The 54733-nt window shown below is 33.6% G+C and carries 70 protein-coding genes and 1 tRNA gene; 56 read left to right on the top strand and 15 right to left on the bottom strand.

From position 1 onward, the window contains the following. Positions 1-143 precede the first annotated feature (143 nt). Together mgtE and QVO42_RS01515 are read left to right on the top strand one after the other, a co-directional pair. Positions 144-1487 (top strand): magnesium transporter, encoded by a 1344-nt coding sequence (gene mgtE / locus QVO42_RS01510; RefSeq protein WP_022424426.1) that lies wholly within the window; start codon positions 144-146, stop codon positions 1485-1487. Between the two features lie 18 nt (positions 1488-1505). Next, positions 1506-1754, top strand: coding sequence for a TIGR03905 family TSCPD domain-containing protein (locus tag QVO42_RS01515; RefSeq protein WP_022424427.1), 249 nt, complete (start codon positions 1506-1508; stop codon positions 1752-1754). A gap of 25 nt (positions 1755-1779) precedes the next feature. Here QVO42_RS01515 and crcB read toward each other — a convergent pair whose 3' ends face one another. Beyond that, positions 1780-2142: a fluoride efflux transporter CrcB gene (gene crcB, locus QVO42_RS01520; RefSeq protein ID WP_022424428.1), complete on the bottom strand. Its 363-nt coding sequence runs from the start codon at positions 2140-2142 to the stop codon at positions 1780-1782. Between the two features lie 82 nt (positions 2143-2224). Between crcB and QVO42_RS01525 the strand changes: the two genes are divergently transcribed. The 7 genes from QVO42_RS01525 (at position 2225) to QVO42_RS01555 (ending at position 7626) form a co-directional block, all read left to right on the top strand. Then, positions 2225-2905 carry an MBL fold metallo-hydrolase gene (locus tag QVO42_RS01525; protein WP_022424429.1) on the top strand — a complete coding sequence of 227 codons (681 nt, stop codon included), beginning with the start codon at positions 2225-2227 and terminating at the stop codon, positions 2903-2905. Then, complete coding sequence (locus tag QVO42_RS01530; protein ID WP_022424430.1) at positions 2892-3275, top strand: hypothetical protein; 384 nt, start codon at positions 2892-2894, stop codon at positions 3273-3275. Before QVO42_RS01525 ends, QVO42_RS01530 begins: the two co-directional genes overlap by 14 nt. A 24-nt stretch (positions 3276-3299) precedes the next feature. Beyond that, on the top strand, positions 3300-4196 hold the full coding sequence (locus tag QVO42_RS01535; protein WP_022424431.1) for a LysR family transcriptional regulator: 897 nt from the start codon (positions 3300-3302) through the stop codon (positions 4194-4196). A 115-nt stretch (positions 4197-4311) separates the two neighbouring features. After that, positions 4312-4710, top strand: a complete 399-nt coding sequence (locus QVO42_RS01540) for a hypothetical protein (protein ID WP_022424432.1) — start codon at positions 4312-4314, stop codon at positions 4708-4710. Between the two features lie 210 nt (positions 4711-4920). Beyond that, on the top strand, positions 4921-6216 hold the full coding sequence (eno, locus tag QVO42_RS01545; protein WP_022424433.1) for a phosphopyruvate hydratase: 1296 nt from the start codon (positions 4921-4923) through the stop codon (positions 6214-6216). A gap of 80 nt (positions 6217-6296) precedes the next feature. Continuing rightward, positions 6297-7196: a DMT family transporter gene (locus QVO42_RS01550; protein ID WP_022424434.1), complete on the top strand. Its 900-nt coding sequence runs from the start codon at positions 6297-6299 to the stop codon at positions 7194-7196. Between the two features lie 46 nt (positions 7197-7242). Further along, positions 7243-7626: a hypothetical protein gene (locus tag QVO42_RS01555; RefSeq protein ID WP_022424435.1), complete on the top strand. Its 384-nt coding sequence runs from the start codon at positions 7243-7245 to the stop codon at positions 7624-7626. A 10-nt stretch (positions 7627-7636) separates the two neighbouring features. Here the strand turns inward: QVO42_RS01555 and QVO42_RS01560 are convergent, their stop codons facing one another. Genes QVO42_RS01560 through QVO42_RS01570 form a run of 3 tightly spaced genes read right to left on the bottom strand, consistent with a single transcriptional unit; the run spans position 7637 to position 9430 of the window. Next, positions 7637-8242, bottom strand: a complete 606-nt coding sequence (locus tag QVO42_RS01560) for an ABC-2 transporter permease (RefSeq protein ID WP_022424436.1) — start codon at positions 8240-8242, stop codon at positions 7637-7639. Beyond that, the gene (locus QVO42_RS01565) at positions 8239-9057 is read right to left on the bottom strand and encodes an ABC transporter ATP-binding protein (protein ID WP_022424437.1); all 819 of its coding nucleotides are present in this window, start codon (positions 9055-9057) and stop codon (positions 8239-8241) included. Before QVO42_RS01565 ends, QVO42_RS01560 begins: the two co-directional genes overlap by 4 nt. Further along, complete coding sequence (locus tag QVO42_RS01570; RefSeq protein WP_022424438.1) at positions 9044-9430, bottom strand: GntR family transcriptional regulator; 387 nt, start codon at positions 9428-9430, stop codon at positions 9044-9046. The genes QVO42_RS01565 and QVO42_RS01570 overlap by 14 nt, the downstream gene beginning before the upstream one ends. Positions 9431-9560: 130 nt before the next feature. On the opposite strand from QVO42_RS01570, the gene QVO42_RS01575 reads away from it, so the two are divergent. Continuing rightward, on the top strand, positions 9561-11000 hold the full coding sequence (locus QVO42_RS01575; RefSeq protein WP_022424439.1) for a glycoside hydrolase family 1 protein: 1440 nt from the start codon (positions 9561-9563) through the stop codon (positions 10998-11000). Positions 11001-11037: 37 nt separating this feature from the next. On the opposite strand, the gene QVO42_RS01580 is transcribed toward QVO42_RS01575, so the two are convergent. After that, positions 11038-11391, bottom strand: a complete 354-nt coding sequence (locus QVO42_RS01580) for a rhodanese-like domain-containing protein (protein ID WP_022424440.1) — start codon at positions 11389-11391, stop codon at positions 11038-11040. 96 nt (positions 11392-11487) lie between these two features. On the opposite strand from QVO42_RS01580, the gene QVO42_RS01585 reads away from it, so the two are divergent. The 11 genes from QVO42_RS01585 to QVO42_RS01635 all read left to right on the top strand — a co-directional run bounded on the left by QVO42_RS01585 (position 11488) and on the right by QVO42_RS01635 (position 18244). Continuing rightward, positions 11488-11561, top strand: a tRNA-Trp gene (locus QVO42_RS01585). 111 nt (positions 11562-11672) lie between these two features. Continuing rightward, entirely contained in the window at positions 11673-11942 is a 270-nt protein-coding gene (locus QVO42_RS01590; RefSeq protein ID WP_022424441.1) for an HPr family phosphocarrier protein, read from the top strand. A gap of 59 nt (positions 11943-12001) precedes the next feature. Further along, positions 12002-12781: an HAD family hydrolase gene (locus QVO42_RS01595; RefSeq protein ID WP_022424442.1), complete on the top strand. Its 780-nt coding sequence runs from the start codon at positions 12002-12004 to the stop codon at positions 12779-12781. Positions 12782-12787: 6 nt separating this feature from the next. After that, complete coding sequence (locus tag QVO42_RS01600) at positions 12788-13036, top strand: hypothetical protein (RefSeq protein WP_022424443.1); 249 nt, start codon at positions 12788-12790, stop codon at positions 13034-13036. Beyond that, positions 13036-14001, top strand: coding sequence for a dipeptidase (locus QVO42_RS01605; RefSeq protein WP_022424444.1), 966 nt, complete (start codon positions 13036-13038; stop codon positions 13999-14001). Before QVO42_RS01600 ends, QVO42_RS01605 begins: the two co-directional genes overlap by 1 nt. A 241-nt stretch (positions 14002-14242) precedes the next feature. Beyond that, positions 14243-15067, top strand: coding sequence for a MurR/RpiR family transcriptional regulator (locus QVO42_RS01610; RefSeq protein WP_022424445.1), 825 nt, complete (start codon positions 14243-14245; stop codon positions 15065-15067). Positions 15068-15075: 8 nt separating this feature from the next. Further along, positions 15076-15918: a fumarate hydratase gene (locus QVO42_RS01615; RefSeq protein ID WP_022424446.1), complete on the top strand. Its 843-nt coding sequence runs from the start codon at positions 15076-15078 to the stop codon at positions 15916-15918. Then, positions 15915-16469: a Fe-S-containing hydro-lyase gene (locus QVO42_RS01620; protein ID WP_022424447.1), complete on the top strand. Its 555-nt coding sequence runs from the start codon at positions 15915-15917 to the stop codon at positions 16467-16469. The genes QVO42_RS01615 and QVO42_RS01620 overlap by 4 nt, the downstream gene beginning before the upstream one ends. A 2-nt stretch (positions 16470-16471) precedes the next feature. After that, positions 16472-17311 (top strand): MurR/RpiR family transcriptional regulator, encoded by an 840-nt coding sequence (locus QVO42_RS01625; RefSeq protein WP_022424448.1) that lies wholly within the window; start codon positions 16472-16474, stop codon positions 17309-17311. A gap of 65 nt (positions 17312-17376) precedes the next feature. Continuing rightward, the gene (locus QVO42_RS01630) at positions 17377-17652 is read left to right on the top strand and encodes an HU family DNA-binding protein (protein WP_022424449.1); all 276 of its coding nucleotides are present in this window, start codon (positions 17377-17379) and stop codon (positions 17650-17652) included. A gap of 70 nt (positions 17653-17722) precedes the next feature. Beyond that, positions 17723-18244, top strand: a complete 522-nt coding sequence (locus QVO42_RS01635; RefSeq protein ID WP_288163549.1) for a flavodoxin domain-containing protein — start codon at positions 17723-17725, stop codon at positions 18242-18244. A 33-nt stretch (positions 18245-18277) separates the two neighbouring features. Here the strand turns inward: QVO42_RS01635 and pduL are convergent, their stop codons facing one another. Then, positions 18278-18847, bottom strand: a complete 570-nt coding sequence (pduL, locus tag QVO42_RS01640; protein ID WP_022424451.1) for a phosphate propanoyltransferase — start codon at positions 18845-18847, stop codon at positions 18278-18280. A gap of 144 nt (positions 18848-18991) precedes the next feature. Between pduL and cdaA the strand changes: the two genes are divergently transcribed. From cdaA to QVO42_RS01700, 12 genes are all read left to right on the top strand, one after another. After that, positions 18992-19792 (top strand): diadenylate cyclase CdaA, encoded by an 801-nt coding sequence (gene cdaA, locus QVO42_RS01645; protein WP_022424452.1) that lies wholly within the window; start codon positions 18992-18994, stop codon positions 19790-19792. Beyond that, positions 19785-20894 (top strand): CdaR family protein, encoded by a 1110-nt coding sequence (locus tag QVO42_RS01650; protein ID WP_022424453.1) that lies wholly within the window; start codon positions 19785-19787, stop codon positions 20892-20894. The genes cdaA and QVO42_RS01650 overlap by 8 nt, the downstream gene beginning before the upstream one ends. A 13-nt stretch (positions 20895-20907) precedes the next feature. Beyond that, positions 20908-22254, top strand: coding sequence for a phosphoglucosamine mutase (gene glmM, locus QVO42_RS01655; protein ID WP_022424454.1), 1347 nt, complete (start codon positions 20908-20910; stop codon positions 22252-22254). 76 nt (positions 22255-22330) lie between these two features. Then, entirely contained in the window at positions 22331-22984 is a 654-nt protein-coding gene (locus QVO42_RS01660; protein WP_022424455.1) for a response regulator transcription factor, read from the top strand. Then, positions 22984-24297, top strand: a complete 1314-nt coding sequence (locus QVO42_RS01665) for a sensor histidine kinase (RefSeq protein ID WP_022424456.1) — start codon at positions 22984-22986, stop codon at positions 24295-24297. The genes QVO42_RS01660 and QVO42_RS01665 overlap by 1 nt, the downstream gene beginning before the upstream one ends. A gap of 44 nt (positions 24298-24341) precedes the next feature. Beyond that, on the top strand, positions 24342-25457 hold the full coding sequence (locus QVO42_RS01670) for an aldo/keto reductase (RefSeq protein WP_022424457.1): 1116 nt from the start codon (positions 24342-24344) through the stop codon (positions 25455-25457). A gap of 5 nt (positions 25458-25462) precedes the next feature. Continuing rightward, positions 25463-25885: a hypothetical protein gene (locus QVO42_RS01675; RefSeq protein ID WP_022424458.1), complete on the top strand. Its 423-nt coding sequence runs from the start codon at positions 25463-25465 to the stop codon at positions 25883-25885. Between the two features lie 112 nt (positions 25886-25997). Beyond that, positions 25998-26222 carry a hypothetical protein gene (locus QVO42_RS01680; protein ID WP_022424459.1) on the top strand — a complete coding sequence of 75 codons (225 nt, stop codon included), beginning with the start codon at positions 25998-26000 and terminating at the stop codon, positions 26220-26222. Continuing rightward, positions 26203-26907: a purine-nucleoside phosphorylase gene (gene deoD, locus QVO42_RS01685; protein ID WP_022424460.1), complete on the top strand. Its 705-nt coding sequence runs from the start codon at positions 26203-26205 to the stop codon at positions 26905-26907. Before QVO42_RS01680 ends, deoD begins: the two co-directional genes overlap by 20 nt. After that, positions 26907-27518, top strand: coding sequence for an HAD-IB family hydrolase (locus tag QVO42_RS01690; RefSeq protein WP_022424461.1), 612 nt, complete (start codon positions 26907-26909; stop codon positions 27516-27518). Before deoD ends, QVO42_RS01690 begins: the two co-directional genes overlap by 1 nt. A gap of 90 nt (positions 27519-27608) precedes the next feature. Continuing rightward, positions 27609-28685, top strand: coding sequence for an alanine racemase (gene alr / locus QVO42_RS01695; RefSeq protein ID WP_022424462.1), 1077 nt, complete (start codon positions 27609-27611; stop codon positions 28683-28685). Further along, complete coding sequence (locus tag QVO42_RS01700) at positions 28675-28992, top strand: hypothetical protein (RefSeq protein WP_022424463.1); 318 nt, start codon at positions 28675-28677, stop codon at positions 28990-28992. The genes alr and QVO42_RS01700 overlap by 11 nt, the downstream gene beginning before the upstream one ends. A gap of 12 nt (positions 28993-29004) precedes the next feature. Here QVO42_RS01700 and QVO42_RS01705 read toward each other — a convergent pair whose 3' ends face one another. Further along, positions 29005-29613, bottom strand: a complete 609-nt coding sequence (locus QVO42_RS01705; RefSeq protein ID WP_022424464.1) for a recombinase family protein — start codon at positions 29611-29613, stop codon at positions 29005-29007. A 104-nt stretch (positions 29614-29717) separates the two neighbouring features. Then, on the bottom strand, positions 29718-30140 hold the full coding sequence (locus tag QVO42_RS01710; RefSeq protein ID WP_022424465.1) for a hypothetical protein: 423 nt from the start codon (positions 30138-30140) through the stop codon (positions 29718-29720). A gap of 117 nt (positions 30141-30257) precedes the next feature. Between QVO42_RS01710 and QVO42_RS01715 the strand changes: the two genes are divergently transcribed. Both QVO42_RS01715 and QVO42_RS01720 read left to right on the top strand, forming a co-directional pair. Continuing rightward, the gene (locus QVO42_RS01715) at positions 30258-30632 is read left to right on the top strand and encodes a RidA family protein (RefSeq protein ID WP_022424466.1); all 375 of its coding nucleotides are present in this window, start codon (positions 30258-30260) and stop codon (positions 30630-30632) included. 96 nt (positions 30633-30728) lie between these two features. Beyond that, positions 30729-31571, top strand: a complete 843-nt coding sequence (locus tag QVO42_RS01720) for an undecaprenyl-diphosphate phosphatase (RefSeq protein ID WP_022424467.1) — start codon at positions 30729-30731, stop codon at positions 31569-31571. A 25-nt stretch (positions 31572-31596) separates the two neighbouring features. Here QVO42_RS01720 and trpS read toward each other — a convergent pair whose 3' ends face one another. Then, on the bottom strand, positions 31597-32598 hold the full coding sequence (gene trpS, locus QVO42_RS01725; RefSeq protein ID WP_022424468.1) for a tryptophan--tRNA ligase: 1002 nt from the start codon (positions 32596-32598) through the stop codon (positions 31597-31599). A gap of 296 nt (positions 32599-32894) precedes the next feature. On the opposite strand from trpS, the gene spx reads away from it, so the two are divergent. Next, on the top strand, positions 32895-33347 hold the full coding sequence (gene spx, locus QVO42_RS01730; protein WP_022424469.1) for a transcriptional regulator Spx: 453 nt from the start codon (positions 32895-32897) through the stop codon (positions 33345-33347). On the opposite strand, the gene QVO42_RS01735 is transcribed toward spx, so the two are convergent. Further along, on the bottom strand, positions 33342-33908 hold the full coding sequence (locus tag QVO42_RS01735) for a CYTH domain-containing protein (protein WP_022424470.1): 567 nt from the start codon (positions 33906-33908) through the stop codon (positions 33342-33344). The genes spx and QVO42_RS01735 overlap by 6 nt on opposite strands. Positions 33909-34015: 107 nt before the next feature. On the opposite strand from QVO42_RS01735, the gene QVO42_RS01740 reads away from it, so the two are divergent. Genes QVO42_RS01740 through QVO42_RS01755 form a run of 4 tightly spaced genes read left to right on the top strand, consistent with a single transcriptional unit; the run spans position 34016 to position 36195 of the window. Beyond that, on the top strand, positions 34016-34783 hold the full coding sequence (locus QVO42_RS01740) for an NAD kinase (RefSeq protein WP_022424471.1): 768 nt from the start codon (positions 34016-34018) through the stop codon (positions 34781-34783). Beyond that, on the top strand, positions 34780-35628 hold the full coding sequence (locus QVO42_RS01745; protein WP_022424472.1) for an RluA family pseudouridine synthase: 849 nt from the start codon (positions 34780-34782) through the stop codon (positions 35626-35628). Before QVO42_RS01740 ends, QVO42_RS01745 begins: the two co-directional genes overlap by 4 nt. Beyond that, positions 35600-36061 carry a hypothetical protein gene (locus QVO42_RS01750; RefSeq protein WP_022424473.1) on the top strand — a complete coding sequence of 154 codons (462 nt, stop codon included), beginning with the start codon at positions 35600-35602 and terminating at the stop codon, positions 36059-36061. Before QVO42_RS01745 ends, QVO42_RS01750 begins: the two co-directional genes overlap by 29 nt. Positions 36062-36063: 2 nt before the next feature. Further along, positions 36064-36195, top strand: a complete 132-nt coding sequence (locus QVO42_RS01755) for a hypothetical protein (protein ID WP_022424474.1) — start codon at positions 36064-36066, stop codon at positions 36193-36195. Positions 36196-36230: 35 nt separating this feature from the next. Here the strand turns inward: QVO42_RS01755 and QVO42_RS01760 are convergent, their stop codons facing one another. Next, the gene (locus QVO42_RS01760) at positions 36231-37433 is read right to left on the bottom strand and encodes an FtsW/RodA/SpoVE family cell cycle protein (protein WP_022424475.1); all 1203 of its coding nucleotides are present in this window, start codon (positions 37431-37433) and stop codon (positions 36231-36233) included. Positions 37434-37522: 89 nt separating this feature from the next. On the opposite strand from QVO42_RS01760, the gene QVO42_RS01765 reads away from it, so the two are divergent. From QVO42_RS01765 to QVO42_RS01800, 8 genes are all read left to right on the top strand, one after another. Further along, complete coding sequence (locus QVO42_RS01765; RefSeq protein WP_022424476.1) at positions 37523-37858, top strand: PTS sugar transporter subunit IIB; 336 nt, start codon at positions 37523-37525, stop codon at positions 37856-37858. 11 nt (positions 37859-37869) lie between these two features. After that, positions 37870-38238 carry a VOC family protein gene (locus tag QVO42_RS01770; protein ID WP_022424477.1) on the top strand — a complete coding sequence of 123 codons (369 nt, stop codon included), beginning with the start codon at positions 37870-37872 and terminating at the stop codon, positions 38236-38238. A 318-nt stretch (positions 38239-38556) separates the two neighbouring features. Beyond that, positions 38557-40818 (top strand): formate C-acetyltransferase, encoded by a 2262-nt coding sequence (gene pflB, locus QVO42_RS01775; protein ID WP_022424478.1) that lies wholly within the window; start codon positions 38557-38559, stop codon positions 40816-40818. 51 nt (positions 40819-40869) lie between these two features. Next, positions 40870-41604, top strand: a complete 735-nt coding sequence (gene pflA / locus QVO42_RS01780) for a pyruvate formate-lyase-activating protein (protein ID WP_022424479.1) — start codon at positions 40870-40872, stop codon at positions 41602-41604. A gap of 36 nt (positions 41605-41640) precedes the next feature. Then, positions 41641-41898, top strand: a complete 258-nt coding sequence (locus tag QVO42_RS01785; protein ID WP_022424480.1) for a hypothetical protein — start codon at positions 41641-41643, stop codon at positions 41896-41898. Between the two features lie 87 nt (positions 41899-41985). Next, the gene (locus QVO42_RS01790) at positions 41986-42870 is read left to right on the top strand and encodes an ROK family protein (RefSeq protein WP_022424481.1); all 885 of its coding nucleotides are present in this window, start codon (positions 41986-41988) and stop codon (positions 42868-42870) included. 40 nt (positions 42871-42910) lie between these two features. After that, entirely contained in the window at positions 42911-44110 is a 1200-nt protein-coding gene (locus QVO42_RS01795) for an L-serine ammonia-lyase, iron-sulfur-dependent, subunit alpha (RefSeq protein WP_022424482.1), read from the top strand. 40 nt (positions 44111-44150) lie between these two features. Continuing rightward, positions 44151-45443 carry an MATE family efflux transporter gene (locus tag QVO42_RS01800; protein WP_022424483.1) on the top strand — a complete coding sequence of 431 codons (1293 nt, stop codon included), beginning with the start codon at positions 44151-44153 and terminating at the stop codon, positions 45441-45443. Positions 45444-45450: 7 nt separating this feature from the next. Here QVO42_RS01800 and QVO42_RS01805 read toward each other — a convergent pair whose 3' ends face one another. Further along, the gene (locus QVO42_RS01805) at positions 45451-45756 is read right to left on the bottom strand and encodes a hypothetical protein (RefSeq protein ID WP_288163567.1); all 306 of its coding nucleotides are present in this window, start codon (positions 45754-45756) and stop codon (positions 45451-45453) included. Positions 45757-45930: 174 nt separating this feature from the next. On the opposite strand from QVO42_RS01805, the gene QVO42_RS01810 reads away from it, so the two are divergent. The 3 genes from QVO42_RS01810 to QVO42_RS01820 all read left to right on the top strand — a co-directional run bounded on the left by QVO42_RS01810 (position 45931) and on the right by QVO42_RS01820 (position 47338). Beyond that, a complete protein-coding gene (locus tag QVO42_RS01810) occupies positions 45931-46338 on the top strand; it encodes a hypothetical protein (protein ID WP_022424484.1) in 408 nt (135 codons plus the stop codon). Between the two features lie 156 nt (positions 46339-46494). After that, positions 46495-46806 (top strand): transcriptional regulator, encoded by a 312-nt coding sequence (locus tag QVO42_RS01815; protein WP_022424485.1) that lies wholly within the window; start codon positions 46495-46497, stop codon positions 46804-46806. 109 nt (positions 46807-46915) lie between these two features. Next, positions 46916-47338, top strand: a complete 423-nt coding sequence (locus QVO42_RS01820; RefSeq protein WP_022424486.1) for a VanZ family protein — start codon at positions 46916-46918, stop codon at positions 47336-47338. A 57-nt stretch (positions 47339-47395) separates the two neighbouring features. Here QVO42_RS01820 and QVO42_RS01825 read toward each other — a convergent pair whose 3' ends face one another. After that, positions 47396-48301 (bottom strand): diacylglycerol/lipid kinase family protein, encoded by a 906-nt coding sequence (locus tag QVO42_RS01825; protein WP_022424487.1) that lies wholly within the window; start codon positions 48299-48301, stop codon positions 47396-47398. Between the two features lie 3 nt (positions 48302-48304). After that, positions 48305-49519, bottom strand: a complete 1215-nt coding sequence (gene pepT / locus QVO42_RS01830; RefSeq protein ID WP_022424488.1) for a peptidase T — start codon at positions 49517-49519, stop codon at positions 48305-48307. A 117-nt stretch (positions 49520-49636) separates the two neighbouring features. On the opposite strand from pepT, the gene QVO42_RS01835 reads away from it, so the two are divergent. The 3 genes from QVO42_RS01835 (at position 49637) to QVO42_RS01845 (ending at position 51599) form a co-directional block, all read left to right on the top strand. Continuing rightward, complete coding sequence (locus tag QVO42_RS01835) at positions 49637-50227, top strand: ribonuclease H1 domain-containing protein (RefSeq protein ID WP_022424489.1); 591 nt, start codon at positions 49637-49639, stop codon at positions 50225-50227. Beyond that, entirely contained in the window at positions 50224-51120 is an 897-nt protein-coding gene (locus QVO42_RS01840) for an exonuclease domain-containing protein (protein WP_022424490.1), read from the top strand. Before QVO42_RS01835 ends, QVO42_RS01840 begins: the two co-directional genes overlap by 4 nt. A 155-nt stretch (positions 51121-51275) precedes the next feature. After that, positions 51276-51599: a PadR family transcriptional regulator gene (locus QVO42_RS01845; RefSeq protein ID WP_022424491.1), complete on the top strand. Its 324-nt coding sequence runs from the start codon at positions 51276-51278 to the stop codon at positions 51597-51599. Between the two features lie 58 nt (positions 51600-51657). Here the strand turns inward: QVO42_RS01845 and QVO42_RS01850 are convergent, their stop codons facing one another. Continuing rightward, the gene (locus tag QVO42_RS01850; RefSeq protein WP_022424492.1) at positions 51658-52767 is read right to left on the bottom strand and encodes a YdbT family protein; all 1110 of its coding nucleotides are present in this window, start codon (positions 52765-52767) and stop codon (positions 51658-51660) included. A 132-nt stretch (positions 52768-52899) separates the two neighbouring features. On the opposite strand from QVO42_RS01850, the gene QVO42_RS01855 reads away from it, so the two are divergent. Both QVO42_RS01855 and QVO42_RS01860 read left to right on the top strand, forming a co-directional pair. After that, a complete protein-coding gene (locus QVO42_RS01855) occupies positions 52900-53907 on the top strand; it encodes a glycosyltransferase family 2 protein (protein WP_022424493.1) in 1008 nt (335 codons plus the stop codon). A gap of 73 nt (positions 53908-53980) precedes the next feature. After that, entirely contained in the window at positions 53981-54646 is a 666-nt protein-coding gene (locus tag QVO42_RS01860; protein WP_022424494.1) for a phosphatase PAP2 family protein, read from the top strand. The last annotated feature ends 87 nt before the right edge of the window (positions 54647-54733 follow it).

The following is a 54733-nucleotide window of genomic DNA, read 5'->3' on the forward strand; positions in this document are numbered from 1 at the left end:
GTAAACCCCAAGTCTATTTAGTTACTCAGTCATCTAAACGATGACTTTTTTTGTACTAGTTTTTACCTTATAAGACTTTAGATTTAACATAAAAAATGATAAAATGGCAAAGGACTTTTATATATACAAGGAGGGTGAATAACATGGATAAGATGACAAAAGAACATCTTACTAGTCTCTTAATAAATGGGACTTCAGAACAGATTCAGGAAGCGATAGATGATATTCACCCCGCGGATATTCTTGATGTATTACAGGATCATCATAGTCAGTTAAATAATATTCTTTCTAAACTCCCAAATGATATTATTGCGGATGTTATTGAGGAAGAAGAGGATGAGGATGAACAGTATGAAATCCTTAAAACATTCCTTAAAGATCGTCAGAGTGCTATCTTAGATGAGATGAGTGATGATGAATTAGCCGATTTGATTGGTGAACTAGATGATCCAGAAGAACGTGCAGATGTATTATCTAAATTAGACATAGAGGATAAGACACATATTGAGAGCCTGTTGAAATATGATCCAAGCACTGCTGGTGGTATTATGACAACAGAGTTTATCTCTGTTAAAGCCAATAATACAGTACTAAAGACATTAGAATACTTACAAACACAGGTTGAAGAAGATACAACCTATTACTTATATGTTTTAGATAAAGAAAAGGTATTAAAAGGTGTTATTTCATTAAGAGATATTGTATCTTCTCCTTTCGATACACCAATCATGGATATTGTGAATCCCAATGTAAAGACAGTAGATGTTAATATGGACCAGGAAGAAGTGGCTAAGAAGTTTATGAAATATGGCTTCTATATGATGCCAGTTGTTGATTCAGAGTATCGCATGCTTGGTGTGATTGAAATTGATGATGTTATGGATGTTATGGAAGAAGAAACAACAGAAGATATCAACTTAATGGCTGGTATGAGTGGTGAAGAACGTGTAGATTCTACAGTATTAGAATCTGCAAAGAGCCGTATTCCTTGGCTTATTGTCAATTTATTTACAGCTGTTATGGCTGCTGCAGTTGTCGCAAACTTTGAATCTACAATCGCCAAGGTTGTCTCTTTATCTTCAGTTATGTCCATTGTTACTGGAATGGGTGGTAATGCAGGGACACAGTCACTTACTATCTTATGTCGTGGTTTATCTTTAGGTGAAGTAGATAAAGACAATGCCTTCCAGATTTTCTGTAAAGAAATCACAGTTGGTTTATTATCAGGTATTGTGATTGGTATTATTGTCGCATTTGGTGCTTGGTGGTTTGCTAGTAACCCATGGTTTGGTTTAGTCGCAGGTTTGGCTATGATCTTAAATATGCTTGCAGCTAATATTGCAGGTTATTTAGTACCAGTTATCTTAAAACGTTTAAATATTGATCCAGCACTTGCATCAGGTGTATTTGTCACAACTGTGACAGACTGTATGGGCTTTTTCTTCTTTTTAGGTCTTGCCACATTATTCCTTCCTTTGTTAATATAAGAGATGGAGGATATGGTTATGGAACATTTTACTTATAAGACTAAAGGAACTTGTGCAACTGCTATTGATTTTGACTTAGAAGGTCATACAATTCATAACGTTGTATTTACTAGAGGATGTAATGGAAACTTAAAAGCCATTGGTAAACTTGTAGAAGGTAAAGAAGCAGAAGAAATCGTAGCTATTCTAGAAGGCAATACCTGTGGTATGAAAAATACATCTTGTGCAGATCAGCTTGCACATGCATTAAAAGAAGCAATCAAATAATTAAAAAGGCAGAGAAATCTGCCTTTTAGTGTGCACAATAATCACCTAGAATGACTGCACTTAGTCCAAGTACTATACTTAGAACTATATAAATCATTGCAAGAGTTGTATTCCCATTCTTATGTAAAGTAATAGATTCTAACGCAAATGTAGAGAAGGTAGTAAATCCCCCACATAATCCTGTCTTAAGTAATAAAACTAAGTAGGGATTCATAGACTTCTTTAAAGCTATTGTGCTAATAAAACCTATTAAAAATGCACCAAGAATATTAATAGATAAAGTCAGTAATGGAAATCCATGTGTAGTCTTTAAAGGAATCAAACCGAATAAATAACGTAGTACTGATCCAATAAAACCACCCATACCGACATATAAACATGCTGTCATATAATTTTCTCCTTTTTATGTATTATAAAATAGATGGAAGAGAGAATCAAAGGTGCTATAATACCAAAATAGAGGTGGTATTATGTTGAAAATTACTTATATAACTCATAGCAGTTTCTTTATAGAAACAGATCGTACATGCTTGTTATTTGATTATTATACAGGGACTATTCCAAAAGTGCCTGTTGGTAAGAAACTTTATGTTTTTGCAAGTCATAGACATGGTGATCATTATTCTAAGAAGATCTTTGATTTAAAGAATGAATACAAAGATGTTCATTATTTACTATCTAGTGATATAGAGAAAATAGAAGATGATTCTATCTCTTATTTAAAGGATAATATTGTTTATTTTGATTCTAATATAGAAGTGAGTACTTATTTGTCAAATGATGAAGGTATTGCGTTTATGGTACAAGTAGATGGTTATACTCTTTATCATGCTGGAGATCTCAATAACTGGGATTGGGTTGGGGAAGATAAAGAGTGGCTTGATTGGCAGAAGAACCTTTATCATACAGAACTAGAAAAGATGAAGGACTTTGATATAGATGTAGCCTTTATTCCTTTGGATCCTCGTCTAGAAGATAATTATCATGAAGGAATCACAGACTTCTTAAAAGTATGTCATACGCGTTATATTGTCCCAATGCATTGTTGGAATAAATATGATGTCATTGAAAGATTTATAGAAGAACAGGGTCATAAAGATCGGGTTCTCTCATTTACACAAGAAGGAGAAGTTATGGATGTCAAAATATAAAATACTTTGGGTTATTCCCCTCTTTTTTATAATTTCTATATGTGGTGTTCTTTATTTTCAGAAAAATATATCGAATGATATGTCTCGCTCTGAGATTGCCTATATTAATGATCATTTGATTATTCCTGATAGCCAGGAAATCATTGAAAAGGGTTATCCTAAAAATGAATCAGGGCAGACTTATGGTCCTGATTTATCAGACTATGTAGGTAGTGTTCCTGATCTCATTCTTGCAGAAAGTGAAGATGGGATTAAAGGTTATTTAAAGAAGACAGATAAAGATTCTATTACATCAACTTCACGTACATTACCACTCTATTTACAGGATGGTCAGACAAAGATTGCAGAACTGACACTCAAAACAAAATAATTTCCCAGGAAAAGGAGGAAAGTCATGACACTCAATCAATTACGTTATGTCGTCATGGTGGCACAAACAGGAAGCATTACTCAGGCGGCTAAAAGACTATTTATCTCACAGCCTTCTCTTACAAATGCGATTAAAGAATTAGAAAGCGAAATGCATATCACAATCTTTAGACGCACCAATAAAGGTGTTATTGTATCTAGAGAAGGAGAAACATTCTTAAGTTATGCTAGACAGGTATTAGATCAAGCTGATTTACTTGAAGAACGCTATATGAATGATAAACATCAAAGTCCTCATTTTAGTGTATCCTGCCAGCATTATTCATTTGCGGTTAATGCCTTTGTGGATGTTATTAGACAGTTTGGTGTTAACCAATATGATTTTACATTAAGAGAAACAGAAACACATGAAATCATTGAAGATGTTTCTACTATGAAAAGTGAAATAGGTGTTCTTTATACATGCCCTAAGAATGAAGAAGTCATCATGAAGATGATCAGACAGAATAACTTAGAATTTAAAGAACTATTTGTCGCAAAACCTCATGTCTTTATTTCTTACCACCATCCTCTTGCTTATAAGAAGACATTAACTCTTAAAGACTTAGAAGATTACCCTTATCTTTCTTTTGAACAGGGAGAATATAATTCTTTCTATTTCTCAGAAGAAGTATTAAGTACATTGGATAGAAAGAGAAACATTAAGGTAAGAGACCGTGCGACACTCTTTAACTTGTTGATAGGTTTAAATGGTTATACAGTATCTACTGGTATTATCTCTAAAGAATTGAATGGGGAAACAATTATTTCTGTTCCTTTATTAGTGGATGAAATTATGAAAGTAGGCACTATTACACAAAAGAATATGATACTTTCACGTTATGGAGAAGCCTATATGGAGGCACTAAAAAAGCATATATAATGATGATTTCTTGATTTTACCACTTAAATATTACTAGTGATATTCTTGCTTTTTGTGATTTTTTGTGTAAAATACTACCAACATCACAAGTGTGATGTTGAAGGAGGTAAGACTCATGTTGAAACGTTATTTAGAGAAGCTGATCTCTTTTGGCTGTAGTCTTCAGGATGTCCCTCGCGTAGATGTTGTTTATGAAATGCCAGAAGGTCAGAACTATCATTTAGTGAAATATATATCAGGAAAGCAAGGATGCTTATATGTTGATATCGATGCTTTCAAGAAGGAAAATCAAAAATCCTTATTTGCGTTATTTACAGAATTGAGACGTTATTATCAGGATTATACAAATATGAAACAAGCCCATGATCTTGAATATGTTATCGATGCCAATGCCTTTGCGGTTATGGTCATGAAGGTCTACTTTGGTGTAGATTCTCCAGTTAATCATGATCTACCAATGACAAGAGTGATGCTTGCATCACATCGTCTCTCACAACAATTAAATATCAAGTAAAAAGAGTGGCCGTGGCCACTCTTTTCTTAAGGATTGTAAGGATATGTTTTTTTAGTTACTAGTTAGTAGTAACTAACTAGATATTATCATATATATAGGGTAAATGCAATAAATATATTAAATTAATTTTTCTTGGTCATTTTACTTGTTTAACAACTGTAGTTATGCTAGACTAACTGTAGTTAGAGAAGTCTAACTTGGAGGTAAACAATGAATAAATATCTAATTGAGAAAGTATATGGACGTGAAATTATTGATTCTCGTGGAAATCCTACAGTAGAAGCAGAAGTGACTCTTGCGGATGGTACAGTAGGACGTGCTGCAAGTCCTAGTGGTGCTTCTACAGGTGAATTTGAAGCATTAGAATTAAGAGATAACGATCCTAAGAAGTTTGGTGGTAAAGGTGTTTCTGAGGCAGTCGAACATGTGAATAATGAAATTGCGAAAGCAGTCATTGGTGCAGATGCAAGAGATACATATCATGTTGATAAACTAATGATTGAAGCAGATGGTACAGAAGATAAATCTAACTTTGGTGCCAATGCGATTCTAGCTGTTTCTTTAGCGGCTGCTCAGGCTGCTGCTAAGAGTGAAGGTATTTCTTTATACCGTTTCATTGGTGGTGTGAATGCGAATAAGCTTCCTGTCCCAATGATGAATATCTTAAATGGTGGTGCTCATGCCACAAATACTGTGGATGTACAGGAATTCATGATTATGCCAGTAGGTGCTGATAGCTTTAAAGACGCTTTAAGAATGGCGACTGAAGTATTCCATGCATTACAGTCATTATTAAAATCTAAGGGACTCGCTACTTCAGTAGGTGATGAAGGTGGATTTGCGCCAGACTTATCAACTGATGAAGAAACAATCGAAACTATTCTAGAAGCAGTTAAGAAAGCAGGTTATGAACCAGGCAAAGACTTTGTACTTGCGATTGATGCTGCATCAAGTGAATGGAAGACTGATAAGAAAGGCTTCTATAAATTACCTAAGTCAGGTAAGACTTATACATCTACAGAGTTAATTGCACATTGGAAGTCTCTAGTTGAAAAGTATCCAATCTATTCATTAGAAGATGGTTTAGATGAAGAAGACTGGGAAGGCTGGACACTTATGACTCAGGAATTAGGAGACAAAGTACAGCTAGTAGGTGATGATTTATTTGTTACTAATACTAAACGTTTATCTAAAGGTATTGAATTAAAAGCAGGTAATTCTATCCTTATTAAGCTAAACCAGATTGGTACTCTATCTGAAACATTAGAAGCTATTAAGATGGCTCATAATGCAAACATGACAGCCATTGTATCTCATCGTTCTGGTGAAACTGAAGACACAACTATTGCGGATTTAGCTGTTGCACTCAATGCAGGTCAGATCAAGACTGGTGCACCAAGTAGAACTGAAAGAGTGGCTAAATACAATCAGTTACTTCGTATTGAAGAAGCTTTAGGTGATAGTGCAGTTTATCCTGGTATTAAAACATTCAAGTTCAATAAGTAAGGCAGAGAAATCTGCCTTTTTTTCTTCTCTTTTAATTCGTTTGTGTTATGATGTATTAACATATTTTTGGGGGAAACATTATGGAACATTTAAAAAGAGGAGTACTTCTCACTTTAATTGGTGGGACATGCTGGGGATTTTCAGGTGCAAGCGGACAGTTCTTATTTACTCATTATCACGCCAATCCTATGTGGCTCACATCTATGCGTATGTGTTTTGCGGGATTATTGATTACACTATTTGGTGCATTAACACAAAAAGAAGCGATGAAACGTTTAGTAGGTCAAAAGAAAGACTTACTTAAAACATTTGGTTTTGGTTTTGTCTTAATGTTGTGTCAGTTTACTTATTTACAGGCTATTAATACATCTAATGCGGGAACGGCTACAGTATTGCAGTATCTTTCACCAATTTATATCATGATATTTGTTTGTCTTACATCAAAGAGATTACCAAATAATATTGAAGCATTATGTATTGTCTTAGCCTTAGGTGGTGCCTTTGTGATTGCAACACATGGTCGTTTAAATGGCTTAGCACTTACTCCAACAGGATTATTCTGGGGAATATTCTGTGGTTTTACAGCTGCTGCTTATTCTATCTATCCTAAGCGTTTGATGGCAGTCTATGGCAGCGTTCCAGTCACAGGTATAGGAATGTTTTTTGGTGGTATTGTGCTATTATGTGCAGGCAAGACATGGACTTTTGCACCTACATTAGACTTAGCTGGAGTACTTGCGACAATCGGTATTATAGTCATTGGCACAGCAGTTGCCTTTACATTGTATTTACAGGGAGTTGTAGATATTGGACCAGTCAAAGCAAGTATGATTGCAAGTATTGAACCTGTTTCAGCTACATTATTTGCCTTTGTATGGTTATCTACACCGTTTAAGGGTATTGATCTCATTGGTTTTGCGATGATTCTTGTGACAATCTTCTTATTAGCTCTTCCTAGTGATCAAGTATCAAATTCATAACTATTACATATATTTTGTAATATAATAATATTAGGGAGTGGTTAATATGAAGAAGTTAAAGAAGGGGATTCCATTTCTCATTTATATGGTGATTTGGTCTTTGTATATATTATTTGCCTGGTCAAAAACACATCCAGGACAGATTATTGAAGTGTCATTGTTTATTTTATATTTAGTATTGCCTGCATCCGCTTTTATTATATCAGTACTCTATGGTCAGTCAGACCATCGTGCTATTTACTTACTTACATTATTCTTTGGTATGATGGAGCTACTTGGCTGTTATCTTAGCTTCATTCATGTATCATTAACTGATATAGAAAAGATTCTTGCACCAAGTTCAGAAATAGTATTATATGGTGTACTTCCATCATTACTTGGAGTCATGATTGGACAATATATAAACAAACAGAACCGCTACAAGATGTAGCGGTTTTTTATTATAATTCTTTATCGTTAAGAATAGAGATTGTACTTCTATATGAGATGATTAAGACAATGAGTGCAATGAAGGCATATATTCCAATGAGTAGGAATGCTGAAATTTGACTCATCAACATGCCAACTGATGTGGCACCACTTGCGACTGCAAGAAATAAAACAAGCATCAACATTAAGACAATAATAGTTGCCTTTTCACGACCATATTTCATCATTACAGGAATCGTGATAGAAATATATATGAAAGCAGAAAAGAGCATGGCAAGCTGGACAATTGTTGTTTCTAAGTTAATATGAGTTGCGGAACTTATAAGGAATGCAATGATCCATGATATGAATGTGACAGTGAGTGCATAGATATATTTCTCTAAACAGTATTCTTTCTTGCTGAAAGGTAGGGCAAAGAGATAAGTCATCTCATTGTGATACATATCATAAGAAAATGAATTGAAGACAAGTCCTGTTCCCATAAATGTAAGATAACTAGAAATATACGCAAATCCAGAATTTGCATAAGCCATAATTAAACAGATCACAACAATCGTTACAATATACTTTATTTGAGACTTGAGTAATAATAAGTCTTTTTTGAGTAGTCCTTTCATAAGCGTTCACCTTTCAATAGAACAGGAATCATAGTATCAATATGATTCTGTTCAATCACAATAGTAGGATAGTTTTCACTATAGAACTGTCTAACATTAGTCAGACATGAATAACCAAATGGTTCTTTCATTACTTTCAGCAGATAATCTTTATCTAAGTTATCGTAATCTTCTTTAGATACCTTTAACACACCATATTGAGACAGAAGTGTATCCATTTCTTCATGCATGATGATCTGCCCATGATCAATTACATAAAGATCATCACATAATGATTCTAAATCACTCGATATATGAGAAGAAATAAGAATAGTACAATCTTCCTGTTCCATATAATCTCTTAGTATATCAAGTATTTCATCTCTAGTAAGAACATCAAGTCCTGCAGTTGGTTCATCTAAGATCAGCAATTTTGCATGATGTGTTAAGGCAATAATGATATTCAGTTTTGCTTTCATGCCTGTAGAGAATGTACGTGTTTTCTTATCTAAAGAGATATCAAAACGCTGACAATAAGATCGAAACAAATCTTCATCAAAACGTTCATAAGTACATTTAAGAATATTGATTATATCGGATACAGTAAAGAATTCACTGAATCCTGCTTCACTTAATACGACACCAATATCCTGTTTACTAGGTATCTGTATGTTACCTTCATCAATAGGATTAATACCAAGAATACTCTTGAATAATGTGGTCTTACCAGCACCATTCATTCCTATAATTCCAGTAATCACACCTTTAGGAATATCTAAACTACAATCAAGAGTAAATGAGTCATAACTCTTTTTTAAATGATTAATGTGAATCATAAATATCCTCCATAATAAGAGATAACATGTCCTGCATTTCCTGATAAGTAATGCCAGAACATTTCCCTTTTTCTATAGCACGAGATAATAGTTCTTCTGTTTCTTTTAAACAATTTTCTTTTACTTCATTTTGAGAAACCTCTAACACATAGCTTCCTTTTCCATGAACAGTTGTTGTATAGCCTTCTTTTTCCAAGAAATCATAGGCTTTCTTCACAGTTAAAGCACTGATTTTTAATTCTTTAGATAAAGCACGTACTGAAGGGAGTGCTTCATTAGGAGATAACTGATTAGAGAGTATTGCTTCTTTAATGGCTTCTACAATTTGTTCATATATGGGAATCATTGATGAATGATTAATGATAATATGCATATCTCTTCCTCCTATAAACAGTATATAACAGTGTATAACACCGTGCAATACAAAATTCAAATTTTGAAAATAATAAGCATAATCTTTCAATGTTTGATAGTATACTCTTGAAAACAAGGAGGACATAATCATGAGTTTTAGAGAAGACTTTTATTGGGGTGGCGCAACTGCAGCCAACCAGCTAGAAGGAGGATGGCAGGAAGGTGGAAAAGGTATTTCCTGTCCTGATGTATGTACTGGAGGAAGTGCAACAGTAAGTAAACGTATTACACCAGTATTAGAAGAAGGTACTTTCTATCCTTCGCATGATGCGATTGATCATTATCATCGTTTTAAAGAAGATATCGCATTATTCGCAGAAATGGGATTCAAGATGTATCGTTTCTCAATTGCTTGGACTAGAATTTTCCCTAATGGTGATGAAGAAACACCAAATGAAGCAGGTTTAAAGTTCTATGAAGAATTAATTGATGAATGTCGTAAATACAATATTGAACCATTAATTACTATTTCACATTATGAAGTACCATTTAACTTAACTAAGAAATGGAATGCCTGGGTAGATCGTCGTATGATTGACTGTTACTTAAACTTCTGTAAAGCAATTTTTACTAGATATAAAGGTAAAGTAAAATACTGGTTGACTTTTAATGAAATCAACTCAGCGACTACCCCAATGGGTGGTTTCTTATCACAGGGTATTTTAAATGAAATCAAGACAATGAATTTCATGGAACAGGTAGATAATCCTCAGAATCGTTTCCAGGGCTTACATCATCAGTTTGTGGCAAGTGCACTTGCAGTCAAAATGGCTCATGAAATTGATCCTAATTATCAGGTAGGTTGTATGCAGATTATGGCAACTAGCTATGGTTTAACATGTGATCCTCATGATCAGATTGTGAACCAGGAAAAGAATCATTTGATGAACTGGTTCTGTTCAGATGTACAGTGCCGTGGTGCTTATCCAAACTATATTAAGAGATACTTTAAAGAAAATAATATCAACGTCGTTATGGAAGAAGGCGATGAAGATATCTTAAAGGCTGGTCCAGTTGATTTCTATACATGTTCTTATTATATGTCTAATTGTCAGACAGCAGATAAGAGTAAAGAAGCAGGTTCAGGTAATATCCTAGGTGGTGTACCAAACCTATATCTTAAGGCAAGTGATTGGGGCTGGCAGATTGACCCAATTGGTTTAAGATATTCATTAAATGAAATCTGGGATCGTTATCAGAAACCTATCTTTGTTGTAGAAAACGGCTTAGGTGCATATGACAAGATTGATGAAGATGGTAAAGTACGTGATGATTATCGTATCGATTATTTAAGAAGCCATATTGAACAGATGCATGAAGCAGTATTAGATGGTGTTGATTTAAGAGGTTATACTCCTTGGGGATGTATTGACTTAGTATCAGCTTCTACTGGTGAAATGGCTAAACGTTATGGTTTCATCTTTGTAGAAAGATATGATGATGGAACAGGTGACTTCTCTAGACGTAGAAAAGAATCATTCTACTGGTATCAGAAAGTCATCAAAACAAATGGTGAAGATTTAAAATAATATGAAAAAGAAGGACTATGAATTTTATAGTCCTTCTTTAATGTTTATGTCTTTTCTGTTTGACAGAATTACCTTCTTCAGGTCCTTTGAAATCTACTAAAGATCCTAAATCAAAGACCTTAAATCCAGCTTTGACTAATTTTCTTGCTCCTTCATGTGCTGTACCAGCTGCAAGTGCATAAACATAATATGTTGCGGTAGGATCAAGATCCCTTTTAGCATGCTGATCAATTAATCTAGCAGGATAACATTGTGCATCAACTGGATGTCTGACATCAAACTTTAAATCATCATCTACACATAGTAGAATAATATTCATATTATTTTGAAATTCTTCATAAGCATGATTAAATTCGATTGTTTTTACTGCTTCTTTGCGTTTAAAAAACATAGACTCACCTCACTCATACAATAATATCATTTTCTTATGTATTTTACTATTGCTTTTTAGAAATTGGTATGGTAATATAAACAAGCAGTCTAACTTAGGGGCTTGGTCCAATGGTAGAACATCGGTCTCCAAAACCGTTGATACGGGTTCGATTCCTGTAGCCCCTGCCATCTGTAAACAACGAACATTCATTTGTTCGTTTTTTTTGTTTAATTTTGTGTTTATTTATTTAATACCCCTTTTATTGTGGTATAATATAGTTATGAAAGGGGTTACAATTTATGGCAAAAACTTTAGCATGTATCGTAACAGATCCAGTAGGTTTATATGCGACACCTGCAACGGATCTTATCGAAGTCGCAAAGACATTTGACAGTGATTTTACCTTAACTTATTCAGGTAAAACTGTGAATCTTAAATCGATGATGGGCGTTCTTTCATTAGGCATTCCAACAAAGGCAAAGATTGTGATTACTGCCGATGGAGAAGATGAAGAAACAGGTATTAAAGCAGTACATGAAAAAATGAAAGAATTAGGTATTATCGGATAAAGAATGCATGATGCATTCTTTTTCTTTTTTATGTATAATAGGCGTAAGGAGTTGATGGTATGAAACCAATGATGTGTTTTGATGTGGATGGTACTATTAGAGGTACGACTGATGAACATATAGTATATGATTCAACGATTCTTGCACTTAAGAAGTTAAAAGAAGCAGGATATCCGATCGTTGTTTCAACAGGAAGAGGAAGAGACTCTTTCTTACGTACTGGTATACAGGATATTGCGGACTGGGATGGCTTTGTGTTTAATAACGGTCAGTTGATTACAGATGGGAAAGGCAATGTAATCAATGCCCATCATTTTAAGAATGAGGATGTTATTCGTACGATTGAAAAAGCAAATGAACTCAATCTTGCAGTGACATTAAAGAAAGAACATCGCATTATTACAAAAGAACCAGATGAGTATGTCTTAGAGACACAGCGTTATTTTGGGAACCAGATAGGACCGGTTGAAAAGTATAACGGGACTGATCTTGTAGATATGATGATTATCTATGGTCCTAAAGGGTGGGACTATAAACCATTTCTTGATTTAGAAGGTATTTCAGTATTACCTGGCTTATCCTGTTTTGCGGATGTCGCCATTGCAGGTGTATCTAAAGCAACAGGTATTATGGAATTAGGAAAGGTATTAGGTAGTGATCATTATGTATGTTTTGGTGATTCACAGAATGATATAGAAATGATGAAGCATGCCTCCTTGTCAATTTGTATGGGTAATGGTGATGCAATGACTAAAGCGGAAGCAGATTATGTAACTGCAGATATTGATGATGATGGTATTTATAAAGCTTGTATTCATTTTGATTATATAAAGGAGTAAAGAAAAATGACATTAAAAGAAGCATATGAAACAGGTAGAGATTTAGATGTATATGTAGATAGTGAAATGGCTGATCAGGATTCACATAGTTTTGATGATTTATGGCAGTCTATTTATGATATTGTGCAAGTATCAGTAGGGGGAATTGTAGAAGAAGACCCTGAAGAATTAAAAAAAGCCATTGCATGGCTTAAGGAAACACAGGATAAAACAGAAGCCTATAAGACTTTAGATATTCCTTTTGAGGTAGAGTAATGAAAGTAGTAGATATGCATTGTGATACACTTTATGAGATGGAAAAGAATCACCTCTCATTAAGTGAAAATAACTTAAATATTGATATAAAAAAGATGGAAGAAGGAGATTATCTTCTACAGAACTTTGCCATCTTTACTGAATTAAAAGAAACAGCAGATCCAGTGGATCATGTTATGAAATGTATTGATTATTTCTATCAGGAAATGAGAAAGAATAAGGATAAGATTCAGCCTGTCACTACTTATGATGAAATTATGGACAATTCACATAATGGTGTCATGAGTGCGCTTCTTACTATTGAAGAAGGTGCTGTGATTCATGAAGACCTTTCTTATTTAAGAAACTATTATCGTTTAGGTGTACGTATGGTCGCATTAAGCTGGAATCATATCAATGGACTCACATATCCTAACTTTGATATGAATGATGATACACATGGCTATCATACATGTGATAATGAACATGGACTCACTGATGCAGGAAAAGCCTATATTAAAGAAATGGAAGATCTAGGAATGATTATTGATATCTCTCATATGTCAGATAAGTGTTTCTATGATGTATTAGATATCGTCAAGAAACCTTTTGTGGCATCTCATTCTAATGCACGTGCTGTATGTCCACATGCCCGCAATATGAGTGATGATATGATTTTGAAACTTGCTCATCGTGGTGGTGTGATGGGGCTTAATTATGCCGCAGGATTCTTAGGTGAGAATGCAGAAAAATCACGTATTGAAGATATGGTGAAGCATATTCTTTATATTAAAGATCTAGCTGGTATTGATTGTATTGGTTTAGGTTCTGATTTTGATGGTATTTCACAAAATTTAGAAATGAAAAATGCGTCTTACTTGCCTCAATTAGAACAGGCACTGAGAGACGCAGGACTTACAACTGAAGAAATAGAAAAAGTCTTTTATAAAAACGTATTACGTGTTTATAGAGAAGTCTTGAAATAGAAAAAATGACAGGCCGTATATGATGGGGAAGCCTGTCATTTTCCTTTTAATAACTTTTTGGGGGAGAAGTTATGTAGTCACTTGGGAGTATCCGTGAACTACATATAAGAATATAACGGAGAATTGTGAACCTAATATGAATACAGTTCATATTTATACTAAATAGTGCATATGTCATTCTTTTTTTAATTTGAAAAGTATTATATAATAATATAGATAAATAACGTGAAGGAGAGAAAATATGAAAAATTTATTTTATCGCCTGATGATCTATCTAGATACAGCTAGTGAAACAGATACAAACTATTTTATAGCTTTATTTATGGCTAATAATTTTTATCGTATTCCCGATATGCGTATTAGTGAACTTGCAGAAGAATGTTTTGTGTCTCCAGCAACCATTTCACGTTTCTGTCGTGCTTTAGGATATGAAAACTTTGCACATTTAAAACAAGAATGCAATAGTTTTCATTCTAATAATAAGAAATTCAATAATTTAATTAATATTGATTTAGAGTGTATGGCACATTCACCAGAAAAAGCAACAGAAGAATTTGCTCAGCAGATTATTGAATCTACAGCAGAAATTTCAAAAATCCTTGATTGGAAAATATTGGATGAAGTACTTCATTTAATTCATGATCATGAAGAAGTCGCTTTCTTTGGTACTCAGTTTTCTACAAGTGCCGCTATTCTATTACAGACAGACTTGTTAATGTTAGAGAAGTTTACGATTGCATATATGGATTCAGAAAGACAATTAGAATGTGCAAAACAGATGACTAAGGATTCTGTCGCAATTGTGATTTCATTAAATGGTAATTTTGAGCATGTGGGACATAAAGTCTTACAGTATCTACATAAATCTCAATGTCATATTGTATGGATTACTTCTACTCATGAAGATAGTCTAGGTATTCCTGTGGAATATAAGGTATTAGTCGGTGGTTCACTTAAAAACAAGACAACCAAGCATGCATTATTAACTGCAGTACAGCTTATGAGCTTACGTTACTATAGTTTGTTTTGTCCAGATCTCAAGTCGATGAAGAAGAAATTGGTATAGGTGATCATATGAGAATAATTAAATCAGAAACAATTACAGAAACAATTAAAGAGTTATGTATTAAAGGTGCTTGTCATCTTCCTACAGATGTTTATAACCGTTTATTAGAAGCCATCTCTACAGAAGATTCTCCTGTTTCCAAACACACATTAGAAATATTAAAGGAAAATGCGGACATTGCAGCGAGTAATCAGGAACCAATTTGCCAGGATACAGGAATGGCCTGTATTTTTGTGGAAATAGGTCAGGAAGTCTATGTGGATGGCAACCTTACAGAAGCTATTAATGAAGGTGTCAGACAGGGGTATACTGAAGGATACTTAAGAAAGAGTGTTGTCGATGATCCTGTCTTTGACCGTATTAATACAAAAGATAATACACCAGCAATTATTCATTATGATATCGTTCCTGGAGATCAGTTAAAGATTACGGTAGCACCTAAAGGATTTGGTAGTGAAAATATGTGTCAGGTTAAAATGCTTAAACCAAGTGATGGGATTGAAGGCGTTAAGGACTTTATTTTAAAGGTTGTGGAAGATGCAGGTCCTAACCCATGTCCTCCTATAGTCATTGGTGTAGGTATAGGTGGTACATTTGATCATGTTACTTATCTTGCGAAAAAGGCAATGATTAAGAAGATTGAAGAACATCATCCAGATCCTCGTTATCGTGCATTAGAAGAAGAAATGTTGGAAAAGGTGAATGCAACGGGTATTGGACCAGCAGGTTTTGGTGGTAAGACAACAGCACTTGCCTTACATGTAGAAACATGTCCAACACATATTGCTGGCTTACCTTGCGCAGTAGCTATATGCTGTCATGTATCACGTCATCAGGAGGTTACATTATGATTAAATTAGAAACGCCTCTTACTATTGAAAAGGTTGAATCACTTCGTGTTGGTGATCAGGTATTATTAAGTGGTACGATTTATACAGGGCGTGATGCAGCTCATAAACGTTTTGTAGAAGCAATAAAAAATAATGAACCATTACCATTTGATCCTTATGATCAAGTCATTTACTTTGTGGGTCCAACACCTACGAAGCCAGGTCATATTATTGGCAGCTGTGGACCTACAACCTCTTATCGTATGGATGCTTATTCCCCTACAATGTTATCAAAGGGATTAAGAGGAATGATTGGTAAAGGTAGAAGAAATAATGATGTAAAAGAAGCAATGAAACAATACAAAGGCGTTTATTTTGGTGCGATTGGTGGTGCAGGCGCCATTATTGCCTCTTGTATCAAATCATGTGAAATCATTGCTTATGAAGATCTTGGTCCTGAAGCAGTACGTCGTTTAGTGGTAGAAGATCTTCCACTCACTGTAGTCATTGATAGTGAAGGACATGATCTTTATGAAATAGGCCGTCAGGACTATTTGAAAGGAAAGGAGTAATTATGGATCAACCATTTAGAGATTATAACGAGACAGATATTCTATATCTTCTTATGACATATGTAAACTTTTCATCTGGACAGGATATGTATTACAGTATTGCGAAAACAATACTTACACATCTTGAACAGATTCCTAGTATTTCAATTAACGATCTTGCAGAACTATGTTTCACATCTCCTGCAACAATCTCAAGATTTTGTAAAGACTTAAATTGTCGTAACTTTGCGACATTTAAGAAAGAAATGGCAATTGCGTTAGAGATTGCTCACGATGAAATTCATTTCTCTATGGATGATGATTTTAAGATTAAGAATGATCCTCAATATCTTGTCAATAAGGTATATGATGATACAAAGAAATCATTAGAATTAGGACAGGCACAACTAGATATTAAAGATATTGATCATATTTGTGAACTTATTCATGATGCTCCTCAGGTATTTATGATTGGTTATCAGTTCTCACGTATTGCCTGTCAGGATTTCCAGTTAAAGATGTTGAAACTTGAAAAATTCCTCTATGCTTTTGCGAATAGAGGAGATGAAGTACAGAGACTTGATCTCATTGAAGAAAATGATTTGGTTATTATTGTAACAGTACGTGCTAGAAAAGAATTGATTGATTCACTTATTACACGTATTAAGAAACAGAAGGCACGTATTTTGATTGTGACTATGAATGAGGATTATACAAATCCTGAAGTAGACTACTACTATCATCTTAATGGTGAAGAAAGTGATTATACACAGTCTTCTATTTCTGGCTTTATTGATACAGTTTCATTCTTTAATATTGTCTATTTGCGTTATGGTTTACTCTATAATCAATATTTGTTATAAGTGTATACGTGACAGTTTTAAGATGGTATAATGGAACAAGCCAAAAAGAAAGGAAGTATCTATTCATGAAGAAAAATGAATTAGTAGAAAAGGTTGCAGAAGGCGCTTCATTAACTAAAGCAGATGCAGAACGTGCAATCAATGCGTTAGTGAATGCAGTATCAGAAGCACTTGTTGAAGGTGATAAGGTTGCTTTAAAAGGGCTTGGAACTTTTGAAGTCAGAGAAAGAAAAGCGAGAACTGGTATTAATCCTAGAACTCGTGAAACAATCGAAATCGCTGCAAGCAAGGTACCAGCTTTTAAAGCAAGTTCTACACTTAAAGATGCAGTAAATAAATAATATTAAAAAAGTGCTTCGGCACTTTTTTATTTGTTTTTTTTAGTTTAGAATTATGTAAAGGGGAGTGGTGATGATGATTACAATACTCTATACATCAAAACATGGCGCAACAGCCAAAATAGCACGTGTCATTAATACATATCTTGATCATACATGTACATTAATGAACCTGGATGAATTAGATATGGCTGTCTTAGAAAAGACAGATACGATTGTATTAGGCGTTCCTGTTTATTATGGTGCACTTGATCCAAAAATGGTGGATTTTATTAAAAAGAATCAGGGACTACTGATTAAAAAGCATTATTCTATTTATATTACAGCTTTATTCCATACTGAATTCATGAGCTATATTACAAAAGAATTTGATTATTCTATTTTAAAGAATGTAACAACAATGGCAGGACTAGGTGGGGCTATTTATTATCCTGATTTAAATATTCAGGAAAAGATGGTTCTTGCAGTGATGAATAAGAATAGACCTGTTATTCCTAAAGAACATCATGTGAATATCTTTGAGAATTTCGATAATCATGAAATAGAATTATTCTCACAAAAGATTAAAAGAATTGATAACTATGCATGCAAGTAAAAAGGAGAAGCGAAGTACGCTTCTCCTTTAATATTAGTCTACAATAATTGTACCTTCTTTAGGTCCACCAGCAGCATTTGATTCATCAGTATCAATATGCATGAATGTAGCATAAGTATCTTTAACACGGCACATAACATCACCAAATACTAATGAACGACCATTTGTTTCAACTTCTACTTTAACAATCTGACGATCCTTAATACCCATAGCTTCTGCATCTTCTGGAGAGAAGTGGATATGACGTTTTGCAGCAATAACGCCTTCAGTTAATTCAACTTCACCCTTAGGACCAACTAGTTTACAAGCACCACTACCAGCAAGGTCACCAGAACCTCTTACAGGTGCTTCTAGACCTAATGATCTTGCATCAGTAAGAGCTAATTCAATCTGAGTATAATCTCTTACAGGTCCAAGAACAGACATAGCTTTTTCTCCTCTAGGTCCTACTACCTTTACCTTTTCAACACATGCAAACTGACCTGGCTGAGAAAGATCCTTCTTCTTAGTTAATTCATAACCTTTACCAAATAAAGTTTCTAAATCAGCCTGACTTAAATGAATATGTCTAGCTGAAGTTTCAATAATAATCTTGTTATTCATAATCTGCCTCCTAGTCACGTATTTTACACCCTTTTTCTTATTTTGAAAAGGCTTACTTTACAAATTAGTATAAGTGTAACACATCAATGTTTGTTTTCATTGATTTACAAAACTGTTATAATATTTGTAAGTGAGGTTGATGTTATGATTAATATTATTACGTCGGAATTACCAATGATTTGGAAGTTTGTAAAATCAGCTATTGATTTATTGGCAGTATGGGTTTTATTGTATTATGGTATCATGATGTTTAAGACAAACATGCGTACTATGCAGTTATTTAAAGGAGTTATTGTAGTTCTTCTTGTTAAGGCCATTACGAGTGTTCTAGGACTTGTGACTCTTGGTACTATTGTAGATGCAGTCATTACATGGGGAGTATTGGCTATTGTAGTCATTTTCCAACCAGAAATACGTGTTTTATTAGAGAAGATGGGACAAACTAAAAATGAAGTACAGCATCGTTTATCTGATGATGAAAGAGAACGTGCTATGGATGAACTTGTTGAATCTATTACAACTATGTCTAAGGATAAAACAGGCGCATTAATTACATTTGAGCGTCGTCAGTCTTTACAGGACTTCATTAATACAGGTGTTAAAGTGTCTGCTTCTATTAAAGCAGAACTTCTTACTACAATCTTCTATGAAGGCACACCTCTTCATGATGGGGCTACTATTATTAAGAATGATATGATTGTGGCTTCTGCCTGTTTCTATCCTCCTACTAATAAGGAAATTCCTTCACAGTATGGAGCAAGACATAGAGCGGCCATTGGTATTAGTGAAATCACTGATTCTTTGACAGTGGTTGTATCTGAAGAGACAGGAAATGTTAGCTTTGCAGCTAATGGCGAACTTACAAGAATTAACTTAAATGAGTTACGTTCTAAATTAATTGCAGAGTTGAACTGGTATGATGAAGGTGGTGAAGACCATGAGTGATCCTAAGAAAAAGAAACAGACGGATTCTACTACGGATTTTTTCTTACAGTTTATGAAAGAAGAAAAGTCTGATAAAGAGAAGACAGAAGCTAAAAAAGAAGAAAGAGAACAGACTTATACTAAAACAGTAGAAAAGTTTTCTTCAGGTTATAACTACTTTAATAAGCTATTAGATAAGCTTCTTGCCAATAAGCATTCTGTACGTATTCTTTCGTTTGTGCTTGCAATATTTTTATTTGTTTCATTCTCTGGTGGAGATGTCATGAATTCTACTACTGCAGGGGCAACTCTAAAGAAAGTGCCAGTACAGGTAGAAGGTTTAAAGGAAGGTTATGAGGTATCAGGACTTCCTGCAACAGTAGAAATAGGATTAATTGGTCCTTCTATGGATATCTATACAACTAAATTGACTAGTAATTATGAGGTTTATTGTGATTTATCTGAATATAATGAAGGAACACATCATGTGACTTTAAAAACAAGAAATTTTGATAGTGATCTGACTGTTATGTTGATTCCTGAGACAGTGACTATTAAGATTCTACCTAAAGTAGATGCTAAGTTTGACTTAGGATATAAGTTTATTAATCAAGATAAATTAAATGAAAAATATAGCGTTTCAGTTGATACAATATCTACAAAACGTGTTACAATAACAGCGACACAAAATAATCTAGATAAGATTGATAAGGTCCAGGCGCTTATTGATGTAGAAGATAAGACAAAAGCATTCCAGCAGGCATGTGAAATTAAAGCATATGATGCCGATGGCAATGAAGTACAATGTACAATCGCACCAGAAAAGGTGAATGTTAGCTGTCATGTAGATTCTTATTCTAAGGAAGTGCCAGTTAAACCAGAATTTGTTGGCCAATTGCAGGATGGCTATCAAATGACAAATTATAAATTATCTAGCTCTACTGTAACTATTTATGGTAAGCGTACTGATATTAGTGATATTAACTATATTACTTGTCAGGTAGATGTTTCTAATTTATCAGGATCAACAACATTATCTGGTATTGCGTTACAGGGGAATGACAAGATAAATAAGATGTCACAGACAACTGTAGATGTGACTATGTTTATTGAAAAGAAATAGAGAGGACAAAAAAATGGGTAAATATTTCGGAACAGATGGTTTTAGAGGAGAAGCAAATAAGACTTTAACAGTAGAACATGCTTTTAAAGTAGGTCGTTATTTAGGTTGGTATTATAACCGTAACCATAAAGCAAAAATCGTTATTGGTAAGGATACAAGACGTTCAAGCTATATGTTTGAATATGCATTAGTTGCAGGTTTAACTGCAAGTGGTGCAGATGCATATCTTCTTCATGTCACTACAACTCCTTCAGTATCTTACATTGTAAGAACTGATGGATTTGATTGTGGTATTATGATTTCTGCATCACACAACCCTTATTATGATAACGGTATTAAGTTAATCAATGATAAGGGTCAGAAGTTTGATGCTGAAGTAGAAAAGCAGATTGAAATGTATATTGATGGTTTAACTGATGAACTACCATATGCAACTAAGGATGAAATTGGTCGCGCATTAGATTATTCTATGGGTAGAAATAGATATATTGGTTACTTAATGAGTATTCCTAAACGTGCATTTAGAAATGTTCGTGTTGGTTTAGATTGTGCGAATGGTGCTTCATCTAATATCGCAAAAGCAGTATTTGATGCATTAGGAGCTGAAACATATGTTATCAATGATCATCCAGATGGAGTAAACATCAATACTGATTGTGGTTCTACACATATGGAAGCATTACAGAACTTTGTACGTGAAAAAGGTTTAGATATTGGTTTCGCATTTGATGGTGATGCTGATAGATGTTTAGCTGTAGATGAATTTGGTAGAGTTGTAGATGGTGACTTAATTCTTTATGTATGTGGTCAGGAATTAAAGAAAAACAATGAATTAGCGAATAACACAATCGTTACTACAATCATGAGTAATATTGGTCTTTATAAGGCTTTAGATAAGATTGGTATTGGTTATGCAAAGACTGCTGTTGGTGATAAGTATATATATGAAAACATGGTGACTAATGGTAACGTTATTGGTGGAGAACAGTCTGGTCATATTATCTTCTCTAAACATGCAACAACTGGTGATGGTATCTTAACATCATTAAAGATTCTTGAAACATGTATTGAAAATAAAAAGACATTAGCTCAGTTAACTGAACCAGTAACTATTTATCCACAGTTATTAATCAATGTACGTGTAAGTGATAAAGCTACAGTATTAAATGATGAAGATATTAAGAAAGCAATTGAAGAAGTGACAGAAACATTAGGTGATGATGGTCGTATTTTAGTAAGAGAATCTGGTACAGAACCATTAATTCGTGTCATGGTTGAAGCACAGACAGATGAAATTTGTCATGAGAATGTACTTAAGGTAGTAAATCTTATTAAAGAAAAAGGCTATGCCGTTAAATAATCACATAATCTAACAAAATATTGCCACTTTCGTGGCAATATTTTCACTTTATAATGAAATATGGGAGGTGAGTCTCTTGAAATACAAAATTAATATTATTGATGATGAGAAACACTTGAATGATATAGTAAGAACATATTTAGAAAAAGAAGGATATGAATGTACTTCTTTCTATACTTATGATGAAGCTTTAATGCATTGTGATGATGATGTACATTTATGGTTAGTAGATATTATGCTTGATAAGAATAGTGGATTTGATTTGTTGACAGCTATTAAATCAAAGCGTCCTGATATGCCTATTGTCTTTATGTCTGCAAGAGACCAGGACTTTGACCGAATTATTGGTTTAGAAAAGGGCTGTGATGAATATATCACAAAACCATTTAATATGAAGGAAGTGATTCTTCGTATTCATAACGTTTTAAAGCGTGTCTATAAAGATACTGAAATGATTGATATTGATGGTTATATGGTGGATGAATCTAAACGTAAAGTATTAGAAAATGACCATGAAATAGATCTGACTACTAAAGAATATGAATTGCTTCTTTATTTTATGAAAAATAAAGGTATTGCGATTTCTCGTGAACAGGTCTTAACACGTGTCTGGGATGAAAACTATTTTGGTAGTGACCGTGTTGTAGATGATACTTTAAGACGTTTAAGAAAGAAGATGCCAAATATCAATATTAAGACAATCTATGGTTTTGGCTATAGACTAGACTAATGTTTAAATCTTTTTCTTTATTAAAACAGCTTCTTGTAGTAATACTTGGTTTAGCTATCATGTTAGTGGCTGTTGTAATGCCTATTGTAGATTCTAATGTGCATGATATTATTGATGATCAGATGTATGAAAAGCTAGAGACATCACAAAGAGATTCTGTAGAATATGACTTTATGCCTTCTAACAACAAAGAGAAGGCAATCTATACAATTGTTTATGATCCTACAGAAAATGCTTTTACATTTAGTAATCTTCATGGAGATGCCACTACATTGACATTACTATATAACTATTTATTTGGACGCGATTTAGAGAAGATTGTGAATAGTAGAAGACATAATACTATAGAAAGTAAAGGAACTTATGCAAGAGAAACTTATTATTATCGTATTATGAAGGTGGATAATGAGTATTTGATTTCTATTATGTCTAATTCTTATTCAGATAAGCTGATCACAGATATTCGTAATCGTATTATTTATATTCTTTATGCAGTACTCACTATTTTCGCATTAGTACTCGTCTTATGGGTTATTTCTCTTATTCGTCCTTTAAAGAAGATTAAGACTTATGTAGATTCTATTGCGAATCGTGAAGAAGCGACTCTAGTCATGGATCGACAAGATGAAATAGGTGTTGTAGGAAATGCGATTGTCACAATGAAGGATGAACTCATGAAGCAGGAAAAAGTCAAAGAAGAAATGATTCATAATATTTCTCATGACTTAAAAACACCTATTGCACTTATTAAGACATATGGACAGAGTGTCAAGGATGATATCTACCCATATGGTGATAAGGACAGTTCTATGGATATTATCCTAGAAAATGCAGATCGTTTAGAACATAAAGTAAAATCCTTACTCTATTTAAATAGATTAGATTACTTAAGTGCTGAAGAAAGTGAATTAAAACCTTTCCCTATCAAAGACTTAATTGAACATATCGTCATGCAGATGGAAGCAATGCAGCATATCCATATAGAAACAGATTTAGATGATGTGGCTTTTATTGGTAATGAAGAACATTGGCGTGTTGCGATAGAAAACATTATTGATAATGCATCACGTTATATGAAATCTGTTATTAAGATTACTTTAAAAGAAGATACACTTATTATCTATAATGATGGTGATCCTATAGATGAAGATAAGAAAGAAGATCTTTTTAACCCTTATGTAAAAGGAGTAAAGGGTCAATTTGGTTTAGGTTTATCCATTGTATCTAAGATTGCAGATATGTATGGCTATGATATTCATGCTGAAAATAAAGATATAGGTGTTGCATTTATATTTACGAAAAGAGCTTCCTAGTTGGGAAGCTTTTTGTGATAGAATAGAGTAAAGGAGTTGAGAACATGACTTATTTTGGAGAACATACACCAAAGCTTGGTTTTGGTATGATGCGTCTACCACGCACTCATGGACAAATTGATATTGAAGAAACAAAGAAGATGGTAGATGCCTTTATGGATGCTGGACTGACTTATTTTGATACAGCTTATGTTTATGAAGGATTAGAAGAAGCAACTAGAAAGGTACTTGTAGAATGTTATCCTCGTGATTCTTATACTTTGGCTTCTAAAATCAATGCAAAAATGATGTGTCATGATGAAGAAAGCTGTCAGGCACAATTAAAGGTCAGCTTAGAGAGAACTGGGGCAGGATATTTTGATTATTATCTTCTACATGCATTATCTGATGCCAATGTGGCTTTATATGATCAATATCATATATGGGACTTTGTGAAGGATGCAAAAGCAAAGGGACTTATTAAACATTATGGTTTCTCCTTCCATGGAACACCACAATTATTAGATGAATTACTCACTAAGCATCCTGATGTAGAATTTGTACAATTACAATTAAACTATGCAGACTGGGAAAACCCAGCTATTACATCACGTGCCAATTATGAAATTGCGAGAAAACATCAGAAATCTATTGTTGTAATGGAACCTATTAAGGGTGGTACACTTGCCTCACCACCTGAATCAGTCAGAGAAATACTACATAATGCGAATCCTGATATGTCTATTGCATCATGGGCTGTACGTTATGTCGCGTCACTAGATGGTATTATTACAGTACTTAGTGGAATGAGTACAATGGAACAGGTACTAGATAATATTTCTTATATGAAAGATTTTAAACCGTTAAGTGAAGAAGAACAAAATACGATTAAGAAAGCACAAAAGGCATTAGATGCCATTGAATCTATTCCATGTACTGCATGTCGTTATTGTACACCAGGATGCCCTATGGGTATTGAAATCCCTGATATCTTCAAGGCAATGAACTGGTATAAGATTTATGGCATGAAGGATAAAGCAAAGAATCGCTATGAAGGCATTATAGAAAAGAGTGCGAAAGCATCTGTTTGTATAGGTTGTGGTCAATGTGAGGGTGTTTGTCCACAGCAGTTACCTATTATGGAATATTTAAAAGAATGTGCTGATGTATTAGAGGAGTGATGTGATTGAAAAAATGGATTTTATTTTTATTAAGTTTATTACTGATGACTGGATGTACACAAAAAAAGGTTGAATTACCTCATCCTGTCACTATTGAATTTTATTCAGTTAAGACATGTTCTGAATGTATCGCTTTTAAGAAAAATGCGATACCTTATTTAAAAAAACGTTATAAGAATATTACAATCAAGATGTATGATATGGATGATACAAAAACAACAGACCATTATAATCAAGCAATTAATTCTTTAAAGGATTTTGATGATGAATATTATGGTTTAGGTCCATTTATTTATGTAAAAGGTTATTTTGCCTTACTAGGATATGAAACAGATGATGAAGAAATACTTGCGAAAGATATTGAACGTGTCACAAATGGAAAGAAACCTACTCAAGATTTTAATAATCGTAGGTTTACTGTTAAGTAGTACATCATGTAAAAAGAATATATATTCTGTAAAAGTCTATGGACTTAAGTCCTGTGGAAATTGTAGAATATTAATAGATGATTTCAAGGATGATGAGAACATCCATCTGCATATGATTGATATTGATACACATATTTTAGCCTATAAGAAAGATATCGCATTATACGATGGTTTGAGTGATAACCAGGCTCCTGTCATAATGACAGAGTCATTTGCGAAAGCAGGTTATTCTAGTGAAGAATATAAGGTACTCAAAAAAGCAATCATATCAGGTAAGAAACCAAATCTAAAAAATTATTATAAAAGGAGATTGAATTATGGCAACACCACACAATGAAGCAAAAAAAGGTGATATCGCAAAAACGGTCTTAATGCCAGGAGACCCATTACGTGCAAAATATCTGGCAGAAACATATTTAGAAGATGTTGTACAGTTCAACGCTGTAAGAAATATGTTTGGTTATACAGGAACTTATAAAGGAAAGAAGATTTCTATTATGGGTTCAGGAATGGGTATGCCTTCTATTGGTATCTATTCTTATGAATTATTTACACAATATGATGTAGAAAACATCATTCGTATTGGTAGTGCAGGTTCTATGCAGAAGAATGTACATATTAGAGATGTGATTATTGCTCAGGGATCATGTACAGACTCTAACTTTGCTCATCAATATGAATTACCAGGTACTTTCTCAGCTATTTCTTCTTATTCATTATTAGAAAAAGCTGTTACACTCGCAAAAGAAAAGAAGATCAACTACCATGTAGGTAATGTTTTAGCATCTGATATTTTCTATCATGCAGATACAACTTCTGTAGAAAAATGGTCTAGAATGGGTGTTCTTGCAGTAGAAATGGAATCTTACGCATTATTTGCGACAGCTGCTTATTTAGGTAAGAACGCTCTCACATTACTTACAATCTCTGATTCTTTAGTAAATGATGAACCAGAAACTACTGCCCAAGAAAGAGAAAAGACATTTACTGCAATGATGGAAGTCGCATTGGAGATTGCTTAATGAAACAGAAGTGTGCATTTTTTGATTTTGATTATACAATAGCTCATGGTGATTCTATTAGGAAGCTATTGTCTTATACTTTAAAGAAGTATCCTTTATCAGTATTCCGATTTCTTCCACTTATTCCATATGGAATTGGCTATGTATTACATATCTGTTCTATGGAATCAATGAAATCATGGGTTCATTTCCCTTTAGATTTACTCACTGAAGAAGAAATCAAAGACTGTTATGAAAAGGATATCGTACCTACATATTATCCTCATATGGTTGAAGAGATGAAGAAGAGACAGGAAGAAGGATGTTTAGTATTCCTAGTCACTGCCAGTGCTGAAGCTTATATGCGCTTTAATACACTTCCTTGTGATGAGTTAATGGGTACAAAGACACAAATAAAGAATGGACATTATACATCTCGTATTATTGGTGAGAACTGTAAAGGTAAAGCAAAGGTGACTAGAATCAATCAGTATATGAAAGAACATGATTTAGAAATAGATTATGATCATTCTTATGGTTATTCTGATTCTGATTCTGATCTTCCAATGTTGGAATTATGCCGTTACCGTTATCGTGTCGATAGAAAAGATGGCCACTTATCAGACTTTTAAGCAGCACGTGAGTGCTGCTTTTTCAAACAGTTCTTGAAAAGTATAAATCTCTAGTTTATACTTTTTACGTAAGGAAAAGAGGAATATAAAATGACACGTTATCGTGATACGTATGCAAAAGTACGTTTAGATTATATTAAAGAAAATGTAGAAACATTATATAAAAAAACTAAAAAGCCTATGGTGGCTATCATTAAAGCAAATGCGTATGGACATGGCTATAAAGAAGTTGCTTCTGTTTTAAAGGATGAATCTATTATTCAGATGTTTGCAGTAGCTACTTTAAAAGAAGCTGTAGACTTAAGAGATTTAGGTGTAAAACAAGATATTCTAGTATTAGGTGCAATACCACTAGAAGACTTAGATATTGCGATTAAGAAGAATATCAGCCTTGCTTTATTCTCTTTTGATTACTTAAATAAGATTAATGAAATGCATCACTATGATGCTCCTGTTAAGGTTCATTTAAGTATTGATTCAGGTATGAACAGAATTGGTTTTAAGACAGAAAAAGAATTTGAAAAGGCTATGGAAATGATAGATTCTTCTAAGATTGATGTAGAAGGTATCTTTACTCATTTTGCGACAGCAGATGATTTCTCTCAGGATGATGAATATGAAAAACAGTTGGCTTTATTTAAATCTATTGTAGGTAATAACCGTTTTAAATATATTCATTGTGATAACTCAGCTGCTATGATGTTCCATCATTCAGACTATGGTAATTTGACACGTATTGGTATTGCGATGTATGGTGTAGATCCACGTGGTGAAGAGAATAGTGATTTAAAACAAGCTATGAGTCTTTATACAAAAGTTGCAATGGTTAAAGTTGTACCTAAAGGTGAAAAGATTGGTTATGGTATGACTTATACAGCTGATGAGAATCAATATATTGCAACTTTACCAATTGGTTATGCAGATGGATTTACACGCGCTAATCAGGGTAGAGAAGTCTATATTAATGGTCATTACTATCCTGTAGTAGGAAGAGTATGTATGGATCAGTGTATGGTGAAGGTAGATGAAAATGTAAAACCTGGGGATGATGTAGAAATCTTTGGAGAACATATCTCACTTGCGAAAATGGCTAAAGAAATCAATACAATCCCTTATGAAATCATCTGTCTCATTTCACCAAGAGTGGAGAGAATATATGAAAAATAGAAATCAATATGCGAAAACAATTAGAAGAATAGAAATAGGTTCTAACTTCTTATTAATTATTGGTATACTAGTCAGTTTCTTTATGTCATGGGGTTTACCTGGAACTATTGGGACTGTTGTGCTTTATATCTTACTTATGGCTTATAATTTTACTTTAATGAAAAGATGTCGTTGTGACTCATGTGGTCATGTTGATATTTTTACAAAGTCTAGAAGTTTTGTGACTGGTGTAGAAAATAGATGTCCTAATTGTAACCACAAGTTAAAAAATGATGTACCACTTAATGAAATAGAATTCAAGAAGTAAAAAGATGTCAGCTTAACGGCTGACATCTTTATTATTATATCTTTTTGCAAGTCTCTGGAATGTCGTATGACTTATTTCCAGCATCCTTCCTGCTTCTCTTAAACTAATTAAATTATTCTCCCAAAGCTGATAAATAGAATCAAAATTCTCTGGAATATCCATGACTGGTCTACCAAACTTCACACCTTTTTCTTTAGCGATTCTGATACCTTCAGCTTGTCTTTGTCTAATATTTTCTCTTTCTATCTGGGCAACATAGGACAATATCTGTAATACAAGATCTGCAATAAACTTTCCTGTTAAGCCATTGATCTTATTTTTTGTATCAAGAAGTGGAAAATCTAATACACTCACATCTACATCCTTATCTTTTGTTAGTATTCTCCATTGTTCAATAATTTCATCATAATTTCTACCAAGTCGATCGATAGACTTAATATACACTTCATCACCTGCCTTCAGCTTTCTTAACATCTTCTTATAATTCTTACGTTCAAAATCCTTACCTGACTGCTTATCAATAAACATCTTACTCTTATCAATACCAGCCTCTTTCATTGCTTCTACCTGTCTATCAATATTCTGGTCTTTAGTAGAAACTCTAATATAAGCATATTTCATATCCATACCTCCATTAATTATGGAGATTATACAAAATATGAGCTTTATATATATATTAATAAAAAATTTTACAAGTAAAAAGATTGCCTTTCGGGCAATCTCTTTTATAGGTTTGCATTTATAAAATCTTTGAAATAGTAGTACTGTAGAGCACCTGGATACTTTGCAGTCACTTTACCTTTTTTAATAATAAATGTACAAGGTGTAGAGATATTGACATTTAATTTCTTAGTAAGGTAATTAGAAGACTTTCCTTTTGTATCAACATAATAAATTTTATTTTTTCTATTCTTTGTCTGGTAAGTAGTCATTACTTCCTGGAAAGACTTCATAGTACTATCAGAACTATCACCTGCAACAAGAATGAAACTATCCTTGTTTTCAATCTTCTGTTCAAACTTAGTGCTTGATAAAGTTGTATATGTTGCATATGTTGCCTGACGATAAATAAATAATCCAAGGAATACAACAAGTACTAATCCAAAAACACTGATTTCACGTGCAAATTTCTTGATAAAATCTTTCATAATTCTTGTACGCCTCCGTTTAAATATTGTAGCAAATTCTACCCTTTATGACAACATCTTATTGTTTCACTTTACTGTATAACAATGGTATAATAGGACCATTAGGAGGATGTACAAATGACTAAAGTAGTAAAAACAGACAAAGCACCAGGTGCTATTGGACCATATAGCCAAGGAATCGATATTGGTAATATGATCTTCTTTTCAGGACAAATTCCATTAGATCCTGAAACAGGCGTGATGCCAGAAGGTATCGAAGCACAGACTAGACGTGCATTAGATAATGTAAAAGGTTTACTTGAAAGTCAGAATCTTACATTCAAGAATGTTGTGAAAACAACTGTATTCTTAGATAATATTGATGATTTTGCAACTATGAATGGTATCTATGCTGAATACTTTGAAGAACCTTATCCAGCAAGAAGTGCTGTAGAAGTTGCTAAACTTCCTAAAGGTGCTTTATTAGAAGTTGAAGTCGTTGCAGTAAAATAGACTTTCTCATCCGAGAAAGTCTTTTTTTATGCTTAAAACCTTGAAAATAATGAGAATTGTGCCATAATCAAAAAGACAATAAAAAAGGAGATTATTATGTTACTCTATTTAAAAACTATTTTGTTTGGTATTGTAGAAGGTATCACTGAGTGGTTACCTATCAGTAGTACTGGACATATGATTTTATTAAATGAATTTGTGAAATTAGATGTTTCTAAAGATTTCTATTCTATGTTCCAGGTTGTAATTCAGTTAGGTGCTATTCTTGCAGTAGTAGTTATCTATTGGAATCAGATCTGGCCATTTAAGAAGAATACAAATCCAATGGTAAAAGGTTTCTTTAAATATGTAGATAGAGATATCTTTGATTTATGGCTTAAGATCATCTTTGCATGTATCCCAGCTGCAGTAGTAGGATTATTATTTGATGATGTATTTGAAGCATTGTTCTATAATCCACCTTGTGTTGCTCTAGCATTAATTATCTTTGGTATTGGATTTATCGTAATTGAAAATAGAAATGCATCACTAAGACCTAAGATTAACTCTTTAAAAGCTATCAATGGTAAAACTGCTTTCTTAATTGGTATGTTCCAGTTAATTGCAGCTATTTTCCCAGGTACATCTCGTTCTGGTGCGACAATCCTTGGTGGATTAATGTTAGGTGTTAGCCGTACAGTTGCTGCAGAATTTACATTCTTCTTAGCTATTCCTGTTATGTTTGGCGCAAGCTTATTAAAACTAGTTAAGTTTGGTCTTGCATTTACAGCTTCACAGCTTGCAGTATTAGGTCTTGGTATGCTTGTCGCATTTGTATCATCAATTTTAATTATCAAGTTCTTAATGAGCTATATCAAGAAGCATGACTTCAAGGTATTTGGATGGTATAGAATTGTATTAGGACTATTAGTACTTGCATATTTCTTTATCATTAAATAAAAAAACAATGGCGCGAGCCATTGTTTTATTTTTTCTTGATTGTGATACCAATTTTTCTTTCTACTTTTGCAAGTTTCTTTCTTGCAATTCTTCTTGCTTTTTCTGCTCCTGCTTCAAGAACATTATCAAGATAATCACCGTCTAGGATTTCATTGTAACGGTCCTGAATTCTTTGAAGTTCATTACCAACAACTTCTGCAAGATCCTTCTTGAAATCTCCATAACCTTTACCTTCATACATTGTTTCAAGTTCTTCAATAGTCTTACCTGAAATAATAGAATAGATTTCAAGTAGGTTAGAAATACCAGGCTTATTTTCTGGGTCAAACTTCACATGTGAATCACTATCAGTCACTGCAGATAAGATCTTCTTCTTAGATACATTAATTGGATCTAATACATAAATACATCCTTTACCATTAGGTGATGACTTACTCATCTTCTTAGTAGGATCCTGTAAGTCCATAATACGTCCACCTACTTTAGGAATGATAGGTTCAGGAAGCTTGAAAGTATCACTATAACGGCTATTAAAACGTTCTGCTACATTTCTAGCAAGCTCTACATGCTGTTTCTGGTCTTCTCCTACAGGTACATAATCAGGATCATACATTAAGATGTCCGCATTCATTAAAGAAGGGTAGTTGAAGATACCAGCGCCAATATGTCCGCCTTTTTCTTCTGCTTCAAGTTTCTTTGATTTATATTGAGTCATACGTGATAATTCACCCATAGAAACCATGCATCCTAAATACCATCCAAGCTGAGCATGTTCTAAGACATCACTCTGTAGGAATAAAGTCACCTGTTCAGGATCTAATCCAGCTGCAATATATAATGCGATTAAATCTTTTGTATTTTTTCTTAAATCCTTAGGTTCCTGGTAAATAGTCATTGAATGAAGATTAGCGACAAAGATAATCATTTCATATTCATTCTGGAACTGTACAAATGGCTTAATAGCGCCAATGTAGTTACCTAAAGTAACACGTCCTGTAGGTTTAATACCACTTAACATTCTTTTCATAATTACATCCTCCTAAATAAAAAAGGCACGTCCAAAGGACGTGCCACCAATGTGTATTTGTGCTGGTAACGACAGCAGACGTTTCTAACTCATGCTAGAAAAGCTCCCAGAACCCAATTCATTTAGTATCTATGACTCATTTCCACCATCCATGAGCTCTCTATCCATAGTATAAAAAACTACTTATTTCTGTTCATTGCTTCCTTCATTATAATACAAAATTATGTGAATGCAACCAATAAACATATACAACCTACGAAAATGATGTATAATAAACAAAAGAAAGAGGTGAAATCATGATTAGAATCTACACCGCACCAAGTTGTGCATCATGCAGAAAAGTCAAAGCATGGCTCAAAGAACATGATATTCCTTATGTAGAAAAGAATATCTTTTCTACAATACTAAGAGAAGATGAACTACGTGAACTATTAGAACGTAGCGAGAATGGTACGGATGATATCATTTCTAAACGTTCTAAGATCATCAAAGAGAATAAAGTAGACATTGAAGATATGTCTACCAATGAATTAATTCATTTTATTCAGAAGAATCCATCTATCTTAAAACGTCCTATTATGATTGATGAAAGACGTTTCCAGGTAGGGTATAATGCGGAAGAAATTCGCGCATTTATTCCAAGAGAATTAAGAAAGCTGGCAGAGTGTCAGAAGTTTGACAATTGTCCACAATTCAGTGCATCTACACTTGTGGAAGACTATCATCACAATAAAAAAGCAGGCTTATAGGCCTGCTTTTAATGTGCTTAGAACTCTCGCAATCTTACTTGCACAGTTTCCTTTATACTGTAGATGATATGTTTGACATAATTCTTCAAATTGTTTAAGTCCTTTTTCTTCATCATTCACTTCAAATTCTAATTCATAATCAGTGATTCCGTTATAATGATTTTCATCAAGAGATAACATACCTGAATCAAAAGGAACATCTCTTCTAATAGTAGTCAAAGAATAAGCCTGTTTAATAAGACTTAAATTAAATCCCTTATTACTTAATAAACGAGTAATCTCATTATCAGGTATTTCACCCTTTTGAATCATTTCTAAATCTTCTTTAGTAATTTCTAGATTATGTTCTAGACGACCATTCTTTTCAGGAATCTTTAAAGTCATCTCATAATAGCCTTCTTTTTCTCTTATACGAAGACTATAGCGTAAAGCACTTAATTCAATACTTGTAAGATAATAGTTTGTTTGACTATAAGTATGCCCTTCGAAGTCATTCATCAATTGATTGAATAGAGTTTCACTTAATAACATCTTATATTCTATTTCAAGATTTTTTTCCATAATTTCTCCTCATTTTCTCAAATTATATACTTGAGAGTTAAACCCGTCAATACAAGTCATATTGCGTAAAAAGGTAATAGAAAGTATAATAATATCGGTGATAAAAAATGAAAAGATATGCAATTGTGTCAAAAAAAGATGATGTATCCCGTCATCTTGCAGTTTTAATTAAAGATGAACTCAAAGAACTGATTTATGATGAAGAACATCCAGATATAGTGATTTCTGTAGGTGGAGATGGAACTATGATTTATTCTATTCATCGTTATGAACATGTTTTAAATGATGTCTCATTTGTAGGAATCCATACAGGAACACTTGGGTTCTTTACAGACTATTTAAAGGATGAATATAAACAACTTGTAAAAGATATTCTTACAAAAGAACCTGAAATCTTTGATCGACATCTCTTGCGTATTTCTTATAATGGAGAAATCTTTCATGCTTTAAATGAAATGCGTATAGAGAATAGTCATCGTTCACAGGTTATAGATATGTATGTAAATGATGAACATATGGAAACATTTAGAGGAAACGGACTTTGTGTCAGTACTCCTTCAGGGTCTACTGCATTAAATAAATCATTAGGTGGGGCAGTGATTAATCCTAGCTTAAGACTGATGCAGGTGACGGAAATAGCTGGTATTCATCATAATGCTTATCGTTCTTTAGGCAGTCCTCTTATTTTAGGAGATGAGGATGTAGTGCGCTTTGAGACAGATTTTAACGAGAATGCGGTTTTAGGTATTGATACAGATATTTTTGAATTAAAGGATCATGATGTCATAGAAGCACGTTTATCTAAACGTGTGGCTCATTTCTGTGATTATCGTCATGTATCATTTGTGAAGAGATTGAGGAAATCATATCTATGATCTTGCAGTTTGAAATAGATGAACAGCACAAAGATATGCGTTTAGATGAATTTTTCTATTTACATGGCATTTCTAAGAAACTAGTCAAAGATTCTAGAAATCATGGAGAGATATTAGTGAATGGAGAAAAGCAGTATTTGTGTTATAAGACAGTAACAGGGGATAGTGTGGCCATTGTTTTTCCTAAAGAAACAAGTAATGTGATTCCTGTAGATATTCCCTTAAAAGTTGTATATGAAGATGATTATTTGATGATCATTGATAAACAGCCTAATCTTGCCTGTATCCCTGTTAAGAAGTATTTAACAGAATCATTAGGGAATGCGATTATGTATTATTATCAAGTAAATCATATTGAGAGTGCAATTCACTTAGTAAATAGACTTGATAAAGAAACATCAGGGCTCATGATGATTGCGAAAAGCCGTTATGTTCATGATGCTTTTTCTCATGATATCAAACAGGTGAAACGTGTATATCATGCACTTGTAAAAGGTAATCCAGGACAAGGAACTGTCAATGCGCCTATTGACCATGCAGAAGGTCATGGGACTAAAAGAGAAGTAAAAGAAGGCGGTAAAGAAGCAATCACCCATTACCGTACTATTAAAACAACTAAAGACTATTCTTTAGTAGAATGTAAGCTAGAAACAGGACGTACGCATCAGATACGTGTTCATATGGCTTATTTAGGATGTCCATTAGTAGGAGATCCACTTTATGGTGAAGGAGAAGGGTTTTATCTAGATAGTGTAGAAATAGCCTTTAAACATCCTATCACACAACAATGTATGACTTTAAAGAAGGTGTTCAACGATGTACGAATTAAAAAAATTAAATCTTAAGCAGTCAGAAAAATATATGACTTATAAATGTAATGAATATGGAAAGCACTATAAGAAGTTCTCTAGAATTATTCCTGTAGTTGTGATTATCACATTAGTGGCTGCTTTTCTTGTCCCAACTCAATCTAAAGTAATCTATGCCCTTGGGGTGGCTATTACTGCTGGCTTATTCTTTATGGTTTATAGCTATTATAAACAGATGGTGAACTTAAAAGAGGTACCTACAGTACCTTGTGAATATGTGGTTACACCAGTGAAGTATAATGAGAGAGTACAGCTTAAGACGACTAAGGGGGATAATCTCTTATTTGCTTTTGTAGAAAAGAGCCGTTCTATTTATAAGAATGAAAAAGAAGCACTTATTGTCTATGTACCTGAAACAGGACATATTTATGGTGAGCATGTAGCTTTACTTAAAGATATTAAGGGATAGTTATGGAACAATTAGCTTATATGCATGAATTTGAAAATGATGCGATAAGAAAAGCAAATCTCATTAAAGCAGGAAAAAGAAAAGTATATTCAGAAGAAGAATTTTTGGAACTTTTAGAAAAAGAAGGATTGTGAAAAAAAACGGCATACCTCATGAGAGGTATGTCGTTTTAGTATTGTTTATGTTTTACATCACGAAGCTTATTCTGATAATCAATATCAATAATAATACCCATTGCGAACATATATGAAAGTAATGAAGATCCTCCATAAGACAGCATTGGTAAAGTAATACCAGTAATAGGAAGTAATCCAAGAATCATTCCAATATTCCATATTTGCTGGAAGATGAGACATCCAAATGTCCCCATGATAAATGTCTTATCACGAATATTATCACTCTTTAAGCCGATATTTAAGATAGCGATATCAAATGCTGCAATTGCAAGTAAAGTGAAGAATGCACCTACATAACCAAAATCAGTCGCAATAACTGAGAAGATAAAGTCTGTCTGTCCTTCAGGGAAGACCTTGACAACAGCTCTAAAGCCATGTCCAAACCATCCTGCAGTTCCATAAGATAACTGAGCATACCATGACTGTAACCCTTGGTTACCAGTTGTTCCTTCAGGATCTAGCCAGCCATAAATACGGTCTAGTTTATGCCCTGAGATGATAGATGTAAAGACTCCGTTCTGGTAGATGAATAAATAAGCCATTCCTAGTACACCTACTACTGCAATCACTAAAATAAATAGGAACCAGTTTCCATTCATACCACTTGATAATAATACAAAGAAAACAGCTGCCATAATAATCATCATAACCCCTGAGTCATTCTGTAAATAAATAAGAATAGCTGGTGGTAAAGAAATCTTCATGACTTGAATAATATACAGGATTTCACTATCAGTTGTCTTGACTAAGATACGATCATTATATTCCTGTGTAATTTTTGCAAGATACATAACCATGATGATCTTCATGAATTCAGAAGGCTGAAAACTAAAGCCTGGGATGTTATACCAGGAAGTTGCACCATTAGTAAACTTTGCGAGTGGGACAATATGAATGTGTAGTAGTTTTGTATAGACAAAATGATCCACGGCAAGTCCAATAAGTAATACAATAAAAACCATATATAATGTTTTGATATGAGCATAAAGGGTATCCTGACCTATTTTATAGATAATATAACTTAAAGCACCACCTAATACATAATAAAGCCCTTGTTTAAGCCATAGCATGTAAGGATTCGCAATGTTAGTCATAATTGGTGCAGCACTTGCAACCGCAAAACAACTGATGGCACCAAGCAATATAATTAAGGCAATAAGAGGATATTTCTTGAGTGTTTCTTCAAGGTTTTCCATGCGTGCCCTCCTTTTTTCTTTTTACTTTTTTCATTCTTATAGTATACTATATTTTAAAGATACTTCAATAAAAAAGGAGTGTGCGTAAAGTGTCTAAAAATATGATGATTGGGATTATTGCAGCAATCGTAGTTGTACTCGTAATTGTTGTGATGATGACTCGTAAAAAGAAAACAAGTAAAGAACAATGTCCGATTGATGCAGATCTATTAATTAAGGCGTTAGGTGGTAAAGACAACATTACTGCTTTAGAAGCATCACCTTCTAAATTAAAGGCGACTTTAAAGCAGGATAAGGATCTTGATATTGAAACAATTAAAACACTAGGGGCTAGTGGTATTGTGGCAGGTCATTTAACACTTACTATGATCTTTGGTAAAGCATCAAGCATTATCTGTGAAACTGTATTAGAAAAAATTAAATAAGGGGTTTTGTTATGAAATTTAAAATGGTACATGAAAACTATAACGTTAAGGATCTAGATGCTTCTCTTAAATTCTATGAAGAAGCATTAGGCTTAACTGAAAGAAGACGTAAGGTGAGTGAAGATGGAAGCTTCATTATTGTATATGTTGGTAATGAAACAACTCCATTTGAATTAGAACTCACATGGCTTAAAGATCATCCACAGGCTTATGATATTGGAGAAGAAGAATTCCATTTAGCTTTTCATGTAGATGATTATGAAGGGGCACATGCATTACATGAAAAGATGGAATGTATCTGTTTTGAAAATCCTTCAATGGGCATCTATTTTATCCAGGATCCAGATGGATACTGGCTTGAAATCATACCTGAAAAATAGTCTAGGAAATGCATACTGCATTTCCTTTTTTTGTGAAAAAATAATTAAAAAATATTTTTAAATAAGAAAAAAGTTACTAATGTAAGCGCATTATTCCTAAAACAACAAATATAATATTACTAATTTCGGAAAATAAAACAAACTTATTAGAAAAATTTTTATCACGAGGTAAAAAATGTTATACGTTTACAGAAAACGCATACAAAAATGTAAGCAAATCCATAGACAAACATTTTGAATAATGGTATATTGAAATCGCTGAAAAGGATGCGTAACAAAATTCAGTGGTTTTTTATACTTTAAGGAGGAATTGTTACAATGGATACAAATCGTTTTGCTGATGCGTGGGCTGGCTTCAAAGGCCGTTTATGGAAAGAAGAAGTAAATACTAGAGACTTCATTCAGAATAACTACAAACCATATGATGGCGATGAATCATTCTTAGCTGAACCTACAGAAGCAACTAATAAATTATGGGGCAGATTACAGGAACTTCAGGCAGAAGAAAGAGCTAAAGGCGGAGTTCTTGATATGGAAACTGAAGTAGTTTCTGGTTTAACTGCTTATGGACCTGGTTATATTGATGAAAGCATGAAGGACTTAGAAACTGTTGTTGGTTTACAGACAGATAAGCCTTTAAAGAGAGCATTCATGCCTTATGGTGGTATCCGTATGGCTGAACAGGCTTGCGAAACTTATGGTTACACACCAAGCCCAGAATTACACAAGATCTTTACTGAATATCACAAGACTCATAACCAGGGTGTATTTGATGTTTACACTCCTGAAATTATGAAAGCACGTCATAATAAAATCATCACTGGTCTTCCAGATACTTATGGTCGTGGACGTATTGTTGGTGACTACAGAAGAGTTGCTTTATACGGTATCGATGCATTAATCGAATGGAAGAAAGAAGACTTTGCTAACTGCGGTAGCGGATCAATGACTGAAGACGTCATCAGAAAGAGAGAAGAAATTGCTGAACAGGTAAGAGCTCTTAACAATATGAAGAAGATGGCTGAAGCTTATGGTTATGATATTTCTAAACCAGCTACTAACGCTCGTGAAGCATTCCAGTGGTTATACTTTGGTTATTTAGCAGCTATCAAGACTCAGAATGGTGCAGCTATGTCAGTTGGACGTATCTCTACATTCCTTGATATCTATATTGAAAGAGATTTAGCTAACGGTACATTAACTGAAAGCGAAGCTCAGGAATTAGTTGACCATATCGTTATGAAATTCCGTATGGTTAAGTTCGCACGTATCCCATCATACAATGCATTATTCTCTGGTGACCCAGTATGGGCTACTCTTGAGGTTGCAGGTTTAGGTACTGACGGACGTTCAATGGTTACAAAGAATGACTACCGTTTCTTACATACATTAGAAGATATGGGTCCTTCTCCAGAACCAAACTTAACAGTTCTATATACAGAAGCATTACCAGAAAACTTCAAGAAGTATGCTGCTAAGATCTCTATCGATACTTCATCAATTCAGTATGAAAATGATGATGTTATGAGACCTGTATGGGGCGATGACTATTCAATCTGCTGCTGTGTATCAGCTACTCAGACTGGTAAAGAAATGCAGTTCTTCGGTGCAAGAGCTAACTTAGCTAAGTGCTTAACTTACGCTATCAATGGTGGTGTCGATGAAAAGACTAAACAGCAGGTAGGTCCTGAATATAGAGGAATTACTTCTGAATATCTTGATTACGATGAAGTTATCAAGAAATATGATAACATGATGGGCTGGTTAGCAGACTTATATGTAAATACATTAAACTTAATCCAGTACATGCATGATAAATACTACTATGAAGCAGCAGAAATGGCATTAATCGATACTGATGTTCGTAGAACATTCGCTACTGGTATTGCTGGTTTCTCACATGTAGTAGACTCATTAAGCGCAATTAAATATGCTAAGGTTAAGACTATCAGAGATGAAGATGGTATCGTAGTTGATTACGAAGTTGAAGGTGACTTCCCTCGTTATGGTAACGATGATGACAGAGCTGACAACATCGCAGTTTGGTTATTACATACATTCTTAGAAAAGATCAAACAGCATCATACATATAGAAATTCTGAACCAACTACTTCAATCTTAACAATCACTTCTAACGTAGTTTATGGTAAGGCTACAGGTTCATTACCTGATGGACGTAAAGCTGGTGAACCATTATCTCCAGGTGCTAACCCAGCATATGGTGCAGAAAAGAACGGTTTACTTGCTTCATTAAACTCAGTTGCTAAGTTACCTTACGAATGGGCATTAGATGGTATCTCAAATACTCAGACAATTGCTCCAAGTGCTTTAGGTCATGACGAAGCTGAAAGAGCTGATAAGTTAGTAACAGTTATGGATGGTTACTTCAGACAGGGTGCTCATCACTTAAACGTTAACGTATTCGGTAAAGAAAAGTTAATCGATGCAATGGAACATCCAGAAAAACCAGAATATGCAAACTTCACAATCCGTGTATCTGGTTATGCAGTTAAGTTCATTGACTTAACTAGAGAACAGCAGTTAGATGTAATTGCTAGAACTTGTCACGATCATATGTAATAATTAAAACAGTCTCTTATGAGACTGTTTTTTATAGAGGAGGAGAATGTGATGAACGCTCGTGTACATTCCGTTGAAACATTTGGTCTTGTAGATGGACCAGGTGTACGTTTTATCTTATTTCTACATGGATGTCCTTTTAGATGTCAGTTCTGTCATAACCCAGATACATGGGCAAGTCAGAAGTTTGAAGAATGGACACCACAGCAGGCATTAGACCGTGCCTTACGTTTTGAACCTTATTGGGGTAAAGATGGAGGTATTACTGTATCTGGTGGTGAACCACTTGTACAGATTGATTTCTTATTAGAATTCTTTAAACTTGCTAAAGCTGCAGGAATCAATACATGTATTGATACAAGTGGTGCATGCTTTACAAGAGAAGAGCCTTTCTTCTCTAAGTTTGAGGAATTAATGAAATATACTGATTTATTGATGGTTGATATTAAAGAAATCAATGATGAAAGACACCAGGTATTAACAGGTGCTTCAAACAAGCGTGTTCTTGATATGATTCAATATTTGAATGATATCAATAAGCCTATCTGGATTAGACATGTACTTGTTCCTGAAAGAAGTGATTATGATGAAGATCTTCATGCATTGGCTGATTATATTGATACTTTAAGTAATGTGAAAAAGGTAGAAGTTCTTCCTTACCATACTCTTGGTGTATATAAGTGGAAGGAACTTAACTTAGAATATCAGCTAGAAGGAATTGATCCACCTACAAATGAACGTGTAGAAAACGCAAATAAGATTCTACATACAGATAAATATAAATAAGTATGATATAATGTCTCCTAGAAGGAGGCATTTTTCATGGATGAATTGCTTTTTGATGAAAATTATATAGTATTCTTACAGAATCAGAGTTTGGATACATTATGCAGCCTTTATTATGAGGTACACAATCAATTAATGGATATTATTCATACTCATAAAGGGGAAGAAGACTATAAAATAATTACCGCAAAACGTGCAATGATTGAAGGTACAATCATGTCAAAAGTGATGCAGGAACATGGTTATTCTTTGGATCAATATGCATATTATAAAAATGATAAGATGGTTGCTTAAAAAATGTAAGAGTATTCAAATGTCCGTTTACTTTTAGGAGTAAATAATTTAAAATATTAATAATTACTATTATGGAGGTAAAGGATAATGAAATTAGGTACTATTGAAGGTGGAGGAACAAAGTTCGTCGTTGGTGTTGGTGATGAGAATGGTAACATTTTTGAAAGAGAATCTTTCCCAACTACAACACCAGAAGAAACAATGAAGAAAACAATTGAATTCTTCAAGGATAAGGGTGTAGAAGCTATTGGTTTTGGATCATTTGGCCCAATTGATCCAGATAAGACAAGTCCTACTTATGGAAGTGTCACTACTACTCCTAAACCAGGATGGTCTAATCATAATGTCGTAAAGGATTTAGAAGAAGCATTCCCAGGTGTTCCTGTAGGATTTGATACTGATGTAAACAGTGCATGCTTAGGTGAAGTAGAATTTGGTGCTGCTAAAGGATTAAATAGCGCATTATACTTGACTATTGGTACAGGTGTAGGTGGAGGTGCTGTTGTAGAAGGTAATCTTGTACACGGCTTACTACATCCAGAAATGGGTCATATGAAATTGATCACTCGCCCAGAAGATACTTATAAAGGTAAATGTCCATATCATGGAACATGTTTTGAAGGTTTAGCAGCTGGACCAGCTATTGAAGAACGCTGGGGTAAGAGCGCTAAAGAATTACCTGTTGATCATCCAGCATGGGATTTAGAAGCTTATTATATTGCTCAGGCTTTATGTATTTATATTCTTACAATTTCACCTAAGAAGATTATTTTAGGTGGAGGTGTTATGCACCAGAAACAGTTATTCCCAATGATTCATAAATACGTTCAGGAAATGTTGAACGGCTATGTTGCAAAAGAAGAAATTACAACAGATAAGATCAAGGATTATATTGTTTATCCAGGACTTGCAGATAATGCAGGATTTTGTGGTGGATTAGCACTTGCTAAACAGGCATTAAAGAATAAATAAAAAGCAGGCATAGCCTGCTTTTTTTTAAGGAGGATAATACATGCAATCACTTAGAGAACTTTATAAAATAGGAATTGGTCCTTCCTCATCTCATACTTATGGACCGATGAAGATCGCTGAAAGAATTAAATCACTTTATCCAGATATGGAAAAGGTACATGTTGATCTGTATGGTTCTTTATCTTTAACTGGTAAAGGACATTTAACGGATAAAATCATGCAGAAGACATTTGCGCCTGTACCATGTGATTTCTCTTTTAAGAGCGGTGAATTACCTTACCATCCTAATGGGATGTTAGTTACAGTATATTGTGGTGGAGAAGCATTAAAACCTATTGAAGCTTATTCTATTGGTGGAGGAGAAATTTACTTTAAGGGAGACTTAGAAGAGGAGAAGGTAGAAATCTATCCTCATCATACAATGCGTGAAGTCATTGATTATTGTGAAAATGAAGGATTATCACTTTATGATTATGTCTTACGTTTTGAAGATGAAAACTTTAAAGAATATTTATTTGAAGTTCTTGAAGCAATGTTTATCTGCGTAGAAAATGGGTTACATACACAGGGAATATTACAAGGCAGTCTACAATTAAAAAGAGTAGCCGGTTCTATGTATCAACAGGCTTTAAATACACATCATGAAATGGCTCAGGAACGTTTATTTATTGCTAGCTATGCTTATGCAGTTTCTGAAGAAAATGCAGATGGTCATATGATTGTTACTGCACCAACATGTGGTGCAAGTGGTGTACTACCAGCTATTCTCTATTATGCACATCATCAGATGGGCTTAAAAAAGAGAGACTTAGTCAAAGCACTTGCGATTGGAGGATTATATGGTAATACAGTTAAATATAATGCGACTATTGCTGGTGCAGATGGAGGATGTCAGGCAGAAGTAGGAACAGCTTGTGCGATGGCAAGTGCCTCTATGGCCTGGATCAATGAGTTAAATAATAGTCTCGTTGATTATGCAGCAGAAATGGGATTGGAACATAACTTGGGATTAACATGTGACCCAGTAGGTGGTTATGTACAGATTCCTTGTATTGAAAGAAATGCCTTGGCTGCATTACGTGCTTATGATGCGGCTATGCTTGCAGGGCAGTTAGGTTATGTACGTAAGAATAAAGTACCTTTCGATACAGTTGTAAGAGTTATGAAAGAAACAGGCAAAGACTTGAATGTTGCTTATAAAGAAACATCTCTAGGAGGTCTCGCAAAAGAATTGAAATAGTGATTTCACTATTTCTTTTTTTATAAAGGGGGGGGAATCTATGAAACAAAGATTTATTAAATATATATGTTTAAGCATATTGGGAGAAATGGCTATATCGTTTTATATACTTGCTGATACATTCTTTATTGCCCAGGGAATAGGCGATAAAGGACTCACTGCATTGAATCTTGCGATACCTGTATTTAATTTTATTTACGGGATAGGGCTTATGTTAGGAATAGGATCTGGTATTAGATTATCTATTTTAAAAATAGATCACAAGCATGATGAAATCAATCAGGTGTTTGATCATACAGTGCTTTTAGGACTTGTAATAGGCGCACTTTTCATGATTACAGGAGTATTATACAGTCCTTCTCTTGCAAGAATGCTAGGAGCCAATGATGCCGTATTACAAGATACAGTAATTTATTTAAGAACTATTATGATATTTACACCTGCCTTCATCTTCAATAATGCGCTCAATGCATTAGTAAGAAATGATAACAATCCAGCTCTTGCGACAACAGCTATGATTGTAGCTTCACTGATGAATGTCATACTTGACTATGTATTTATATTCTTATGTCATATGGGTATGTTTGGAGCCGTTTTTGCGACTTGTCTTGCACCTTTGATTGGCTTAAGTATTCTCTCTTTACACTTCATTAAAAAGAAGAATACATTCCATCCCGTTCATCTTTGTTTTCAATTCTCTATGATTAAAAGAATTATTAAACTAGGCTTTCCTTCTATGTTGATAGAGATATCAAGTGGTTTGGTTGTTCTTCTTTTTAATACACTTATATTAAAGATTACAGGTAATATAGGTGTTGCTGCTTATGGTGTTGTATGTAATATATGGCTTGTATGTATTGCGATATTTAATGGTCTTGCAAATGGTATGCAGCCTCTTACAAGTGAATCCTATGGTTCTCATGATACAAAGAATCTTATTATGTTAAGAAGAATGACTCTTACTATCTCTTTATTAATATCTTTCATAATTTACTTAACAGTCTTCACAAATGCCTCTATGATCACTTCTCTATTTAATAAGACAAACAATCCAACATTATATAAACTAGCAATAGAAGGCTTTAAAATCATGTTTATTGGCTTATTCTTTGCAGGGGTAAACATTGTCTTAACTACATACTTTACTTCAATAGAAAGCGCTAAAATAGCTTCTACACTTATTCTATTGCGTGGTGTAGTACTTATCGTACCTGCATCTATTATTCTTTCACAATTAGGTATGAAAGGAATCTGGGCTTCATTACCACTATCTGAAATCATGACTACATGTGTAGGACTTACATATCTCAAACTTAAAAGAGCGATTGACTAAATCGCTCTTAAATTCTTTTTCTTAATATTATATAGAGTATGATTGAAAGAAGAGGAATAAGAAGATACATTCCCACTATGATGAACATATTAGAAAGAGTACTAAAGGCTTTTGTCTGTTCATACAACATCATAGACATCGATATTGTGCTGTAGTGCATCACAAATATACCAATGACTTCTGCACCTATAAGCAGATAAAATAATTTAGACATCTTTGCCTTTATTAATAGGAATGTAAGGAATAATGATACAATCAATAATGGTAGAAGCTTAAGAAATAAGCTGCTATAAAGAGTTTGAGAAACATTCATAATATTCACCTGCACTTTCGTTTATGTTTTTCCTCTATAATTATTATATGAATTATTTAAGAAGGAGTAAACATATATCACTATTTAGAAAAAAGTCTATTTATATGCAGAAGTTACAGGAGTCTTGTAACTTACATTAAAATAGATTAAAATACATATAAAAGGGGAATCACTATGAAAGATACGACTAAATCAATTATCTATGGGGCAACTCCTATAGCACTTTATATCATACAAACTTCATCAACAGAATATGTACAGAAGTTCCAGCATGCACTCACATTACTTACACAGGATCAGAATTATTCTACTGCTATCTCTTTTTCCATTATCTCAAATATCTTAATTGCGATATGTTTTATTCTCATGTTTGTGATGGCAACCAAGAATAATGTCACTAAACTCATTAGTGCTGTTTATGCTGTAGTAGGTCTATTCCTTCTCTTTGACCAATATACTGCCACTATTCAGAATCATCTTTATACAAATGTGATTACACAATTCACATATAATAATATTTCTTTGATTGTGATAACGACAGTAATTATGATTTATAATCTCTATAACCTTCTAAAAAAATAGAAATCATTGATGATTTCTATTTTTTTATTGCCCATAGCCTTTAAATTTATTGATATAAATTATATAATAATTATATATGGTGAAAAATATACTAAACAACTAGGAATTAATGCATGTTGGTAATGCTGATTCTATTGATGCTAGGGAGGAAATCTAATGGAAAACGTTATGAACAATACATCAAAGGTATTTGAATCGCACATAAGAATTCAAATGATTGCCAGTTTAAGTGTTGAAGATCTCACTTATAAACAGATGAAAGAGATTCTAGGTTGTACAGACGGGAATATGACAACACATACTAAAAAGCTAATTCAAGAAGGATTTATGGAAGTGAGAAAGGAATTTGTAAATAACAGACCACAGACAACTTATCATTTGACTGATGAAGGTAGAACACAGTTTGAAGAGTATGTAGCTTTATTGAATAAATTAGTAGAAGAGGGAAAAAATGCACAGAAAGTCTGATTTTTATCAGATTTTCTTTTTTTTCTTTTTGGATAGTATATAATAAAGTTGTAGTGATAAGTAGTAAAGATAGTCATATAGTTCATGATCATATTAACAGGAGGAAATTATGAAAAAGACCCTATCGTTTAAATCATGCATTATCGTGTTCTACTTACTTGTATTTATCGCATTTATAATAGAGAAAAGACCTATTCTAAGTAATAGTACACCTTACTTCTCTAGAATAGCCAATGCGACTAATCTTGTTCCGTTCTACTATGATCCTAATTCAAATTATCAGGCGTTACAGATGAATATTATCGTGAAGATATTCTTAGTGATGCCAATCGCATTATATTATGTGATCAAGAAGGATTGTACATTAGGACAGTTAATCACATTTATTTTAGGTGTTAGCTTTATTTTCGAAGTAGCTAAATTACTTTCATTAAGAGGCTATTTTGATATCACTGATTTCTTCTATTATATGGCAGCTGCTGCCCTTGCTTACTATATCTATAGAAGTATCAAGTTCTTTACAAAGAAATAAATAACTTAACATCATGAACTAAAAAGGAGGAAAATCAATTGATTTTCCTCTTTGTGTTTACTTTTCATCCTGGTCTGGAATAATGAGTGAAACTGCATGTCTTAAACATTCAACATGAACAGGGAAACTCTGTCCTTTTTCACCATCAATATCATAGACAATATCTTCATCACAACTGATTGTGATATCCTTTGCCTGAACATAACGAATCATTGGATTTTGAGGATGAAGATTACGCTTATAATCCATAAAGACATTAAGTAGTTCAGCTACATTCCCTTTTTTAATAATAATAAGATCTAACTTACCATCACTTGTAGAAGCATATGGAGTCACTCCTGGAAATCCTCCTACATGAGAACTATTCGTAATCATGAATAAGGCGGCATCTTCTTCAAACTCTATTTCATCTGCTTTTACTTTAAGATGAAGTGATAAGCCTAACTGTTCAGGTAACATCTTCAATCCATTGATATAGTAGGCAAGAGGACCAAATTTCTTCTTTTCCTCTTTAGTGACAAGAAATCCAATATCACTAAACATACCACCACTTAATACATTCGCAAAACAATGATCATCTACATAACCTGCATCAATCTTCTTTGTCTTAAAACGAGCAATCATATCACGGAATGCTTCTGGTGTATTAGGAAGATTAAGGTAAGTCGCAAAGTCATTGACAGTACCTGCTGCTAGTATCGCAAGAGGAATCTTAGATTCACTCTTAATAAGTCCTGTTATGATTTCATTAATAGTACCATCCCCACCTACTGCCACAATAAAGTCATATTCATTTTTAGTCAGTCTAGCAGCACGTTCTAATCCATCATTCTTACCTCTAGTAAAGTAAGTATCAATCGTATTCACATTAGTATGAAGAATTAATTGACCAATAAACTGATCAATAGATTTCTGGAATGCATGTGTACCACTAGAAGGATTAATAATAAACAAACACTTCATATATTATGCCTCCTTAATCAATTCAAGAAGTAACTTAACACCCTTTTTCATAGAATTAATACTACAGAATTCATAAGGACCATGGTAGTTATATCCACCAGTACCTAAGTTAGGACAAGGAAGTCCCATAAAGCTTAAATTAGCTCCATCAGTGCCACCTCTAATAGGAGATGCAATAGGCTCAAGTCCTATATTGATCATAGCTTGCTTTACCTTATATACAATATCAGGCGTCTTATTGATAACTTCAATCATATTCTTATACTGTAAAGTAAAGTCAATATCAATATAATTGCCATGATTGACCTGATTTAAATAAGAAGCAGCAAGCTGCATTGTATGAATCATATCATGCATATTATCCATGTCATGATCTCTTAGAATATAAGTCATCTTAGCTGTAGAAACATCACCTTCCATATGATGAAGATGATAGAAGCCTTCTTTATGTTCTGTTGCTTCAGGACGCTTATTATCACCAAGCATTGTATCAAACTGACGACCTAAAGTAAGAGCATTCACCATCTTACCTTTAGAATCGCCTGGATGATAACTCTTACCAGTAATAGTGACATCAGCCTTATAGGCATTGAAGTTTTCAAAACTGAATTCATCAATTCTACCACCATCTACTGTATAAGCATAATCAGCACCAAATCTCTTTACATCAAAGTTTTCAGTACCTCTACCTACTTCTTCATCAGGAGTAAACGCAATACAGATATCACCATGCTTAAAATCTCTATTCTGGCAGATATACTCTACCATACTCATAATAATAGCTACACCTGCTTTGTCATCTGCACCAAGAAGTGTAGTTCCATCAGTTGTAATTAAATCATCACCCACAAGACCCTTTAATTCAGGATTTGTTTCTGGATCTAAATACATCTTCTTTTCTTCATTAAGAATAATACGTCCTCCTGGATAAGAACGGATAATACGTGGATGAATATCATGTCCACTTGCATCTGGAGAAGTATCCATATGGGCAATAAATCCAATTGCTTTCATAGGCTCATCAGAATTACTATAAATCTTTCCGTATACAATTCCCTGATCTGTTCTTTCTACTTCATCTACACCTAAAATCTGCATTTCTTCACTTAAGAAATCAGCTAAATCAAATTGTTTTTCTGTAGAAGGAGATGTTGTAGAAGATTCATCAGACTGTGTATCAAAACTCACATATTTTAAAAATCTCTTTTCAATCAACATAAAATAACCTCACTTTGTTTATTTCTTTCATTTTAACATAGTAAATAGTTTTTGTGAACTTGCATAATTAACTAGACAACGCCTATTGTTTTCATTATTATGGGGTAGGTGATAAAAATGAAATATTATGCCGTAAAAAACGGAAGAGTACCAGGTATTTATAACTCTTGGGCAGAATGTCAGAAGCAGATTCATGGCTTTAAGAATGCTTCTTATAAGTCCTTTACATCACGCACGGAAGCAGAAGAGTTTATTTCTGATAAAAAAGAAATACCTCAAATGGAACATGGGTTAATTGCTTATGTAGATGGTTCTTTTAATGCGAAAAAGAAAGTATATGGTTATGGTGCTGTATTAATTGATGGACAGCAGGTCATTAAACGTCTTTGTGGACATGGAGATAATGAAGAATGTATATCTAGTCGTAATGTCGCAGGAGAAATATTTGGGGCACTTGCAGCTGTAAAGTATGCAGTAGAACATCCTGAATATGATGGTATTGTGATTTATTATGATTATATGGGTATTGAAAAGTGGGCTATTGGAGAATGGAAAGCTAATAAAAAGCTGACACAGTATTATGCTGATAAAATGGCTAAATACCGTAAACAATTGCCTATTGTCTTTATGAAGGTAGAAGCTCATACAGGTGACTTCTATAATGAACAGGCAGATCAGTTAGCAAAGAAAGCAGTGGGAATTGAATGAGTGAAAAAATAACAATCTTTGATATTGAAGAATTAAATAATGATCCTGTTAGTATCTGTTCTATTGGAATAGTCGTATTGGAGGATATGAAAGTAAAAGAAACATTCTATTCACTTATTAGACCTCCTAAATTGACTTTTGATCCTTATCGTTATAAGGTTCATAAGATCAGACCACAGGATTTAAAGAAACAACCCACATTTCCGGAAATCTGGCCAAAGATTAGTCAATATTTTGAAAACAGTATTGTGATATCTCATGATATCCAGTCAGATCTTAATCATTTATTGGCAGTATTTAGAAGGTTTCGCATAAGAAAGCCTACTTGTTTCTTATCATGTACATTAGTACTCGCCAAGCTGTTTCATCCTGAATTACAAAAGTATGGCTTAGGTTCTCTATGTGATTATTATTCAGTGGAATTAGAGAATGCCCATAACGCATTGGCTGATTCTTTAGCCTGTGCAGAGCTTTTAAAGAAGATGATGGATGAACATCACTATACAAGTCTTAAAGAGCTTCACGAGAAGGAAAATGTCCCTTTAGGACGTATGACAAGTTCTTTTATTGAACCTCTTGTATCAAGTGATAAGGTACAGGAAGTAAAGATGGGAATACAGAAAGAAACAGTTGCTTTCACTGGAAAACTTGCTCATACAAAACAAGAAATAGAAGCATTTGTAGAACAGGATGGTATGACACCATCATTCCATGTCACAACACAGACAAGATATCTCGTTATTGGAAAAAAGGACTACAAGCAGACAAGATATCAAAAAGGCAATAAGAAGATTAAAAAAGCCATGACACTATCAAGACAAGGTCAGGATATTAGAATCCTACATGAAGACCAGTATATTGATATGGTAAGAAAAAGAACTCTTAAGGCATAGAGTTCTTTTTCTTACACACTATTTTAAAAAAATGACGCTTTTTTATTGAAAAAACAGTATAAAAGTACAGTTTGGTGCACAAATACGTCATTTTATTGAAAAAATGTATTGAAAACGCTTCTAAGATTTGATACCCTTATTGTAGGTGATTAATTATGGCAAAGACTTCAAACTATTTATTTAAACTTGATTTAATGATTTTAAGCTTATTGAAAGAAAAAGATCAATATGCGTATGAACTAACTAAAGAGATTGCAGAAAAATCTAAGGGTCGTATTGAACCGAAGAATGGTACTATGTATCCTATTATCTACAAACTCATTGAAAATGGCTATATTTCAAGCAATACAATCATTTACCACAATAAAGCTAGAGTGTATTATCACCTAGAACCAGCCGGAAAGGAATATTTAGACAAGATTATTGTGGAATTTGATGAACTAGTGGATTGCATCAATTCATTTATTCACAAAGATTAAAATAGAGTTCCCATCATGGAACTCTATTTTTTTGCATAAAAAAGAAATAGGCAAATGCCTATTTCTTGATTTCTTTATAACTGACTGCGAAAGGTCCAGTTTTAGTAACGATTGTGATTGTATCGCCTTTCTTATACTCTTTAAATTCTTTTGCGGTAGCACGATAAGTAAATTTCTTTTCACCTGTTTTTACATTGAAATGATATACCTGTGAGAATTTAGTTGCATAATGTTCTGTCTTAGTAATAACACATTCTTCTGTATTAGTTACCTTTGCAAGAGGATCATTGATCCAGCATAATGCAAGTGGAATAAAGATAACTAGGAAGCATGTAAATAATGCATCTCTAGGTAATCCAGCTTTTTCACCAATCCAGCGATAGAACACAAAGATAATTAAGAATACAATGATTGTTGCATAAATAACAGGTTTTGTATTTTCCATTGCATATTTAGTAAATAGAATTAACCATCCTGTAATAGTAGGGATAATAAAGTTACCGAAGAACAATCCATACAATTCCTTGATTGCTGGCTGATTTCCTTCGGCAGTTAGACCTAAATAGTAAATACCTGCAAGCACAGGGATAACGATAGAAATTAATCCACCCACAACAAGAGAATCAAGTGCACCAATCATACCAGCCACTAATGACACTAACTGGATAAGTGTTAATACAAGCATTACTGGTTTAGTAACTGATACAGCAGGCATACGACTAGGTGCTTCCTTTGTACCCTCAACATCTTCATAAGGGATCTTATGATCAGTACATTCTTCAACTAATTCAGCTAAATCAGCCACTTCAAATTCTAATGAAGAAAGCTGTGCAATCACTCCTTCTTTAGAATAAATAGTAAGTGTTTTACCATCATCTACTAGTTTAGTAATGTCTTCATAAGCATACTTCTTTTCATTATTACCTTCTTTAAAAGTAATATCATCTTCAGTCATCATATAAGAGAAAGTCTTCTTCTTATTCACCTTTAAAGTGATATAAATCATAAGTAGAAGCCCGATGACACCAAGCCCTGTAATCACATAATAACCGTCTTTTGCTTCTATAAAGCCAAGAACTAACATGATAATACCAAATACAGGACAAAGGAACTTCATTGTACTAATATGAAATAGTAAACTATCCTTATATGTTACGTCTCTATTCATTTGTTTACCTCAACTCCTTACGTATACAGTATATATTACATTAATTTTAGATGTAAACACAAGCGATAGTTGATAAATTATAGCCTTATTAAGGTGATTTATGGTAAAATAAATCTATATGGAGGTAAATATATGAAAACTCTTACAGTTGCAGTGCCTTGTTATAATTCACAGGATTATATGAGACATGCTATTGAACCATTATTAATATGTGAAAATGATATTGAAATCTTAATCATTGATGATGGTTCTAAGGATAAGACAGGAGAGATAGGAGATTTATTAGAGGAAGAATATCCTGCAACAATCAGATGTATACATCAGGAAAATGGTGGACATGGTGAAGCAGTGAATACTGGTTTAAAGAATGCAACCGGACGCTTCTTTAAAGTATTAGACAGTGATGACTGGTTTGATGAAGCATCTTTAGTTAAAGTGATTCAGACATTAAAGAAACTTGGTAATGATGTCGATATGATGATCTGTAACTATGTCTATGATAAACCATCAAAGAATACACAGAAGCCTATTCGTTATACAAATGCATTACCTGAAAATAAGATTTTCAGATGGTATGATGTGAAATATTTCTATCCATCACAGAACCTATTAATGCATTCAATTATCTATCGTACAGAAGTATTACGTGCAAGTGGTCTTGTACTTCCTAAACATACATTCTATGTAGATAACTTATTTGTGTATGAACCTATTCCATTTGTTCAGACTATGTATTATCTAAATGTTGATTTATATCACTATTTCATTGGTCGTGATGATCAGTCAGTGAATGAAACAGTGATGATTAAACGTATTGATCAGCAGATTAGAGTGAATAAACGTATGATTGATGCGATTGATATTGATAAACTTAAATCACGTAAGATGAGAAAATACTTAATTAAGTATTTATCTATGATTACTACAGTAACTACAGTACTTTGCGTAAAGAGTGGTACAGAAGAAAACCTACAGAAACGTAATGATTTATGGGCTTATATGAAGGATACAAAGCCTGCCGTTTATAAGGAAGTAAAGAAGACTGCATTAGGTCTTGCTATGCAATTAAATGATCCACTAGGACGTAAACTAATCGTTGGTGGATATAAACTTGCACAGAAACTATTTGGTTTCAATTAACAGTGATTCTATCACTGTTTTTTTATGTTGACTATTACCTACTGAATCGATAGAATAAACTTTGGGTGATTAAATGATTAAGAAATTCATAAAGACTCATGAACATGCATGGGTTCTTGTCTATTTTGTATTTTATATGCCTTGGTACTTTGGCTTACAACAAAGAGATATTAGTCATTTCTTTGATATGTATGTAGGATTAGACCGTATCATACCATTTGTACCAGCATTTATTATTCCTTATATCTATTGGTTTTTATTTGTTGCAGGAACTTTGTTATTCTTGTTTTTCTATGATGCAGATGAATTCTATCGTGGCTTTTCATTTCTTGCCTGTGGTATGACTATTTCACTTATCATATTCACAATCTTCCCAACAACATTCTGTCATCGTCCAGAAGTACTTACAGGGAATGCCTTTGAACAATTCTGGTTAAGATTTATTTATGGGGCAGATAAACCAACTAACGTATTTCCGAGTATTCATGTATTTAATTCAATAGGATGTGCGATAGCACTCATTAAATCAAAGAAATTCAAAGATAATAAACCAATGCATATATTTGCGATTATCTCAGCAGTACTTATTACATTATCTACAATGTTCATCAAACAGCATTCATTTATGGATGCTGTAGCAGCAAGTATAATCGCATATGTGCTCTATCAGCTCATTTATAAGAGAGAACATCCACGTTTACGTCAATTTGTATATTCTAAGTTTCCTAATAAAGGCTAAAGGTGTCAGTAAAATGACACCTTTTTAATCGCAATAGTTTATAAAATAATAAAGAGGCTGTCTCGAAATAAATGACAGTTTTCCAAA

This window comes from Catenibacterium sp. CAG:290, from assembly GCF_000437715.1.
Classification (GTDB): Bacteria; Bacillota_I; Bacilli_A; order Erysipelotrichales; family Coprobacillaceae; genus Catenibacterium; species Catenibacterium mitsuoka_A.

Bases quoted from the DNA above. Each gene is read 5' to 3' on its own strand.
- alr (WP_022424462.1), top strand. From the start codon at position 27,609: ATGACACGTTATCGTGATACGTATGCAAAAGTACGTTTAGATTATATT.
- eno (WP_022424433.1), top strand. From the start codon at position 4,921: ATGAATAAATATCTAATTGAGAAAGTATATGGACGTGAAATTATTGAT.
- QVO42_RS01740 (WP_022424471.1), top strand. From the start codon at position 34,016: ATGAAAAGATATGCAATTGTGTCAAAAAAAGATGATGTATCCCGTCAT.
- QVO42_RS01565 (WP_022424437.1), bottom strand. From the start codon at position 9,057: ATGATTCACATTAATCATTTAAAAAAGAGTTATGACTCATTTACTCTT.
- QVO42_RS01610 (WP_022424445.1), top strand. From the start codon at position 14,243: ATGAAAAATTTATTTTATCGCCTGATGATCTATCTAGATACAGCTAGT.
- QVO42_RS01540 (WP_022424432.1), top strand. From the start codon at position 4,312: ATGTTGAAACGTTATTTAGAGAAGCTGATCTCTTTTGGCTGTAGTCTT.
- trpS (WP_022424468.1), bottom strand. From the start codon at position 32,598: ATGAAAAGAATGTTAAGTGGTATTAAACCTACAGGACGTGTTACTTTA.
- QVO42_RS01770 (WP_022424477.1), top strand. From the start codon at position 37,870: ATGAAATTTAAAATGGTACATGAAAACTATAACGTTAAGGATCTAGAT.
- QVO42_RS01815 (WP_022424485.1), top strand. From the start codon at position 46,495: ATGGAAAACGTTATGAACAATACATCAAAGGTATTTGAATCGCACATA.
- QVO42_RS01515 (WP_022424427.1), top strand. From the start codon at position 1,506: ATGGAACATTTTACTTATAAGACTAAAGGAACTTGTGCAACTGCTATT.
- QVO42_RS01595 (WP_022424442.1), top strand. From the start codon at position 12,002: ATGAAACCAATGATGTGTTTTGATGTGGATGGTACTATTAGAGGTACG.
- QVO42_RS01600 (WP_022424443.1), top strand. From the start codon at position 12,788: ATGACATTAAAAGAAGCATATGAAACAGGTAGAGATTTAGATGTATAT.
- QVO42_RS01635 (WP_288163549.1), top strand. From the start codon at position 17,723: ATGATGATTACAATACTCTATACATCAAAACATGGCGCAACAGCCAAA.
- QVO42_RS01615 (WP_022424446.1), top strand. From the start codon at position 15,076: ATGAGAATAATTAAATCAGAAACAATTACAGAAACAATTAAAGAGTTA.
- QVO42_RS01855 (WP_022424493.1), top strand. From the start codon at position 52,900: ATGAAAACTCTTACAGTTGCAGTGCCTTGTTATAATTCACAGGATTAT.
- glmM (WP_022424454.1), top strand. From the start codon at position 20,908: ATGGGTAAATATTTCGGAACAGATGGTTTTAGAGGAGAAGCAAATAAG.
- QVO42_RS01670 (WP_022424457.1), top strand. From the start codon at position 24,342: ATGACTTATTTTGGAGAACATACACCAAAGCTTGGTTTTGGTATGATG.
- QVO42_RS01535 (WP_022424431.1), top strand. From the start codon at position 3,300: ATGACACTCAATCAATTACGTTATGTCGTCATGGTGGCACAAACAGGA.
- QVO42_RS01825 (WP_022424487.1), bottom strand. From the start codon at position 48,301: ATGAAGTGTTTGTTTATTATTAATCCTTCTAGTGGTACACATGCATTC.
- QVO42_RS01760 (WP_022424475.1), bottom strand. From the start codon at position 37,433: ATGGAAAACCTTGAAGAAACACTCAAGAAATATCCTCTTATTGCCTTA.
- QVO42_RS01575 (WP_022424439.1), top strand. From the start codon at position 9,561: ATGAGTTTTAGAGAAGACTTTTATTGGGGTGGCGCAACTGCAGCCAAC.
- QVO42_RS01715 (WP_022424466.1), top strand. From the start codon at position 30,258: ATGACTAAAGTAGTAAAAACAGACAAAGCACCAGGTGCTATTGGACCA.
- QVO42_RS01605 (WP_022424444.1), top strand. From the start codon at position 13,036: ATGAAAGTAGTAGATATGCATTGTGATACACTTTATGAGATGGAAAAG.
- cdaA (WP_022424452.1), top strand. From the start codon at position 18,992: ATGATTAATATTATTACGTCGGAATTACCAATGATTTGGAAGTTTGTA.
- QVO42_RS01785 (WP_022424480.1), top strand. From the start codon at position 41,641: ATGGATGAATTGCTTTTTGATGAAAATTATATAGTATTCTTACAGAAT.
- QVO42_RS01800 (WP_022424483.1), top strand. From the start codon at position 44,151: ATGAAACAAAGATTTATTAAATATATATGTTTAAGCATATTGGGAGAA.
- QVO42_RS01755 (WP_022424474.1), top strand. From the start codon at position 36,064: ATGGAACAATTAGCTTATATGCATGAATTTGAAAATGATGCGATAAGA.
- QVO42_RS01810 (WP_022424484.1), top strand. From the start codon at position 45,931: ATGAAAGATACGACTAAATCAATTATCTATGGGGCAACTCCTATAGCA.
- QVO42_RS01750 (WP_022424473.1), top strand. From the start codon at position 35,600: ATGTACGAATTAAAAAAATTAAATCTTAAGCAGTCAGAAAAATATATG.
- QVO42_RS01710 (WP_022424465.1), bottom strand. From the start codon at position 30,140: ATGAAAGATTTTATCAAGAAATTTGCACGTGAAATCAGTGTTTTTGGA.
- QVO42_RS01700 (WP_022424463.1), top strand. From the start codon at position 28,675: ATGAAAAATAGAAATCAATATGCGAAAACAATTAGAAGAATAGAAATA.
- QVO42_RS01680 (WP_022424459.1), top strand. From the start codon at position 25,998: ATGATTGATATTGATACACATATTTTAGCCTATAAGAAAGATATCGCA.
- QVO42_RS01665 (WP_022424456.1), top strand. From the start codon at position 22,984: ATGTTTAAATCTTTTTCTTTATTAAAACAGCTTCTTGTAGTAATACTT.
- QVO42_RS01570 (WP_022424438.1), bottom strand. From the start codon at position 9,430: ATGCATATTATCATTAATCATTCATCAATGATTCCCATATATGAACAA.
- spx (WP_022424469.1), top strand. From the start codon at position 32,895: ATGATTAGAATCTACACCGCACCAAGTTGTGCATCATGCAGAAAAGTC.
- QVO42_RS01560 (WP_022424436.1), bottom strand. From the start codon at position 8,242: ATGAAAGGACTACTCAAAAAAGACTTATTATTACTCAAGTCTCAAATA.
- QVO42_RS01530 (WP_022424430.1), top strand. From the start codon at position 2,892: ATGTCAAAATATAAAATACTTTGGGTTATTCCCCTCTTTTTTATAATT.
- QVO42_RS01820 (WP_022424486.1), top strand. From the start codon at position 46,916: ATGAAAAAGACCCTATCGTTTAAATCATGCATTATCGTGTTCTACTTA.
- deoD (WP_022424460.1), top strand. From the start codon at position 26,203: ATGGCAACACCACACAATGAAGCAAAAAAAGGTGATATCGCAAAAACG.
- pduL (WP_022424451.1), bottom strand. From the start codon at position 18,847: ATGAATAACAAGATTATTATTGAAACTTCAGCTAGACATATTCATTTA.
- QVO42_RS01690 (WP_022424461.1), top strand. From the start codon at position 26,907: ATGAAACAGAAGTGTGCATTTTTTGATTTTGATTATACAATAGCTCAT.
- QVO42_RS01845 (WP_022424491.1), top strand. From the start codon at position 51,276: ATGGCAAAGACTTCAAACTATTTATTTAAACTTGATTTAATGATTTTA.
- QVO42_RS01720 (WP_022424467.1), top strand. From the start codon at position 30,729: ATGTTACTCTATTTAAAAACTATTTTGTTTGGTATTGTAGAAGGTATC.
- QVO42_RS01805 (WP_288163567.1), bottom strand. From the start codon at position 45,756: ATGAATGTTTCTCAAACTCTTTATAGCAGCTTATTTCTTAAGCTTCTA.
- QVO42_RS01590 (WP_022424441.1), top strand. From the start codon at position 11,673: ATGGCAAAAACTTTAGCATGTATCGTAACAGATCCAGTAGGTTTATAT.
- QVO42_RS01650 (WP_022424453.1), top strand. From the start codon at position 19,785: ATGAGTGATCCTAAGAAAAAGAAACAGACGGATTCTACTACGGATTTT.
- QVO42_RS01795 (WP_022424482.1), top strand. From the start codon at position 42,911: ATGCAATCACTTAGAGAACTTTATAAAATAGGAATTGGTCCTTCCTCA.
- QVO42_RS01705 (WP_022424464.1), bottom strand. From the start codon at position 29,613: ATGAAATATGCTTATATTAGAGTTTCTACTAAAGACCAGAATATTGAT.
- QVO42_RS01735 (WP_022424470.1), bottom strand. From the start codon at position 33,908: ATGGAAAAAAATCTTGAAATAGAATATAAGATGTTATTAAGTGAAACT.
- QVO42_RS01860 (WP_022424494.1), top strand. From the start codon at position 53,981: ATGATTAAGAAATTCATAAAGACTCATGAACATGCATGGGTTCTTGTC.
- QVO42_RS01550 (WP_022424434.1), top strand. From the start codon at position 6,297: ATGGAACATTTAAAAAGAGGAGTACTTCTCACTTTAATTGGTGGGACA.
- QVO42_RS01555 (WP_022424435.1), top strand. From the start codon at position 7,243: ATGAAGAAGTTAAAGAAGGGGATTCCATTTCTCATTTATATGGTGATT.
- QVO42_RS01835 (WP_022424489.1), top strand. From the start codon at position 49,637: ATGAAATATTATGCCGTAAAAAACGGAAGAGTACCAGGTATTTATAAC.
- pepT (WP_022424488.1), bottom strand. From the start codon at position 49,519: ATGTTGATTGAAAAGAGATTTTTAAAATATGTGAGTTTTGATACACAG.
- QVO42_RS01620 (WP_022424447.1), top strand. From the start codon at position 15,915: ATGATTAAATTAGAAACGCCTCTTACTATTGAAAAGGTTGAATCACTT.
- pflA (WP_022424479.1), top strand. From the start codon at position 40,870: ATGAACGCTCGTGTACATTCCGTTGAAACATTTGGTCTTGTAGATGGA.
- pflB (WP_022424478.1), top strand. From the start codon at position 38,557: ATGGATACAAATCGTTTTGCTGATGCGTGGGCTGGCTTCAAAGGCCGT.
- QVO42_RS01850 (WP_022424492.1), bottom strand. From the start codon at position 52,767: ATGAATAGAGACGTAACATATAAGGATAGTTTACTATTTCATATTAGT.
- QVO42_RS01625 (WP_022424448.1), top strand. From the start codon at position 16,472: ATGGATCAACCATTTAGAGATTATAACGAGACAGATATTCTATATCTT.
- QVO42_RS01745 (WP_022424472.1), top strand. From the start codon at position 34,780: ATGATCTTGCAGTTTGAAATAGATGAACAGCACAAAGATATGCGTTTA.
- QVO42_RS01790 (WP_022424481.1), top strand. From the start codon at position 41,986: ATGAAATTAGGTACTATTGAAGGTGGAGGAACAAAGTTCGTCGTTGGT.
- QVO42_RS01840 (WP_022424490.1), top strand. From the start codon at position 50,224: ATGAGTGAAAAAATAACAATCTTTGATATTGAAGAATTAAATAATGAT.
- mgtE (WP_022424426.1), top strand. From the start codon at position 144: ATGGATAAGATGACAAAAGAACATCTTACTAGTCTCTTAATAAATGGG.
- QVO42_RS01525 (WP_022424429.1), top strand. From the start codon at position 2,225: ATGTTGAAAATTACTTATATAACTCATAGCAGTTTCTTTATAGAAACA.
- QVO42_RS01580 (WP_022424440.1), bottom strand. From the start codon at position 11,391: ATGTTTTTTAAACGCAAAGAAGCAGTAAAAACAATCGAATTTAATCAT.
- QVO42_RS01630 (WP_022424449.1), top strand. From the start codon at position 17,377: ATGAAGAAAAATGAATTAGTAGAAAAGGTTGCAGAAGGCGCTTCATTA.
- crcB (WP_022424428.1), bottom strand. From the start codon at position 2,142: ATGACAGCATGTTTATATGTCGGTATGGGTGGTTTTATTGGATCAGTA.